The sequence below is a fragment of the Pseudomonas sp. GW456-L12 genome, assembly GCF_059424045.1.
In genome coordinates this window covers 96,530-154,200 of sequence record NZ_JBWKZA010000003.1, presented here as the reverse complement: position 1 = coordinate 154,200, position 57,671 = coordinate 96,530, and the positions used below count along the sequence as shown (strand labels likewise).

General features: G+C 64.9%; 34 protein-coding genes, 1 pseudogene and 2 riboswitches (1 of these 37 cut by a window edge). Of the genes and pseudogenes, 18 read left to right on the top strand and 17 right to left on the bottom strand.

Features of this window, described 5'->3' with window-relative positions:
• A protein-coding gene (gene metH, locus AC07Y9_RS05350) for a methionine synthase (protein WP_102679533.1) crosses the window boundary here: on the bottom strand, nucleotides 1-3,684 show its 5' portion. 27 nt of this gene lie to the left of the window's left edge; only the first 3,684 of its 3,711 coding nucleotides appear in the window; the start codon lies at nucleotides 3,682-3,684; its stop codon lies off the left edge, out of view.
• A gap of 156 nt (nucleotides 3,685-3,840) precedes the next feature.
• Here metH and AC07Y9_RS05345 point away from each other — a divergent pair, with 156 nt between their 5' ends.
• Together AC07Y9_RS05345 and nfuA are read left to right on the top strand one after the other, a co-directional pair.
• Nucleotides 3,841-6,132, top strand: a complete 2,292-nt coding sequence (locus AC07Y9_RS05345; RefSeq protein ID WP_102679534.1) for a fatty acid cis/trans isomerase — start codon at nucleotides 3,841-3,843, stop codon at nucleotides 6,130-6,132.
• A 202-nt stretch (nucleotides 6,133-6,334) separates the two neighbouring features.
• The gene (gene nfuA, locus AC07Y9_RS05340; protein WP_007921862.1) at nucleotides 6,335-6,919 is read left to right on the top strand and encodes a Fe-S biogenesis protein NfuA; all 585 of its coding nucleotides are present in this window, start codon (nucleotides 6,335-6,337) and stop codon (nucleotides 6,917-6,919) included.
• Between the two features lie 159 nt (nucleotides 6,920-7,078).
• Here nfuA and cobM read toward each other — a convergent pair whose 3' ends face one another.
• The 4 genes from cobM to AC07Y9_RS05320 form a co-directional block, all read right to left on the bottom strand.
• Complete coding sequence (cobM, locus tag AC07Y9_RS05335; RefSeq protein ID WP_102679535.1) at nucleotides 7,079-7,825, bottom strand: precorrin-4 C(11)-methyltransferase; 747 nt, start codon at nucleotides 7,823-7,825, stop codon at nucleotides 7,079-7,081.
• Between the two features lie 81 nt (nucleotides 7,826-7,906).
• Entirely contained in the window at nucleotides 7,907-8,320 is a 414-nt protein-coding gene (locus tag AC07Y9_RS05330; RefSeq protein WP_087091521.1) for a cobalamin biosynthesis protein, read from the bottom strand.
• Nucleotides 8,317-9,024 (bottom strand): CbtA family protein, encoded by a 708-nt coding sequence (locus AC07Y9_RS05325; RefSeq protein ID WP_102679536.1) that lies wholly within the window; start codon nucleotides 9,022-9,024, stop codon nucleotides 8,317-8,319. The genes AC07Y9_RS05330 and AC07Y9_RS05325 overlap by 4 nt, the downstream gene beginning before the upstream one ends.
• A gap of 11 nt (nucleotides 9,025-9,035) precedes the next feature.
• Nucleotides 9,036-9,224 (bottom strand): CbtB domain-containing protein, encoded by a 189-nt coding sequence (locus tag AC07Y9_RS05320; protein ID WP_085534282.1) that lies wholly within the window; start codon nucleotides 9,222-9,224, stop codon nucleotides 9,036-9,038.
• 98 nt (nucleotides 9,225-9,322) lie between these two features.
• A riboswitch (cobalamin riboswitch) is annotated at nucleotides 9,323-9,544 on the bottom strand.
• Nucleotides 9,545-9,649: 105 nt separating this feature from the next.
• Nucleotides 9,650-9,848, top strand: a riboswitch (cobalamin riboswitch).
• A 96-nt stretch (nucleotides 9,849-9,944) separates the two neighbouring features.
• Here AC07Y9_RS05320 and cobW point away from each other — a divergent pair.
• The 4 genes from cobW (at nucleotide 9,945) to AC07Y9_RS05300 (ending at nucleotide 16,648) form a co-directional block, all read left to right on the top strand.
• Entirely contained in the window at nucleotides 9,945-11,012 is a 1,068-nt protein-coding gene (cobW, locus tag AC07Y9_RS05315; RefSeq protein WP_007921868.1) for a cobalamin biosynthesis protein CobW, read from the top strand.
• A 3-nt stretch (nucleotides 11,013-11,015) separates the two neighbouring features.
• Nucleotides 11,016-14,789: a cobaltochelatase subunit CobN gene (cobN, locus tag AC07Y9_RS05310; protein ID WP_102679537.1), complete on the top strand. Its 3,774-nt coding sequence runs from the start codon at nucleotides 11,016-11,018 to the stop codon at nucleotides 14,787-14,789.
• 177 nt (nucleotides 14,790-14,966) lie between these two features.
• Nucleotides 14,967-15,974 carry a magnesium chelatase ATPase subunit I gene (locus AC07Y9_RS05305; protein WP_102679538.1) on the top strand — a complete coding sequence of 336 codons (1,008 nt, stop codon included), beginning with the start codon at nucleotides 14,967-14,969 and terminating at the stop codon, nucleotides 15,972-15,974.
• Between the two features lie 53 nt (nucleotides 15,975-16,027).
• Nucleotides 16,028-16,648 (top strand): vWA domain-containing protein, encoded by a 621-nt coding sequence (locus AC07Y9_RS05300; protein WP_172963044.1) that lies wholly within the window; start codon nucleotides 16,028-16,030, stop codon nucleotides 16,646-16,648.
• Nucleotides 16,649-16,733: 85 nt separating this feature from the next.
• Here AC07Y9_RS05300 and AC07Y9_RS05295 read toward each other — a convergent pair.
• Nucleotides 16,734-17,963 (bottom strand): annotated as a pseudogene (locus AC07Y9_RS05295) (NADH:flavin oxidoreductase/NADH oxidase family protein); the annotation flags it as partial.
• Between the two features lie 77 nt (nucleotides 17,964-18,040).
• On the opposite strand from AC07Y9_RS05295, the gene AC07Y9_RS05290 reads away from it, so the two are divergent.
• On the top strand, nucleotides 18,041-18,454 hold the full coding sequence (locus tag AC07Y9_RS05290) for a MerR family transcriptional regulator (RefSeq protein WP_087091515.1): 414 nt from the start codon (nucleotides 18,041-18,043) through the stop codon (nucleotides 18,452-18,454).
• Between the two features lie 87 nt (nucleotides 18,455-18,541).
• Here the strand turns inward: AC07Y9_RS05290 and AC07Y9_RS05285 are convergent, their stop codons facing one another.
• The 3 genes from AC07Y9_RS05285 to AC07Y9_RS05275 all read right to left on the bottom strand — a co-directional run bounded on the left by AC07Y9_RS05285 (nucleotide 18,542) and on the right by AC07Y9_RS05275 (nucleotide 22,517).
• Complete coding sequence (locus AC07Y9_RS05285) at nucleotides 18,542-19,897, bottom strand: LPS O-antigen chain length determinant protein WzzB (RefSeq protein ID WP_102679570.1); 1,356 nt, start codon at nucleotides 19,895-19,897, stop codon at nucleotides 18,542-18,544.
• A 587-nt stretch (nucleotides 19,898-20,484) separates the two neighbouring features.
• Complete coding sequence (locus tag AC07Y9_RS05280) at nucleotides 20,485-22,023, bottom strand: MFS transporter (protein WP_102679539.1); 1,539 nt, start codon at nucleotides 22,021-22,023, stop codon at nucleotides 20,485-20,487.
• Entirely contained in the window at nucleotides 22,020-22,517 is a 498-nt protein-coding gene (locus tag AC07Y9_RS05275; RefSeq protein ID WP_087091512.1) for a GlcG/HbpS family heme-binding protein, read from the bottom strand. Before AC07Y9_RS05275 ends, AC07Y9_RS05280 begins: the two co-directional genes overlap by 4 nt.
• A gap of 103 nt (nucleotides 22,518-22,620) precedes the next feature.
• Here AC07Y9_RS05275 and AC07Y9_RS05270 point away from each other — a divergent pair, with 103 nt between their 5' ends.
• From AC07Y9_RS05270 to AC07Y9_RS05230, 9 genes are all read left to right on the top strand, one after another.
• The gene (locus tag AC07Y9_RS05270) at nucleotides 22,621-23,496 is read left to right on the top strand and encodes a LysR family transcriptional regulator (RefSeq protein ID WP_102679540.1); all 876 of its coding nucleotides are present in this window, start codon (nucleotides 22,621-22,623) and stop codon (nucleotides 23,494-23,496) included.
• A gap of 80 nt (nucleotides 23,497-23,576) precedes the next feature.
• Nucleotides 23,577-24,299 carry an Imm52 family immunity protein gene (locus AC07Y9_RS05265; RefSeq protein ID WP_102679541.1) on the top strand — a complete coding sequence of 241 codons (723 nt, stop codon included), beginning with the start codon at nucleotides 23,577-23,579 and terminating at the stop codon, nucleotides 24,297-24,299.
• A 400-nt stretch (nucleotides 24,300-24,699) separates the two neighbouring features.
• Nucleotides 24,700-26,262 (top strand): TerC family protein, encoded by a 1,563-nt coding sequence (locus AC07Y9_RS05260; protein WP_087091501.1) that lies wholly within the window; start codon nucleotides 24,700-24,702, stop codon nucleotides 26,260-26,262.
• A 262-nt stretch (nucleotides 26,263-26,524) separates the two neighbouring features.
• Nucleotides 26,525-28,636 carry a type I secretion system permease/ATPase gene (locus tag AC07Y9_RS05255; RefSeq protein ID WP_102679542.1) on the top strand — a complete coding sequence of 704 codons (2,112 nt, stop codon included), beginning with the start codon at nucleotides 26,525-26,527 and terminating at the stop codon, nucleotides 28,634-28,636.
• Nucleotides 28,633-30,018 carry an HlyD family type I secretion periplasmic adaptor subunit gene (locus AC07Y9_RS05250; protein WP_102679543.1) on the top strand — a complete coding sequence of 462 codons (1,386 nt, stop codon included), beginning with the start codon at nucleotides 28,633-28,635 and terminating at the stop codon, nucleotides 30,016-30,018. The genes AC07Y9_RS05255 and AC07Y9_RS05250 overlap by 4 nt, the downstream gene beginning before the upstream one ends.
• Before the next feature lie 2 nt (nucleotides 30,019-30,020).
• Entirely contained in the window at nucleotides 30,021-32,162 is a 2,142-nt protein-coding gene (locus AC07Y9_RS05245) for a type I secretion system permease/ATPase (protein ID WP_102679544.1), read from the top strand.
• Between the two features lie 121 nt (nucleotides 32,163-32,283).
• A complete protein-coding gene (locus AC07Y9_RS05240) occupies nucleotides 32,284-41,256 on the top strand; it encodes a TcdA/TcdB pore-forming domain-containing protein (protein WP_102679545.1) in 8,973 nt (2,990 codons plus the stop codon).
• A gap of 79 nt (nucleotides 41,257-41,335) precedes the next feature.
• Nucleotides 41,336-42,793 carry a TolC family outer membrane protein gene (locus AC07Y9_RS05235; protein WP_102679546.1) on the top strand — a complete coding sequence of 486 codons (1,458 nt, stop codon included), beginning with the start codon at nucleotides 41,336-41,338 and terminating at the stop codon, nucleotides 42,791-42,793.
• A gap of 118 nt (nucleotides 42,794-42,911) precedes the next feature.
• Complete coding sequence (locus AC07Y9_RS05230; protein ID WP_102679571.1) at nucleotides 42,912-46,481, top strand: PAS domain-containing protein; 3,570 nt, start codon at nucleotides 42,912-42,914, stop codon at nucleotides 46,479-46,481.
• On the opposite strand, the gene AC07Y9_RS05225 is transcribed toward AC07Y9_RS05230, so the two are convergent.
• The 5 genes from AC07Y9_RS05225 to AC07Y9_RS05205 all read right to left on the bottom strand — a co-directional run bounded on the left by AC07Y9_RS05225 (nucleotide 46,478) and on the right by AC07Y9_RS05205 (nucleotide 52,151).
• Complete coding sequence (locus AC07Y9_RS05225) at nucleotides 46,478-47,395, bottom strand: LysR family transcriptional regulator (RefSeq protein WP_007930496.1); 918 nt, start codon at nucleotides 47,393-47,395, stop codon at nucleotides 46,478-46,480. The two genes, AC07Y9_RS05230 and AC07Y9_RS05225, sit on opposite strands and share 4 nt — an antisense overlap.
• A gap of 20 nt (nucleotides 47,396-47,415) precedes the next feature.
• Nucleotides 47,416-48,390 (bottom strand): response regulator, encoded by a 975-nt coding sequence (locus AC07Y9_RS05220; protein WP_102679547.1) that lies wholly within the window; start codon nucleotides 48,388-48,390, stop codon nucleotides 47,416-47,418.
• A 79-nt stretch (nucleotides 48,391-48,469) separates the two neighbouring features.
• The gene (locus AC07Y9_RS05215) at nucleotides 48,470-49,546 is read right to left on the bottom strand and encodes a GGDEF domain-containing protein (protein WP_102679548.1); all 1,077 of its coding nucleotides are present in this window, start codon (nucleotides 49,544-49,546) and stop codon (nucleotides 48,470-48,472) included.
• A 309-nt stretch (nucleotides 49,547-49,855) separates the two neighbouring features.
• Nucleotides 49,856-50,317, bottom strand: coding sequence for a YccF domain-containing protein (locus AC07Y9_RS05210; protein WP_009044436.1), 462 nt, complete (start codon nucleotides 50,315-50,317; stop codon nucleotides 49,856-49,858).
• A 67-nt stretch (nucleotides 50,318-50,384) separates the two neighbouring features.
• Nucleotides 50,385-52,151 carry a hypothetical protein gene (locus tag AC07Y9_RS05205; RefSeq protein ID WP_102679549.1) on the bottom strand — a complete coding sequence of 589 codons (1,767 nt, stop codon included), beginning with the start codon at nucleotides 52,149-52,151 and terminating at the stop codon, nucleotides 50,385-50,387.
• Between the two features lie 173 nt (nucleotides 52,152-52,324).
• Here AC07Y9_RS05205 and AC07Y9_RS05200 point away from each other — a divergent pair, with 173 nt between their 5' ends.
• Complete coding sequence (locus tag AC07Y9_RS05200) at nucleotides 52,325-52,492, top strand: hypothetical protein (protein ID WP_158245984.1); 168 nt, start codon at nucleotides 52,325-52,327, stop codon at nucleotides 52,490-52,492.
• Between the two features lie 153 nt (nucleotides 52,493-52,645).
• On the opposite strand, the gene AC07Y9_RS05195 is transcribed toward AC07Y9_RS05200, so the two are convergent.
• A complete protein-coding gene (locus AC07Y9_RS05195; protein WP_102679550.1) occupies nucleotides 52,646-53,644 on the bottom strand; it encodes a bile acid:sodium symporter family protein in 999 nt (332 codons plus the stop codon).
• 84 nt (nucleotides 53,645-53,728) lie between these two features.
• Here AC07Y9_RS05195 and AC07Y9_RS05190 point away from each other — a divergent pair, with 84 nt between their 5' ends.
• Nucleotides 53,729-54,520 carry an AraC family transcriptional regulator gene (locus AC07Y9_RS05190; RefSeq protein WP_102679551.1) on the top strand — a complete coding sequence of 264 codons (792 nt, stop codon included), beginning with the start codon at nucleotides 53,729-53,731 and terminating at the stop codon, nucleotides 54,518-54,520.
• Between the two features lie 170 nt (nucleotides 54,521-54,690).
• Here the strand turns inward: AC07Y9_RS05190 and AC07Y9_RS05185 are convergent, their stop codons facing one another.
• Both AC07Y9_RS05185 and AC07Y9_RS05180 read right to left on the bottom strand, forming a co-directional pair.
• Nucleotides 54,691-56,340, bottom strand: a complete 1,650-nt coding sequence (locus AC07Y9_RS05185) for an FMN-binding glutamate synthase family protein (RefSeq protein ID WP_102679552.1) — start codon at nucleotides 56,338-56,340, stop codon at nucleotides 54,691-54,693.
• A gap of 52 nt (nucleotides 56,341-56,392) precedes the next feature.
• Nucleotides 56,393-56,875, bottom strand: a complete 483-nt coding sequence (locus AC07Y9_RS05180; protein ID WP_007930527.1) for an acyl-CoA thioesterase — start codon at nucleotides 56,873-56,875, stop codon at nucleotides 56,393-56,395.
• Between the last annotated feature and the right edge of the window lie 796 nt (nucleotides 56,876-57,671).

Below are 57,671 nucleotides of genomic sequence, written 5' to 3'. Positions count from 1 at the left end.
CAGCCAGCGCTCGGTCACGGCCAGGTCCTGGCCTTTGCGCGCGCTGTAGCTGCTGACCTGGTCCTTGTCGATCTTGCCCACGGCGAAGTACTGCGCCTGCGGATGGGCGAAGTACCAGCCGCTGACCGCCGCCGCCGGGAACATGGCGAAGTGTTCGGTGAGGAACACGCCGCTGCGCCCGGCCTTGCCTTCGGATGCCTCGGGGTCGAGCAGGGCGAACAGGGTGCTCTTCTCGGTGTGGTCCGGGCAGGCCGGATAACCCGGGGCAGGGCGGATACCGCTGTACTGCTCCTTGATCAGCGCTTCGTTGTCCAGCTCTTCGTCCTTGGCATAACCCCAGTAGTTTTTACGCACTTGCTGGTGCAGCCACTCGGCGCAGGCCTCGGCCAGGCGATCGGCCAGGGCCTTGACCATGATCGAGTTGTAGTCGTCGCCCTTGTCCTGATAGGCCTTGGCCACTTCTTCGGCGCCGATGCCGGCGGTGGTGATGAAACCACCGACGTAGTCGGTCACGCCGCTGTCCTTGGGGGCGACGAAGTCGGCCAGGGAGAAGTTCGGCTTGCCGTCGGTCTTGATGATTTGCTGGCGCAGGTGGTGCAGCCTGGCCAAGGGCTGGCCGTCGGCGCCATAGACTTCCAGGTCGTCGTCCTGCACCTGGTTGGCCGGCCAGAAGCCGAACACCGCGCGGGCGCTGATCAGCTTCTCGTCGATCAGCTTGTCGAGCATTTCACGGGCGTCCTGGTACAACGCGGTGGCGGCTTCACCCACCACTTCGTCCTCAAGGATGCGCGGGAACTTGCCGGCCAAGTCCCAGGAGATGAAGAACGGCGTCCAGTCGATGTATTCGGCCAGGACCCGCAGGTCGATATTGTCCAGCACCTTGGCGCCGGTGAAGGTCGGCACGGTCGGCTGGTAGCTGCTCCAGTCGAACTGTGGCTTCTTGGCCACGGCCGCCGGGTAGCTCAGGCGCTCGGTGCGGGCGCTGCGGTTGGCGGTACGCTCGCGGACTTCCACGTACTCTTCGCGGGTGCGCTCGACGAAACCGGCCTTGAGTTCCTTGGACAGCAGCTGGGTGGCCACGCCCACGGCGCGCGAGGCGTCGGTGACGTAGACCACCGCGTCATTGCTGTACTTGGGCTCAATCTTCACCGCCGTGTGCGCCTTGGAGGTGGTGGCGCCACCGATCATCAGCGGCAGGTGGAAGTCCTGGCGCTGCATTTCCCGGGCGACGTGGACCATCTCGTCGAGCGACGGGGTGATCAGGCCGGACAGGCCGATGATGTCGCACTTCTGTTCCTTGGCCACCTGCAGGATCTTCTCCGCCGGCACCATCACACCGAGGTCAACGATGTCGTAGCCGTTACAGCCCAGGACCACGCCGACGATGTTCTTGCCGATGTCGTGCACGTCGCCCTTGACCGTGGCCATGAGGATCTTGCCCTTGGCTTGCGGCTTGTCGCCTTTTTCCAGCTCGATGAACGGGATCAGGTGGGCCACGGCCTGCTTCATCACCCGGGCGGACTTGACCACCTGGGGCAGGAACATTTTGCCGGCGCCGAACAGGTCGCCGACGATGTTCATGCCAGCCATCAGCGGGCCTTCGATCACTTCGATCGGGCGGGCGAAGGACAGCCGCGACTCTTCGGTGTCTTCGACGATATGGGTGGTGATGCCCTTGACCAGGGCGTGCTCCAGGCGCTTGTTGACGTCCCAGTTGCGCCATTCTTCGGTCTCGGCTTCCTTGACGCTGCCGTCGCCCTTGTACTTGTCGGCGATGGCGAGGAGGGCATCGGTGCCTTCCGGGGTGCGGTTGAGGATCACATCCTCGACGGCGTCGCGCAGCTCCTGCGGGATCTGGTCGTAGATCTCCAGCTGGCCGGCGTTGACGATACCCATGGTCAGGCCGTTGCGGATCGCATACAGCAGGAACACCGAGTGGATCGCCTCGCGCACCGGGTTGTTGCCACGGAAGGAGAACGACACGTTGGACACCCCGCCGGAGCTCAACGCATAGGGCAGCTCGTCGCGGATGTAGGCGCAGGCGTTGATGAAGTCCACCGCGTAGTTGTTGTGCTCCTCGATACCGGTGGCCACGGCGAAGATGTTCGGGTCGAAGATGATGTCTTCCGGCGGGAAGCCGACGTCGTTGACCAGGATGTCGTAGGAACGCTTGCAGATTTCCTTCTTGCGCGCCTCGGTGTCGGCCTGGCCGGCTTCGTCGAAGGCCATCACCACCACGGCGGCGCCGTAGCGCTTGCACAGCTTGGCGTGATGAATGAACTGCTCGACGCCTTCCTTCATGCTGATGGAGTTGACGATGCCCTTGCCCTGGATGCACTTGAGGCCGGCTTCGATCACTTCCCACTTGGAGGAGTCGATCATGATCGGCACGCGCGAGATATCCGGCTCGCCGGCGATCAGGTTGAGGAAGGTCACCATGGCCTTCTTCGAGTCCAGCATGCCTTCGTCCATGTTGATGTCGATCACCTGGGCGCCGGCCTCGACCTGCTGCAGGGCGACTTCCAGGGCTTCGGTGTAGTTCTCTTCACGGATCAGGCGGGCGAACTTGGCGGAACCGGTGATGTTGGTCCGCTCGCCAACGTTGACGAACAACGACTGGCGATCGATGGTGAACGGCTCCAGGCCCGACAGGCGGCAGGCCTTGGGGATGTCCGGGATCTGCCGCGGGGCATAGCCGGCGACGGCCTTGGCGATGGCCTCGATATGTCCAGGCGTGGTGCCGCAGCAGCCGCCGACGATGTTCAGGAAGCCGCTCTGGGCGAACTCTTCGATGACCTTGGCGGTTTGCGCCGGCAGTTCGTCGTACTCGCCGAATTCGTTGGGCAGGCCGGCGTTGGGGTGCGCGGAGACATGGGTGCTGGCCTTGTTCGACAGCTCTTCCAGGTAAGGGCGCAGTTCGCTGGCGCCGAGGGCGCAGTTGAGGCCGACGGAGATCGGCTTGGCGTGGGCCACGGAGTTCCAGAAGGCTTCGGTGGTCTGCCCGGACAGGGTGCGGCCCGAAGCGTCGGTGATGGTACCGGAGATCATGATCGGCAGTTCGAGGCCCAGCCCTTCGAACACGCCCTGCACGGCGAAGATCGCCGCCTTGGCGTTGAGGGTGTCGAAGATGGTCTCGATCAGGATCAGGTCGGCGCCGCCCTCGATCAGGCCCTTGGTGGCCTCGGTGTAGTTCTCCACCAGTTCGTCGAAGGTGACGTTGCGGTAGCCTGGGTTGTTGACGTCCGGCGACAGCGAGCAGGTGCGGCTGGTCGGGCCCAGTACGCCGGCGACGAAGCGCGGCTTGTCCGGGGTCTCCAGGGTCTTGGCGTCGGCCACCTTGCGCGCCAGGCGCGCGCCTTCGACGTTGAGCTCGTAGACCAGCGCTTCCATGCCGTAGTCGGCCATGGAAATCTGCGTGGCGTTGAAGGTGTTGGTCTCGAGGATGTCGGCGCCGGCATCCAGGTAGGCTTTCTCGATGCCGCCGATCACGTCCGGACGGGTCAGCACCAGCAGGTCGTTGTTGCCCTTGACGTCGCTCGGCCAGTCGGCGAAGCGTTTGCCACGGTAGTCCTGCTCCTCGAGCTTGTAGCTCTGGATCATGGTGCCCATGCCGCCGTCGAGAATCAGGATGCGCTCTTTGAGGGCTTGCTGAAGGGCTTGGAGGCGCGTGCTGCGATCGGACATGAAAGACTACCTGGAAGGGCCATTACGAAGGGCGAGGATCATAGCAAACCTGTGCGCTTTTAGAGCATGCGGCACTTTTGCATGAATATCGCTCATGTTGGTGGCCGTGCTGGCCCGGTAGAATCGCCGGATTTTCTTATGGATTGGACCAGGGATATGTCTTACCGCGTTGTCATCGGCAGTGTGCTGCTGCTTTTAAGTTCGCTCGCCAGCGCCCAGGGTCCCGTGCCAGCGATCTCCTACACCCGCGATATCCAGCCGATCTTCACCGAGAAGTGCGTGGCCTGCCACGCCTGCTACGACTCGGCGTGCCAGCTCAACCTGGGCAGCGGTGAGGGCGCGGCCCGCGGCGCCTCGAAGATCCCGGTGTACGACGGCGAGCGCAGCAAGGCGCAGACGCCGACCCGCTTGTTCTACGACGCTTCCGGCAAGCACGCCTGGCAGGGCATGGGCTTCTACTCGGTGCTCGACGCCCAGGGCAGCCAGGCGGCGCTGATGGCGCGCATGCTGGAACTGGGCCACAAGACGCCGTTGCAACCCAACGCCAAGCTGCCGGACAACATCGTCCTGGGCCTGAACCGCGAGAACATGTGCGCGCAACCGGCCGAATTCGACGGTTATGCCCGGGCCCATCCGCGCGAAGGCATGCCGCTGGCGGTGACCGGCCTGACCGATCAGCAATACCAGACCCTGCAACGCTGGTTGGCTTCCGGTGCGCCGATCGACGAGCAGGGCCTGGCGCCGAGCGCCAGGGAAGCGATGCAGGTGCTGCAGTGGGAAAACCTGCTCAATGCCCCGGGCGCCCGGGAAAGCCTGGTGGCCCGCTGGCTGTTCGAGCACTGGTTCCTCGCCCATATCTACTTCGAGGGCGGCGAGCCGGGGCATTTCTTTCAGTGGGTGCGTTCGCGCACGCCGAGCGGCCAGTCGATCGACCTGATCAACACCCGCCGGCCCAACGACGACCCGGGCACCCAGGTGTATTACCGCCTGTGGCCGGTGCAGGGGGTGATCGTGCACAAGACCCACATCACCTACCCGCTGAGCGCGGCGAAGATGGCGCGGATCAAGACCCTGTTCTACAGCGGCGACTATCAGGTCACCGCGCTGCCGGGTTATGGCCCGGGCCGCCGCGCCAACCCGTTCGAAACCTTCGAGGCGATTCCGGCCAAGGCCCGCTACCAGTTCATGCTGGATAACGCCGAGTACTTCGTGCGCACCTTTATCCGCGGCCCGGTGTGTCGCGGGCAGATCGCCACCGACGTGATCCGCGACAACTTCTGGGCGCTGTTCCAGGCCCCGGAACACGACCTCTATATCACCGACCCGGCCTACCGCGGCCAGGCCACGCCGCTGCTGGCCATGCCCGGGCAGAACGACGATGTCGGCAGCGTGCTGAGCCTGTGGCTGGCCTACCGCGACAAGCGCAACGAATACGAGGTCCTGCGTCGCGATTCCTACGCCGATGCGCCGCCGCCCAACTGGTCGACCCTGTGGGCAGGCAACGACAACGCGTTGCTGAGCATCTTCCGTCACTTCGACAGCGCCTCGGTGACCAAGGGCCTGATCGGCGAGGTGCCGCAGACGATGTGGCTGTTCGACTACCCGCTGCTGGAGCGCACCTATTACCAGTTAGCGGTCAACTTCGATGTGTTCGGCAATGTCTCGCACCAGGCGCAGACCCGGCTGTACTTCGACCTGATCCGCAACGGCGCCGAGCAGAATTTCCTGCGCCTGATGCCCGCCGGCACCCGCGAGGACTTCCTCGACGATTGGTACCAGAACAGCGGCAAGTTCAAGATGTGGCTGGACTACGAGTCCATCGACGACGACAAGGCCAGCGCCCTGGTGCTGGACGAAAAGGACCCGAAACGCGACTTCGCCAACCAGTTGCTGAACCGCTACGGCGACCTCAATGCGCGGCCCGATCCGATCAACCGTTGTGACGGCGCCTACTGCTCGCGGCCGAATATCGACCCGGCGCTGCAGAACGCCGAACAGGCCCTCAGCGGCCTGGTTTCGCGGCCGGCGGCCGGCATGCGGGTCATCGACCTGTTGCCGGAGGCCACCATGCTGCGCATCCAGGCGCCGAGCGGCAAGCGGGTGTTCTACAGCATGCTGCGCAACCGCGCCCACAGTAACGTAGCGTTCCTGCTGGGCGAGTCGCTGCGCTACCAGCCGGGCCTGGACACCCTGACCATCTATCCGGGCGTGCTCAGCAGCTACCCGAACTTCATGTTCAACATTCCCGCCGGGCAGGTGCCGGAGTTTGTGGCCGAGATGGAAAACGCCAAGGACGCCCACCGTTTCGAGAAAATCGTCGAGCGCTGGGGGATCCGTCGCAGCCATCCGCAGTTCTGGCAGTACTTCCATGACCAGACCCAGTACATCCTCGAGACCGATCCGAAAGAGGCGGGCGTACTGGACATGAACCGCTACGAGAACCTCTGAAGACACCAGGCCCTTGAAATTCCGGGCCGCAGCCCTCAGGTTGCGGCCCGACCCATCCCGGAAAAACCTTGTAAAAAACCCAGGCGTTGCGTCGACCACGCAGCGCGGGCCTATCGACCAAGGTCTATCCTGACAAAAATACTAGGACTTTGTCCGGCACGCCGATTGGCGTAAACTGCGCCCACGCCTGCGAGGAATTTCCATGACCGCTATTACCATTACCGACGCCGCCCACGATTATCTGGCTGATCTGCTCTCCAAGCAGAACACCCCGGGCATTGGCATCCGCATCTTTATCACCCAGCCAGGGACTCAGTACGCCGAGACCTGCATTGCCTATTGCAAGCCGGGTGAAGAAAAACCCGAAGACAAAGCCCTGGGGCTGAAGAGCTTCACCGCCTACATCGACGCCTTCAGCGAAGGTTTCCTCGATGACGCGGTGGTCGACTACGCCACGGACCGCATGGGCGGCCAGCTGACCATCAAGGCACCCAACGCCAAGGTGCCGATGGTCAACGCCGACAGCCCGGTCAACGAGCGCATCAACTACTACCTGCAAACCGAGATCAACCCGGGGCTGGCCAGCCACGGCGGCCAGGTCAGCCTGATCGATGTGGTCGAGGACGGCATTGCCGTGCTGCAGTTCGGCGGTGGTTGCCAAGGCTGTGGCCAGGCCGACGTGACCCTGAAGGAAGGCATCGAGCGCACCCTGCTCGAGCGCATTCCCGAGCTCAAGGGGGTACGTGACGTCACCGACCACACGCAGAAAGAAAACGCCTACTACTAAGTAAGGCGTTCGCTGCGAACATAAAAAACGGCGCCCCGTGAGCGCCGTTTTTTTATGCCCATTATTCCAGGTGTCTTGCGGTGCCTGGATCGCGAGCAAGCTCGCTCCTACAGGGGGGACACGATCAACTGTAGGAGCGAGCTTGCTCGCGATACACCCTCAAGGCCGATACAGGTGCGCATGCCCTGCGCGATACAACGACGACTCACTGAAACTGTCCGTGGCCAGCACCCGGCCCACCAGGATCAGCGCCGTGCGCCGAAAACCCTTGGCCTGGACCTTTTCGGTGATGTCCTCCAGGGTGCCCAGCACCCAGTCCTGGTCCGGCCAGGTCGCCCGGTGCACCACGGCAATCGGGCAGTCGGCGCCGTAGTGGGGCAGCAGCTCGGCGACAATCTTGTGCAGGTGGTTGACCCCCAGGTGAATCGCCATGGTGGTGCCGTGGGCGGCGAGGCTGGCGAATGCCTCGCCGGCGGGCATCGAGGTCTTGTCGGCATAACGGGTCAGGATCACGCTCTGGGCGACGTCCGGCAGAGTCAGTTCGGCCCCCAGCAAGGCCGCGCAGGCCGCGGTGGCCGTCACGCCGGGGATGATCTCGAAGGGGATGCCCAGCTCGCGCAGGCTGCGAATCTGCTCGCCGATGGCGCCGTACAGGCTCGGGTCGCCGGAATGTACCCGGGCCACGTCCTGGCCTTTGGCATGGGCGTCCTTGATCAGCTCGATGATCTGCTCCAGGTGCAGCTCGGCGCTGTTGACCAGCTGTTCGGCGCTATGCCCCTGGAGCACCGCTTCGGGCACCAGGGAGCCGGCGTAGATGATGACCGGGCAGCTGTGGATCAGCCGCTGGCCCTTGACGGTGATCAGTTCCGGGTCGCCGGGACCTGCGCCGATAAAAAAGACGGTCATGGCGTTCTCCTGTGAAAAAAGGGGCGAGGCAACCTCACAGATGAAGATTGCTCATGATCAGCGGCGGGGATTATCGAAGATTTACCCGGAGCAGGCCAAGGCGAGGGTCGCCTGGGCGTATTTCTGCCGCGGGACCAGCAGCCTTGCCGGGCTTCGGGCCAAGCGTTCGGCCAGGGCCAGGGCGGCACTTTCAGCGACGCCGTAGCAGCCGGTGCGTTCGTAGGCGATCTGCGAACGATGGCTGAGTTGCAGCACATAAGGCGTCAGCTGGGTACTGCTGAAACAGGTCAGGGGCAAGTCCAGTTGCGCGGCCAGGGCCAGCAGCCCGGGTTCCTCGCGTTTCAGGTCGATGCTGGCCAGGGCCTTGATCTGCCCGGGGTCGATGCGGTGGGTGCTCAGGGTCTGGTCGAGCAGGGCGCGCAAGGTCTCCACCGGGCAGCCCCGCTGGCAGCCCAGGCCGACCACCAGGGTCGGCGCTGTGCTGGCCTGCGTCATGCCGAGTACTGATCGTCGCTCTTGCGGCGGAACAGCCAGGCGCTGATCAGGCCCAGGGCCAGCCAGAACGCGGCGTTGGTCAGCTGCGAAGCGATCTTGAACTGCGCCTCCAACTCCTCCGGGGCGAGCATCGAATGCACTTGCGGCTGTGGCGCGCCGATGAGGTGCGGCACGGCGAGGATGGCCACGCCCAGCGCTTTCAGCAGCCAGTTCCGGGCGAAGACGATCAGGGCAATGCCGGCCGCGGTGGAAGCGGCGGTACTGACCCACCAGACCTGCCGTTGCGCCAGGTCCGCGGCGGCGGTGCCCGGCAGTTCGGGCGGCAGGCCGAGGGTCGGCGCCAGGCAGAAAGTCGCATAACCGGCCAGGCCCCAGAGCAAGCCCTGGGAAGTACGGTTCGGCGCGCGCAGGGTGTAGAGGCCGGCGAGCATCAGGGCGAAACCCACGGCGACTACCAGGTTGCCGCCGGTGGTGGACAGCACGCGCTGCCAGCCGTCTTCCGGTTCCCAGGCTTCGGCGTCGTGGCTGTGGGCGGCGGTGCCGGCGGCATGCTCATGCGCTTCTTCATGCTGGGCGGCCGGGGCCTTCTCGTAGGTTTCCGCCTCCAGGATCAGCGGTGCGACCCAGAAGCTTTGCAGCAGGGTCAGCAACAGGGCCGCCAGCAACCCGGTGAACCCCGCGGTTTGCGCGATACGCTTGATCATGTCGGCAGGTCTCAGTGGCAAGGGAAGGCGGCGCTGTGACGGGTATCGTGGGCGGCGTTGTGCACCGCTTCGATATGGGAGAAGCCGGCGAAATACACAAGGCACGCACCGAGGATCGAGGCGCCGATGGCGACGACCAGGCGTTGGCTCAGGGTGGCGGTACTGCTGCTGGAGTGGCTGGTGCTGCTGATGATCGACATGGCGCTTCCCTCTGGTGTGTCAGCGGGTGAATCGAGCGCAGCAAAACCCCGCGAGACGGGCTCGCGGGGAATTAACAGCGCCCGCCCACCGCGGGTTTGTTATGACTGTGCAGCGGGCCGGTCTCCGGGCTCGCGAGGGGCGGGGCTTGCGCCACGCCTGCAAGAATCGCCTTCCCATGCCGGACTGCTGGCACAGTGGATCTGATTCTTCGCTCGCTTACCGTTGCGGGGGCAGCACCGGACTGATCAAGGCTTTTGGCCTGTGACGCACCGGTTTCCCGTTTCACCCTGTGAAGGGCACCCGTAACAAGGTGTGTAGGAGAGCATGGGCGAGGGAGGGGCGTCAATTGGCAAGGGTTCTCGTTTTCGATCGCAATTGGCCTGTCCTCGCGCTGCATGAACATTGACCGCCCCCCAAGCTCTGCGTAGCCTTGCGCTCTCGAGGTTCTTCGGCGTCTGTCGAAGCTAAGAAGGGAACGCGGTCCAAGCCGCGGCTGCCCCCGCAACTGTAAACGGTGATGAACGATGCAAGGCCACTGCCAGGCGGCGGGAAGGCGCATCGTTGGCCAGTCGAACGACCGGCACGCCGTCAGCCAGGAGACCTGCCTCGGACCTGATTCTCACTACAACCGGGCGGGGTGATCCGGTGGCGAACCTTTCCGTGCACCTGCCTGCGCGGTTCTCGTCCCGTATGCCCGCCACCTTGCCAAAGGGCATCCGATGAAAACACTGGCCAAACTTCCCGTCACTATCGTTACCGGCTTCCTCGGCTCGGGCAAAACCACCTTGCTGCGGCACATGCTGGACAATGCCCAGGGCCGACGCATCGCGGTGATCGTCAACGAGTTCGGCGAGCTGGGCATCGACGGCGAGATCCTCAAGCAGTGTTCCATCGGTTGCACCGAGGAAGAAGCCAGCGGTCGCGTCTTTGAGCTGGCCAACGGCTGCCTGTGCTGCACCGTGCAGGAAGAGTTTTTCCCGGTGATGCGCGAGCTGGTGGCCCGTCGCGGCGACCTCGACCATATCCTCATCGAAACCTCCGGCCTGGCCCTGCCAAAACCTTTGGTACAGGCGTTCCAGTGGCCGGAAATCCGCAGCGCCTGCACCGTCGACGCGGTGATCACTGTGGTCGACAGCCCGGCCGTGGCCGCCGGCACCTTCGCCGCCTTCCCGGACCAGGTCGACGCCCAGCGCAAGCTCGACCCCAACCTCGACCATGAATCGCCGCTGCACGAGCTGTTCGCCGACCAGCTGTCCAGCGCCGACCTGGTGATCCTCAACAAGGCCGACCTGATCAGCCCGGCAGACCTGGCCAAGGTGCGCCTGGAAGTGGCCGAGGAGCTGCCGCCGGCGGTGAAAGTCATCGAAGCCAGCAGCGGTCGCCTGCCGCTGGACGTGCTGCTGGGCCTGGGCAACGGCTCGGAAGAACATATCGACGGCCGCCACAGCCATCATGACCATCACCACGATGGCGACGATCATGATGATCATGACCACGACGCCTTCGATTCCATCTCCATCGAGCTGCCCCAGGCCGACGAAAGCCTGCTGCTGGACGCCCTGACCCAACTGGTGGTGCAGCACGGCATCCTGCGGGTCAAGGGCTTCGCGGCGATCCCCAACAAGCCGATGCGCCTGTTGATCCAGGGCGTGGGCACGCGTTTCGACAAGCACTTCGACCGCCAGTGGGGTGCCGATGAAGCGCGCACCACGCGCCTGGTGCTGATCGGCCAGGAACTGGACGCGACCCTGCTCGAAGCGCAATTGCGCGCCGCGCTTAGCGTGTAAGTCATGCACCTGCTCAGGACCCAGCCCGGCGGTTTCGTGTCGGATGACAACATTGCCGACCTTGGACAAACCCCCGCCGAGCTGGTGATCCTGTGCAGCGGCGACTCCAGCCTGGCGCTGCTGGCCGAGGCGGCGCAGCAACTGCCAGAGGATTACCCGAGCTTTCGCCTGGCCAACCCGATGCAGGTGCAGAACCATGCCTCGGTCGACCTGTATGTCGACCAGGTGTTGCGCCACGCCAAGGTGATCCTGATTTCCCTGCACGGCGGCATCGCCTATTGGCGTTATGGCATCGAGCAACTGGTGCAGCTGGCGCAGCGCGGCGTGCAGCTGATCCTGGTGCCGGGCGACGATCGTCCGGACCCGGAGCTGAGCGACCTGAGCACGGTGCCCGCCGCCGACCGCGAGCGCCTCTGGCACTTCCTGCGCCAGGGCGGCATGGGCAATGCGCTGAACCTGTACCGCTGCCTGGCCAGTGGCTGGCTGGGGCGCGATTACCCCTGGTCTGAGCCGCAGACTCTGCCGCGCACGGCGATCTACCACCCGCACAAAAGCAGCGCCGCCCTCCGCGACTGGCAAGCCGACTGGCGGGCCGGCCAGCCGGTGGCGGCGCTGCTGTTCTACCGCTCGCATTTGCAGGCGGCCAACACCGCCTTTATCGATGAGTTCTGCCGGCGCTTGTTGGCGGCGGGCCTGAACCCGCTGCCGATGGCCCTGGCCAGCCTGAAAGAGCCCGGTTGCCTGGCGGTGGTCGAGGACCTGCTGGATGAAGTCGAGGCCGGGGTGACCCTCAACACCACCGGCTTTGCCCAGTCCAGCCCGGAGGCGCCGCACCTGCGGCCGTTCCGCCGCGATATTCCGGTGATCCAGGCCATCTGCGCCCAGGACAACGAACCCGGCTGGCGCGCCAGCGAGCAGGGCCTGGGCCCGCGGGACCTGGCGATGCACATCGCCTTGCCGGAACTGGACGGGCGCATCATCAGCCGGCCCATCAGCTTCAAGGACCTGGCCTGGCGCAGCGAGCGCAGCCAGTCGGACGTGGTCTGCTACCGCCCGGCCCCCGAGCGCATGGATTTTGTCGCCGAACTGGCCCGGCGCTGGGTCGATCTGGCCCGGCTGCCCAATGCTGAAAAACGTATCGCCCTGATCCTCGCCAACTACCCGACCCGCGACGGCCGCATCGGTAATGGCGTGGGCCTGGATACGCCGGCGGCGGCGCTGAACATCCTGCGCGCCCTGCAAGCCGAGGGTTACCCGTTGCCGGCCGAGTTGCCGGACAGCGGGACGGCGCTGATCCAGCAACTGCTCGGCGGCGTCAGCAACGACCTGGACAGCCTCGACCTGCGTCCGTGCCAGCAAAGCCTGGCGCTGGAGGAGTACCAGGCCATGTTCGACGCGCTGCCCGAAGCCAATCGCCTGGCGGTGACGGAACGCTGGGGCGGGCCGGAAAACGACCCGATGTTCCGCGGTGGGCGGCTGATGATCGCCGGCCTGCGTTTTGGCCTGACCTTTGTCGGCATCCAGCCGGCGCGCGGTTATCAGGTCGATCCGAGTGCGGTCTATCACGACCCGGACCTGGTGCCGCCCCACGGGTACCTGGCGTTCTACTTCTGGCTGCGCCAGACCTACGGTGCCCACGGGCTGATCCACGTCGGCAAGCACGGCAACCTGGAGTGGCTGCCGGGCAAGGGCGTTGGCCTGTCCGAAAGCTGCTGGCCGGACGTGCTGCTGGGGCCGCTGCCGAATATCTATCCATTCATCGTCAACGACCCGGGCGAGGGCGCCCAGGCCAAGCGCCGGACCCAGGCGGTGATCATCGACCATCTGATGCCGCCGCTGACCCGCGCCGAAACCTACGGCCCGCTGCGCGACCTGGAGCTGTTGGCTGACGAGTACTACGAAGCCCAGTTGCTCGATCCGCGCCGCGCCCGCGAGTTGCAGAAAGACATTCTCAAGCTGGTGCGGGTAACCCGGATCGACCGTGAACTGCAACTGGACAGACAGCTCGACGGCGAGGCCGACGCGGCGCTCTGGCTGCCGCGCCTGGACACCTACCTGTGCGACCTGAAGGAGTCGCAGATCCGCGACGGCCTGCATGTGTTCGGCGAATCGCCCGTGGGCCGTCTGCGTATCGACACCTTGCTGGCCTTGCTGCGCATTCCCCGTGGCGATGGCCGGGGTGCGCAGTCGAGCCTGTTGCGGGCCCTGGCCAAGGCCTTCGAGCTGGGCTTCGATCCGCTGGACTGCGCCCTGGCCGAGCCCTGGAGCGGGCGCCGGCCACAGTTATTGCAGGACATCAGCGAGCAACTGTGGCGCACCGCCGGGGATACGCGGGAGCGTCTGGAGCTGTTTGCCGGGCGCTTGATAGAAGCGGCCTTGGCCGGTGAGGTCGAGCAACTGAACGAGCCCGGCTGGAGCGAGGTCAAGGCGATCATCGACAGCCTGCGCGAAGTAGTGGCGCCGCGCCTGGATGCCTGCGGCCCGGCGGAAATGCGTGGTTTGCTGGATGCCCTGGGCGGGCGTTTCGTGCCGGCCGGGCCCAGCGGCGCACCGAGTCGTGGACGCCTGGACGTGCTGCCCACCGGGCGCAATTTCTACTCGGTGGACGTGCGCAACCTGCCGACCACCACCGCCTGGCGCATCGGTTTCCAGTCGGCCAACCTGATCCTCGAACGGCACCTGCAGGACCATGGCGACCACCTGCGTCAGCTCGGCCTGTCGGTGTGGGGCACCGCGACCATGCGCACCGGCGGCGACGATATCGCCCAGGCCATGGCGCTGATGGGCGTGCGTCCGGTGTGGGCCACCGGCAGCCAGCGGGTCGACGACTTCGAGATCCTGCCGCTGAGCCTGCTGGACCGCCCGCGGGTGGACGTGACCCTGCGGGTGTCCGGGTTCTTCCGCGATGCCTTCGCCAACCTGATCCGCCTGTTCGACGCCGCGGTGCAGGCGGTGGCCGCGCTGGACGAGCCAGACGACCTCAACCCGCTGGCGGCCAAGGTCCGCGCCGAGCGTGAAGCGCTGCTGCAGTCCGGCCTGGATGCCGAGGCCGCGCAGCGCCAGGCCGGCTGGCGGATCTTCGGCGCCAAGCCCGGGGCCTATGGCGCGGGCGTGCAGGGCGCTATCGACGCTCGCCTGTGGCAGAGCCGCGAGGACCTGGCCGAGGTCTACCTGAACTGGGGCGGCTACGCCTATGGCGGCGCCGACGAAGGCACCGCGGCCCGTGGCCAGTTCGCCCAGCGCCTGAGCCAGGTGCAGGCGGTGCTGCAGAACCAGGACAACCGCGAGCACGACCTGCTGGATTCCAACGACTACTACCAGTTCCAGGGCGGCATGCTCGCGGCGGTGGAAAGCCTCAGCGGCGAAAAGGCCGCCAGCTACCACGGCGACCACAGCCAGCCGGACCTGCCGAAGATCCGCAGCCTCAAGGAAGAGCTGAACCGGGTGATCCGCTCCCGCGCAGCCAACCCGAAGTGGATCGCAGGGGTGAAGCGCCACGGCTACAAGGGCGCCTTTGAAATGGCCGCCACCGTGGATAATCTGTTCGCCTTCGACGCCACCACCCAGCTCATCGACGATCACCAGTACGCCCTGCTGGCCGACGCCTATCTGCTGGACCCGGCGACCCGCGAATTCATCCGGCAGCACAACCCCCATGCGTTGCGCGACATGACCGAACGCCTGCTCGAAGCCCAGCAGCGCGGGATGTGGCAGGCGCCCGGCGAGTACCGCGAGGCCTTGGAAAACCTGCTGCTGGATATCGAAGAAGATGGCTGATGCCCCTGTAGCCGCTGCCGCAGGCTGCGATCGGGCCCGCAGGGCCCGCTGGGGCAGGCGACGCGGCCTGTCAGATAGCAATGCGTCGTCTGTTTTATGCCGACTGCGTCGTCAATCGCAGCCTGCGGCAGCGGCTACAACTATTGATGTTCGTGCATCCCTTTACCGAGAACCGACATGAGCGATACCCCACATTTCCCGCTGTCCGCCGTGGTCGGCGCCGATGACCTGAAACTGGCGCTGTGCCTGACGGCCATCGACCCGAAAATCGGCGGGGTGTTGATCGAAGGCCCGCGGGGCATGGCCAAGTCCACACTGGCCCGCGGCCTGGCGGACCTGCTGGCCAGCGGGCAGTTCGTCACCTTGCCCCTGGGCGCGACCGAAGAGCGCCTGGTCGGCACCCTGGATCTGGACGCGGCGCTGGGCGAAGGCCGGGCGCAGTTTTCCCCGGGCGTGCTGGCCAAGGCCGATGGCGGGGTGCTCTACGTCGACGAGGTGAACCTGCTGCCGGACCACCTGGTGGACCTGCTGCTGGACGTGGCCGCCAGCGGCACCAACCTGATCGAGCGCGACGGTATTTCCCACCGGCATTCGGCCAGGTTCGTGCTGATCGGCACCATGAACCCGGAAGAGGGCGAGCTGCGTCCGCAACTGCTGGACCGCTTTGGCCTGAATGTCGCCCTGAGCGGGCAGACGCCGCCCACTGAGCGGGGGCAGATCATTCGCCGGCGGCTGGATTTCGACAGCGATCCCCAGGGCTTCTGCCAGCAATGGGCCGCCGAGCAGGAGGCGCTGCGCCAACGCTGCCAGCAGGCGCGGGGGTTGCTGGCGGAGATTGCCCTGGACGATCGAGCGCTGGAGCGGATCACCGAACGCTGTTTCGCCGCCGGTGTCGATGGCCTGCGCGCGGACCTGGTGTGGCTGCGTGCCGCCCGCGCCCATGCGGCCTGGCGCGGTGCCCGGGCCATCGAGGAACAGGACATAGACGCCGTGGCCGAATTCGCCCTGCGCCATCGCCGTCGTGACCACCCGCCGAGCGCAGCGCATCCGCCGCAGCCGTCTCCCGCGCCATCCCCGGCCCAATCCAGCCCCGCCGAAGGCCAGGGCCAATGGGGCGAATTGCCGGCCCAGGCGCTGGCCACCGGCGCCCGGCGTAAAGTGCCGAGCTGGCCAAAAAAGCCCTAGGCATTCGTCCCCGGTCCGACGCGGGGGCGAATGCCAAGTCCCGCGCCGGGCGGTTGGACAAGGGCAGGCAAGGCCGCGCGCGCGCGGCCGTCCACGGCTCGATCAACTGGCCGGGCACCTTGCTCAACGGTCGGCCCCGCCAGCGTGACGATCTGTTGTGGCACCTGCGCAGCCGTTCGCCCCATGAGCTGTGGCTGGTGGTCGTCGATGCCTCGGCCTCGACCCGCCGCCATCAGGCGTTGAGCGATGCCAAGGGCCTGCTGGCCCAGCTGTTCGACGATGCCTACCGGCAGCGCGCACGCCTGGCCTTGCTGACCGCCAGCGGCCGCGCGCCGAACTGGCAGGTGCAGGGCCTGAAGGCCTCGAAGGATCTGCGCGACTGGCTCGACGGGCTGGGAGCGGGCGGCGGCACGCCGTTGCTGGCGGCCTTGGCCGAGGCAGGGCGGTGGCTGCTGTCCCGGCAGAAACGTTACCCGGCCGAGCAGCAGCGGGTGCTGCTGCTCACCGATGGCCGGCTGAAAAGCTTGACTCCCCTGGCGCGCCTGGGTTGCCCGACCCTGCTGATCGATATCGAACGCGGCCCAATTCGCCTCGGCCGCGCCCGCGAACTGGCGCAGCAACTCAACGCGCAGTACCAGCATATCGACGACCCTTCGCAGCCCCAGCTTCCGTAGGAGCGAGGCTTGCCCGCGATAGCGCTGCACCTGACTCAGCGCAGCGCTTGCATCGCGCGCAAGCTGCGCTCCTACAGGTTCGGCGGTGCCCACGATCATCGTATTTACTTGGCCATCGCCTGCCGGTACTGGCGCTGTTCAACTGGTCGAGCAGCAGCGCCAGCCAGGGGCGTACTTGAGGTTTGGGCGCGCGCCCGCGACTGAGGCGATGCATCTGCAGGCGGACGATGGCCATGGTCGCCAGGGAGGCCAGGGGCTTGCGTTTCCAGCGTAGCGGCGGCAGTTGCGGATGGCTGTGCTGGCCGCTGCGCCAGAGCCGGGGCAGGGCTGGTTCGAGGGCCAGGGCGGTGGCGATGCCGGCCATCGCGATACCGCTGTCCAGCACTTGCTGCACCACCGGCAGGCGGCGGATGCCGCCGGTGACCATCACCGGCATCCGCGCCACGGGCGCCAGTTCGCTGGCCATTTCGATGAAGTAGGCTTCGCGTGCCAGGGTCCGGCCGTCGCGCACCTCGCCCTGCATGGCCGGGGACTCGTAGCTGCCGCCGGACAGCTCCAGCAGGTCCACCGGCAGGCCGTTGAGCATCTCGATGACCTGGCGCGCATCCCCGGCATCGAAGCCGCCGCGCTGGAAGTCGGCGGAGTTGAGTTTGACTGAGACACAGAACGTGGCCGAAACCCTCTCCCGTACCGCCTTGATCACCTCTACCAGCAGACGCGCGCGGTTCTCCAGCGAGCCGCCCCATTGATCGGTGCGGCGATTGGTCAGGGGCGAGAGGAACTGGCTGATCAGGTAGCCGTGGGCGGCATGGATCTGCACCCCGGAAAAACCGGCCTGTTCGGCCAGCCAGGCACTGTTGGCGAAGCGCTGGATGATCTCGGCGATGTCCTCTTCGCTCATGGGCCTGGGTTCGGCGAACATTTTCGAGAACTGCCCCATGTCCAGGGCCACTGCCGATGGCGCCAGGGCCTGTTGGCCGAGGTTGGCCATGGTCTGGCGCCCGGGGTGATTGAGCTGCATCCAGAACTGCGCGCCCTTGGCACGACCGGCACGGGCCCACTGGCGGAACTGCTCCAGGTGCTGCTGGTCTTCCAGGGCCACGCCGCCGGGGCCGGTCATCGCGCGGCGGTCGATCATCACGTTGCCGGTCAGGATCAGCCCGGCCTCACCCTCGGCCCAGGTCTGGTAGAGCCGGATCAAAGCCGCGGAGGGTGCCTGCCGGCGGTCGGCGAGGTTCTCCTCCATCGCCGCCTTGGCGATGCGATTGCCGATCGTCTGGCCGTTGGGCAAATTCAAGGCTTGAAAGGGTGACATGCTTGACTCCTCATCAGTGGAGGCCTGAGGCTAAGCTTAAAGTTAACTTTAATGTCAAGCAGGTTATCGAGGTCGAAATGAACATTGGCCAATTGGCACAACTCAGCGGGCTGGCGGCATCGCGCATCCGTTTTTACGAAGCTCAGGGCCTGCTGCCCCAGGTCCAGCGCCAGGCCAACGGCTATCGCCGTTACCCTCCGCAGATCCTGCAGACCCTGGAGATCATCCAGTGCGCCCAGCAGGCCGGGTTCAGCCTGGACGAACTCAAGCAACTGCTGCCGGGCTGCGAGTCGAGTGACCTTGACCATCAGGCCCTGCTGCAAAGCCTGGAGCGCAAGGTCGGGCAGATCGAGGACATGCAGCGGCACCTGGCCCAGAGCAAGGCGCAACTGCTGGAGATCATCGACAACATCCGCGACCGCCCGGAAGGCATGGATTGTGCCGAGAACGCCGAGCGGGTCATGGCGTCGATCAAGGGTGGGAAGTCCTGAGCAGGTCTGCCTTTGCGGGTACTGAAAACAATTTGGGCGACCGTTGCGGTCGCCCAAAGGGTGTTTCAGATTCGTAGGCCGAACGGCTTACTGTGGTGTGTGGTCGTCTTTGCCTCGAACCTTGCCGGACTGGTCCAGGAGTACTGGGGTTGCGAGCAAGCCATCATGTTCCGATGCACGGTGCGAGCGGATGAAGTGACGAATCAGAGCGATGATCACACTGAGCATCAAGCCCAGTACGACGGACAGCACCATGATCAGTGCTGCTCTCGGCTTGACCGGTTTCACCGGTTGCAGTGCCTTGCGATCGATAGTGACGAGTTTCAGACGATCCATATCGATGTTCAGGTTACGCAGACGGGTGACTTCAGCCCTGAGCGGAAAGACGTCCTTCAGGAAAATGTCTTCGTTGGAACGTTTGTTCAATTCCTGCACTTGGCGGTTGACCTGCAGCATCTGCAATTCCTTACCGATTTCGGCGATACGTTTCTCGGTGAAATCGTCAGAGGTGCGCTTCTGCAAGGCTGCGCGTTCCGCCTCGAGGGTTTCATAACCCATGAAGTACAGCGGGATGTTCTGAGTGTTGACCTCGGTGCGCATGACCTGGACGGAGCCAGCGTGGGCAGCATCAGACATCGAGGACGGTGTGGTCGGAGTGCGGATCCCCATTGACTTGGCGATGGAGATCGCTTCGGCCAGTTCGGCCAGACGATCTTTACGTCGTTCTTTCAACTGCCCGCGTAAGGCCTTGAGTTCGTCCTCGAGCTGCGCGCGGCGAATATTATCGCTTTCGAGCAAGGCAGCGATTTTCGATTCCTTGTCGGTTTCATAGTTGGAGCGCGCCGCGGCAATCTTGCCTTTGAGCTCATTGAGCCGGTTGTTGACGATGACCTTGAGGTCGGCAGCAATGCGATCGCGTTCGGCGTCGATGGCGTATTCGACAAAGCCGTTGAGGATCGCTACCCCGTTTATATCCTTGGGATATTGCATTTCCAGCTTGATGTAACTGCTCAGGGCATTGTCTTTTTTCGGATCTGGCTGAACCAGCTTTATCGAGTCGCGGTTGAAGTCCTCGAAACTCTGTTCGAGGGTTTGCCCAGGGCGTTTAAAAGCCTGGAACAGATCCTGGTGTGAGCGGAAGAACTCCAATCGTGTTTCATAGGATTCAAGTGCTGCGCCGACCTTGGACAAGGCATCTGCGGGCGGCAGTTTGTAGACTTCCGAGCGATTGAGGGCGTCGAGTTCATTCAGCGCAGCGGGGCGTAATACGCTGCTCACCTCATATACACGGGGAGCCAATAGCGCATAAGCCAGGCCCACCAGTGTCACGGCAACGGTACAACCGATTACCAGCTTCTTTTGTTGCCAGACGGATTGGAACAATGCAAACAGATCAATTTCATCCGCGTCAGCATTCATCTGAGGCCGGGGAACAATATTCAAAATCAGCACACCTCTAATTCATGTGAATCCTAACCCTGTCATGCCGTACCCCTGACGGAGCATGCATGCAGGGTCGCCCCCGTGGTGAGGCTCCTTGCCGATGGGCGCCACTCGTTGCCAGAAAAAACCATGAGATGGGTCTGTTTTCTTGCGAGAGATAGTTGGCAGGCCGTTTTCCGAGATAGGTCCCGGAAATGGCTGTTTCGATGCCGAGCGCTTTTAACGTAACTCTTGAATCCTGCAGGCACTTTGCCATTGACGATGGTGAAGACCTTAAGTGGGTGAATATTACAGGAATGCTCGGGAGGATAAATATATGAATTTAACCGTACCTTCATAATTCGCCTTATCTATTGCTGTTCGGATGGCAAAGCGGCCTGTTTGCCATATGGAAGTTTATCGGTGCCCCATAAGAGGGCGGGTAGGCTTACAAGTTGTGAGTATTTATCTAATAGCACTGGCAGTGGTGCCTCAAAAGAATGGGCGATAGAACACCCTGAGGTTTTATTGGTGCCGGGCAGATCATGACTGGCCTGATATAGAGTTGCCGCACCTTGAACGAGAGAGGGGGCGAGCCCCATGAGTGTTCACTCCACACTCAGCGTCAAAGGCCGTGGCTGCGGGATGGGATTGCGCATCAGCGTACCGACCGTTACCGCCGCCAGCAGCGCCAGCAGGCCGGCTACCCAAAGCACCACGCCGAAACCGTCGACGAAGGCTTGGCGGGCCAGCGGTTCGACCAGCTCTTTCGCCGAGTCGGGCAGCAATGCCAGGGCTGCGGGCATGTCGCCGGCCACCACCCGGGAGGCGATGGCCTGGGCCTGGTCGAGCCATTGCGCGGCGCTTGCGCCCAGGCTGGCGTGCAGGCGTTGCTGGGTATGGCTGCCGAGCAGGGCGCCGAACACGCCGATGGCCAGCATGATGGCGCTGAAGCGCATGGTGGTGCTCAGGCCCGAGGCCATGCCGGCGCGGTCGCGGGGCACGCAGGCCATGATGTTTTTCTGCGTGTCGCCATTGAGCAGGCCGGCGCCGGCACCGGTCACCGCGATGGCCAGGGCAAAGCTCAGGTAGCCGCCAGCCTGCACGGCCCAGGCCGCGAGCAGGTTGCCGCAACCGACCAGGGTCAGGCCGGCGGCCATCAGGGTCGCCGGGGCATAACGCGTCGCCAGGCGCACGCCGATGCGCGGGCAGATCAGCATGGTCAGGGCAAATGGCAGCATGCCCAGCCCCGAGGCGATCGCCGAGAAGCCCAGGCCGTTCTGCAGGTAGAAGGGCAGCAGGGTCATCATCACCTGGGCGCAGCCGGCGTAGGCGAACATTCCCAGCAGAGCACCGATAAAGCGCGGATGGCGGAACAGCTGCAGGTCGACCATGGGCCGGCGCTGCACCCGCTCGATCTGCACGAACAGCCCGAGCAACGCCACGCCGCCCAGCAGTCGGGCGTAGGTCAGCGGGTGGCTCCAGCCGATGCGATTGGCTTCGATCAGGCCCCAGATCAGGCACAGCAGGCTGGCGCTGAAGGCCAGGCTGCCCCAGGGATCGAGGCGGGCGGCCTGGGTGTCGCGGGACTCGGGTATCGCGCGCAACACCATCAGCACCAGCAGCCCGCCCACCGGCAGGTTGAGGTAGAAGATCCAGCGCCAGCCGATGAACTCGGTGATCAGGCCGCCGACGGTGGGCGCGGCGGTCATCGCCACGCCCATGCAGGCCCCCCAGAACGCCCAGGCCTTGGCCCGTTCGACCTCGTCATGGAAGGTGTGGCCGATGGTGGCCAGGGCCGAGGTCAGCAGCAGCGCCGCGCCGACCCCCTTGATCGCCCGGGCGATGTCGAGCAACAGCACGTTGGGCGCGGCGCCACAGCCGAGGGAGGCGAGGATGAACAGCCCGAGGCCGCAGAGCAGGGTGCGCTTGCGCCCGAAGCGGTCAGCCAGGCTGCCGGCCGGTAGCAGCAGCGCGGCGAAGGCCAGCATGTAGGCGCTGACCACCCATTCGATATCGGCGAAGTTGGCCCCTAGATCGCGGGCGATGCTCGGCAGGGTCACCGCGACTATGTTGGTGTCGAGCACGATCAGCGAGCACACCCCGGAAGCGGTGAGCAGGGTCAGCCGCGGGCTGGCCGGCCTCATGGCTGCACCCGTTCGCCCAGCGCGGCGAGGGCGGCCTGGGCGATTTCATCGTCGTGGGCCGGGGTGTCGGCGCTGATGCCGATGGCGCCGATCACCTGGCCGTCGACGCGGATCGGCTGCGCGCCTTTCATCATCAGCAGGCCCGAGGTGATGGCCGCCTGGCGCCCGCCGTTGATGGCGTTTTCCAGGTCGCCGGAAGGGCGCTTGAACAATGCCGAGGTCCGCGCCTTGCCCTGGGCCAGTTCGATACCGGCCACCACCGGCGCACCGTCCATGCGCGCGCTGAGGATCGGCCAGCCGCCGTCGTCGACGATCGCCACGGCGCAGGGCCAGCCCTTGGCCGAGGCGGTTTCCTGGGCGGCCTTGAGCAGTTGTTGGGCGGTGGCGAAATTGAGGATTGCCTTCTGGGCAATGTCGGCGTCTTTCTCGGCGGCGAAAGTCGTGGGCACACTGCAGCAAGTGATCATGGCCAGAAACAGTGGTTTGACGTGCATGGCGTGGGCTCTCTACTGTGAAGGTCTGGCCAGCTTATCCCGGGCTTTCGCCCGTTCTGTTAGGCGAGCTGGAGCACTTCATTACCTTTGAGCTAACGCACTTATGGAAATCCGTCATTTCCGCTATTTCCTGGCGGTGGCCCGGCAACGCAATTTCACCCGCGCCGCCGAACAGCTGGGCATCGCGCCGCCAACCCTGAGTCGGCAGATCCAGGACATGGAACAGGCCCTGGGCACCCGCTTGTTTGTGCGCCAGCAGCGCGAGGTCAGCCTGACCGAGGCCGGCGCGGCCCTGGTGCGCGAGGCCGAGGCCACGGTGCGCCAGTTCGAGTTCGCGCAACGTAACGCCCAGCGCGCCGGGCGTGGCGAAATCGGCCATATCGAGCTGGGATACGTGGCCTCGGCGGTGTATTCGGGGCTGCTGCAAAAACAGGTGCAGCGCTTCAGCCAGGACTGCCCGGACGTCAGCCTGAGCGTGCGCGAAAGCCCGATGGCGGCATTGCCCGGATTGGTGGCCGAGGGGCGGTTCGACATCGGTTACATCCGCTCGCCCATGACCCTGCCCGAAGGGGTGGAGGCGGTCCGCCTGGATGGCGAAGGTTTTGTCCTGGCGCTGCCCGCCGAGTCCTGGCTGGGGCGCTTGCCGGAGATCGCCCCGGCCCATCTGCACAACGAGACCTTCGTGCTTCCGGAACAGATCAGCGGCACCTTGCAGGTCGCCGCCGAGGGTGGTTACGCGCCGAAACTGGGGCCGCAGCCCGGCGGCCTGGTGGCGGTGCTGGCCCTGGTCTCCCTGGGGCAGGGGGTGGCCGTGGTGCCGGAATCGGTGGTCGGGCACGTGGGGCTGCCCAATGTGTTGTACCGGTCGATCCAGGGCAGCACGGCTGCGTCCTGGCTGTCGCTGATCCACCGCCGCTTCGAAAAGGCGCCAGCGGTGGCGCGGTATATCGAGCAGGTCAGAAGCCCATTGCGGGGGTAGGTGAATGATGCCCGCGATGTGGCGTTCTATCTGTGTTTCTTGCGCCTACGCAAGATGACTTGAGACCGTACGGAGTGCTCATGGACACATTCAAGCGTTTCAATTTCAAGCTGAGCTTTGATAAGCAGAAGATTGCCCAGGTTACCGAGCAGGAACAAATCGACAGGAGCCTGGCCTTTCTCAAGGCGATAGGCGAGATCGACCCCATTCTCAAGAACTGGTTCTTGTGCGCCGAAGGCAAGGATGACGGCCTGATGCACAATGTGCTCCTCGATCCGAGCAACTTGCGGCGTGAAACAGCCTCCTGGAAAGACTCGGACTTCGACGTCAACGACATGAGTTTTGTGTTGTGGAACGGGATACCCGACCCGCTCAAGGGCGGGCTTTCGATCACCTATCACGCACGAAGCGGTGGTTCGTTGCCCGCGGGCATCGAGTTTTCCGAAGCCGGGACACTGGTCCGTTGCTTGCAGGATCCTCGACAGGGCATTGTCGAGTTGATGAACGCAGTGGTCGATCTCTGGCCGGAAATCTATTGGGGCGTGGCCGCTCCCAACGAGTACTTTTGCAAGCAGCGGGTGTTCCAGGACCGGCAGACCATCGGCTGGATCGGTTATTGCCCGCACCCTCTGTCGGCGGCCGATTTTCCGGAGGTCGCCGAGCTGCGTCCCACTCAATCGAAGGGCACCATTGTCGTTGCCTGCCCCGGCATCATGGACGAGAAGAACGTCCAGCATGTGCAGGTGGTGGGTGACACCGATATCAAGCTGGTGGAACTCGGGCTGTTGCCCGGACGCTATTGAGTCGCACGGGCAGGCTCGCTTTTGCTGGGGCGAGATTGCCTGCCATAGCGGTGGCCAGGCACCCCGATAAGATCTTGAAATGATTTCCCCATGGGAAATTCCCCTTGGGGTTGTAGGATTCAAGTCCGTTTTTCTTCACAGGACTTGCATGAACACCCTCTCGGAGCCTCCCAGTCGTCCTTATTCCTGGACGCCTCAGCCTTTCCTCGCTCGATCCGCCTCACGGTGCCTTTCGCCAGTCATAAGGCGCGGCCGTTACCCCGAACTCGCTGTTTTTCGCTGCTCGCCGCCGGTCGTCGTGACCGTTGGGCGCTGGCCTGCGTTCGCCGTTCAAAGGCCTTGTGGCCTTGCCTTGCCGTGCCCGGCTGTTTGATTTCACTGGAGAGATAGAGTCGTTTTTATGGAATGGATAATGGACCCCACGGCCTGGCTTGGCCTGTTGACCCTGATCGTGCTGGAGCTGGTGCTGGGGATCGACAACCTGGTGTTTATCGCGATCCTCGCGGACAAGTTGCCGCCCCACCAGCGTGACCGCGCGCGGATCATCGGCCTGTCCCTGGCGCTGATCATGCGCCTGGGCCTGCTGGCGAGCATTTCCTGGTTGGTGACCCTGACCGCGCCGCTGTTCGAGGTGTTCGGCAAGAGCTTCTCCGGTCGCGACCTGATCATGCTGTTCGGCGGTGTGTTCCTGCTGTTCAAGGCCACCATGGAGTTGCATGAGCGCCTGGAAGGCCATGTCAGCCAGCGCGCCGGCAATGCCGCTTACGCGTTGTTCTGGCCGATCGTCGCGCAGATCGTGGTGCTCGATGCGGTGTTCTCCCTGGACGCGGTGATCACCGCCGTGGGCATGGTCGACGAACTGGCGGTGATGATGATCGCGGTGATCATTTCCATCGGCCTGATGATCGTCGCCAGCAAGCCGCTGACCCGCTTCGTCAACGCCCACCCGACGGTGATCATGCTGTGCCTGGGCTTCTTGATGATGATCGGTTTTGCCTTGACCGCCGAAGGCCTGGGTTTCCACATTCCGAAAGGCTACCTGTACGCGGCCATCGGTTTCTCGATCCTGATCGAGCTGTTCAACCAGATCGCCCGTGCCCGCCGCAAGAAATCCATGCAGGGCCTGCGGCCGATGCGCGAGCGCACGGCCCACGCGGTGATGCGCCTGCTCGGCGGTCGCCAGTTGGCGGTGGAGGAGGTGGGCGAAGAGATCGCCGACCTGCTGGACAATGGCCAAGCGCCGAGCACCGAGCTGTTCGACCGCCGCGAGCGGGTGATGATCAGCGGCGTGCTGCAACTGGCCGAGCGACCGATCCGCACCTTGATGACGGTGCGTGCCGACGTCGACTATATCGACCTGGCCGACGATGCCGAAGCCATCCGCAACAGGCTGATGCATTCGTCCTACTCGCGCCTGCCGCTGATTCGCGACGGCGCGGTGGAAGAGCCGCTGGGCTTCGTGCACAAGAAGGAGTTGCTCAAGGAATACCTGGCCGGCAACGAGCCGAACCTGGAACACCTGGCGCGCACGGCGATCAACCTGCTGGACAGCTTCTCGATCCTCAACGCCCTGGAACAGATGCGCAAGGCCTCGACCCACATCGCGTTCGTGATCAACGAATTCGGCGATTTCGTCGGCGTGCTGAGCATGACCGACATCCTCGAATCCATCGCCGGCGAGTTGCCCGACGCCAGCGAAATCGAAGGCCCGGACATTGTCGAAGAGCAGGGCGGTTTCATGGTCAGCGGCGCCTTGAACCTGGCACAGATCCGCCAGCGCACCGGCTTCGACGCCGAACCGACCGAGGACTACCAGACCCTGGCCGGGCTGGTGATGAGCCTGCTGGACCGCTTGCCGGTGATTGGCGACCGACTGCAATGGCAGGGCTGGACGCTGCAGGTGGTGACGGTGGAAGAGCGGCGAGTGACCCGGGTGCTGCTGCACCGGCAGGATGCCGCCTGAGCCATGAGCTGACAGAAAGCCGGACGCGAGTCCGGCTTTTTTTGGCCTGGAACATGACCCGAGCCAAGGCCAGGCTCCGGCTGATTAAGTTTTACTTAAAAGCTTTCAACCCCGTGGCTGATTATCATTGCCGGGTGGCTGCCGCAGACTGGTTTCGTATCTCCATGCACCCTCGTTCTTGCAGCGCGGGTCTTGAAACGAGCGGTCTATGTCAGTCAATCCCGCAATACCCCCGCAGCCAGCCCTGGTCGAATGCCCGGCCATGGCGGAGCTTTCCGCCACGGCGGCCGTCCACTCGGCCCTGGCCTGTTGCCAACTGCTGCTGCAACTGACCCAGGAGCGCGCGCCACAGGCCGCCGACCCGGGAACCGAACGCGACCTGCGCCGGGCGCTCAAGGACTACGCCCGGGGCGCCGGCGCCGACCTGCGCCTGGAGCGTCTGGCGCTGGCCCGGCTGACCCCGAAGATGCTGCCCCTGGTCTGGCGCGACCGCAGCGGCGCGTTCATCCTGCTGGCCCGGTTGTCCGACGCGCAGGCGCTGATCCAGCGACCCTCAGCCCATACCCCGGATATGATCGACCGCGCACAGTTGGCCGAAGAGTGGAGCGGCGAGGTGATTCGCCTGCGCCAGGGCGGCCTGCGCTTCGATCTGTCCTGGTTCGTTCCGGAGCTGCTGCGCCACCGGCGGATCCTCGGCGAAGTGCTGCTGTGCTCGCTGCTGCTGCAAGTGCTGGCCCTGGCGACCCCGTTGTTCTTCCAGGCGGTGATGGACAAGGTCATGGTGCACCGGGCGCTGTCGACCCTTGATGTGCTGGTGATGACCCTGGTGGTGGTCGGCCTGTTCGAGGTGCTGCTCAAGGGCCTGCGCGAATACCTCTCGGCGCACACCGCCAATCGCATCGATATCGGCCTGGGGGTCAAGCTGTTCCGCCATCTGCTCGGCCTGCCGCTGCTGTACTTCAAGCAGCGCCAGGTAGGCGCGATCATCACCCGGGTCCAGGAGCTGGACAGCATCCGCGAGTTCCTCACCGGCTCCTTGCTGACCCTCTGTGTGGATGTGGCCTTCACCCTGGTGTTTTTCGCGGTGATGGCCTGGATCTCCTGGCCGCTGACGCTGCTGGTGCTGCTGACCCTGCCGCTGTATGTGCTGCTGGCCTGGGCCAGCAGCGGCCCGCTGGAGAAGCGCATCGAGCGGCAGTTCTACAGCGCCGCGCGCAACACGGCCTTTCTCAATGAGAGCGTGAGCAGCAGCGAAACCATCAAGAGCCTGGCGGTGGAGCCGCGCATGCAGCGGCGCTGGGAGGCGCAGACGGCGGAGATGGTCGAGGCCGGTTTTGCCAGCCAGACCCTCGGCAGCGCGATCAGCCAGATGGTCACGCTGTTGCAGAAAGTCACGGCGGTGGCGGTGATCTGCTGGGGCGCGAGCAAGGTCATCGACCTGCAGATGACCATTGGCCAACTGATCGCCTTCAACATGATGCTGTCCCACGTCAGCCAGCCCCTGGCCAAGCTGATCGAGGTCTGGCAGCAGTTCGTCCGGGTGCGGGTGTCGGTGGACAAGCTGGGCGACATGCTCAACCTGCCGGTGGAGCAGGCCGAGGGCGACCAACGCCCGGCGCAGGCCCTGCGCGGCGAGGTGCGCATCGAGCAAGTGACGTTCCGCTACCGCCCGGAACTGGAGCTGGTGCTGCGCGGCCTGGACCTGCACATCGCCGCCGGCCAGACCCTGGGCATCGTCGGGCCGTCCGGGTCGGGCAAGAGCACGCTGACCCGCCTGCTGCAAAAACTCTATACCCCCGATGCCGGGCGCATCCTCATTGACGGCATGCCGCTGCAGCAGCTGCAGCCGGCCTGGTTGCGCAGCCAGATCGGCGTGGTGCTGCAGGAAAACTACCTGTTCAACCGCAGCGTGCGGCACAACATTGCCCTGCGCCATCCCACGGCGTCCCTGGAAAGCGTGATCGCCGCGGCGCGCCTGGCTGGCGCCCACGATTTCATCCTGCGCCTGCCGCTGGGCTACGACACGGTGCTGGCCGAAGCCGGCAGTTCCCTGTCCGGTGGCCAGCGACAACGCATCGCTATTGCCCGGGCACTGATGGGCGATCCGCGGATCATGATTTTCGACGAAGCCACCAGCGCCCTGGACGACGAATCCCAGGCGCTGATCCAGGACAATATGGCGCGCATCGCCGAGGGCCGCACGGTGATCATCATCGCCCACCGGCTGTCCGCGGTCCGCCATTGCCAACGCATCATCGCCCTGGAACAGGGGCGTATCAGCGAGGCGGGCAGCCACCATGAACTGCTGGCCAACGGCGGTTGTTATGCGCGCTTGTGGGCGCTGCAACAGGCGCTGCGCAAGGAGGCCCAATGATGCGCGGCGCATTGACCCATTTGCGACGCGCCTGGCAGCAGCTGCGCGAGGCGCCGGGGTTGCGGGGGCGCAGCCGCGACGAATACGAGTTCCAGCCCGGTTACCTGGAGATCGTCGAGCGCCCGCCCGCGCCCTGGGCCCGCGGCACGGCACTGGTGTTGATCCTGTCGATCCTGCTGGCCCTGGGCTGGGCGATCCTCGGGTTCCTCGACATCCATGCCAGCGCCGCCGGGCGCCTGATGGTCTCCAGCTACACCAAGGTGATCCAGGCCCATGAGGCCGGCGAAGTGCGGGCCATCCATGTGCGGGACGGGCAGCGGGTCAAGGCCGGCGATGTGCTGGTGGCGCTGAACCCGATCGGCATCGACGCCGAGTTGAGCGAGTTGCGCGCGCAACTGGCGTTCAAGCGCCAGGAGCTGGCCCGGGCCCGCGCGCTGCTGACCCCGGACCCGCTGGGCAGCTACCAGGCGCCTGACGGCCTGGACGCGGAACAGCTCGCCGCGGCGCGGGAACAGTTGGCGAGCACCTGGAAGGAGATCCGCGCCAACCTCGACAGTCTCAACGCCGAGATCGCCATCAACCAGGCCAACCAGCGGGCCCGCAATGGCGAGATCGCCGCCCTGGGCAAGCTGGCCAGCAACGTCCGCCGGCGCCTCGATGCGCGCCGGGCGATGGCGGCCGAACAACTGATGCCTAGGGTCGAATTGCTCGAACAGGAAAAGGAGCAGCTGGAAGTCGAGCGTTCCCTGGCCCAGCAACATGCCGAGCTGCAGGTGCTCAAGGCCCAGGCGCAGAACCGCCGGGAGCAGCGCGACAGCTTCCTGGCCAGGACCCAGCGCGAGCAACACGACCTGCTCAACCGCAGCCACCAGGATGTCGCCGTGCTCGAACAGCAACTGATCCGCGGCCGCGACCGGCAGCGCCTGCAAACCCTGCTGGCGCCGGTAGACGGCGTGGTCCAGCAACTGGCCGTGCATACCCTGGGCGGCGCGGTGCAACCGGCGCAGCAACTGCTGGTGATAGTGCCCGAGGGCGCCGAGCTGGATGCCGAGGTCATGGTGCTGAACAAGGACGTCGGTTTCGTCAGGGCCGGGCAGCCGGTGGAGATCAAGGTCGATGCCTTTCCCTACACCCGCTACGGCACCTTGCGCGGCACGGTCGAGCATGTCTCCGGCGACGCCATCAAGGACGAACAGCTGGGCCTGGTGTTCCCGACCCGGATCCGCCTGGAGCGCGCCGCGATCGCCGCGGGGCAGGGGTGGATGCCCTTGCAGGCCGGGATGAGCGTGACCGGCGAGATCCGCACGGGCGAGCGGCGGGTGATCAATTACCTGCTGAGCCCGATCCGCGAGTATCAGTCCGAAGCGTTGCGGGAGCGTTGAGCATGACCACAGCCTTCAATCCCGCGGCCGAACAGGCGCCGACTATCCTCGATACCGGCCTGCATGCACTGGCCTGGGCCGCCCGGCGGTTTGACCTGAGCATCAGCGTGGCGCAACTGAACCACCGCCTGGGGCGGGTCGAGGGCCTGGCCGACAGCCTCGACTTGCGGCGCTGCGCCGGCTGGATCGGCCTGCGGGCGCGGGCGCTGCAAAGCCAGGTGCAGCGTTTGCAGCACCTGCCGTTGCCGGCCCTGCTGGAAACCTCCCAGGGCTGGGCGGTGCTGGACGCGGTGGACGGCGACCAGGTGCGGCTGTTCTGGCCGTTGCAGGGGCAGTGCCAGAGCTTGTCTCGCGAGGAACTGGCAGCGCTCTGGCAGGGCCAGGTGCTGCTGCTAGCCGAGCGGCATGTCGAGCCCAAGGCGCGCGGTTTCGGCATCGGCTGGTTCCTGCCGTCGATCCTCAAGCATGCGCGGCAGTTTCGCAGCGTGCTGCTGGTGTCGCTGATGCTGCAACTGGTGGCGCTGGTCACGCCGCTGCTGTTCGAGAACATCATCGACCGGGTTCTGGTCAGCCGCGGCCTGTCCAGCCTGCAAGTGCTGGGCATCGCCATGCTGGCGCTGGCGCTGTTCGAACCCCTGTTCGGCCTGCTGCGTTCCTGGCTGTTCAGCAACGTGGCGAGCAGGATCAACGCCGAGTTGTCGGCGCGCCTGTACCAGCATCTGATCCAACTGCCGCTGGGCTATTTCCAGGGGCGGCAGACCGGCGAGATCATCGCCCGGGTCGGCGAGATGCAGCAGATCCGCCAGTTCCTTACCGGCTCGGCCCTGACCCTGGTGCTGGACCTGGCCTTCTGCGGGCTGTTCATCGCCGTGATGTATGCCTACGCGCCACTGCTGACCTGGGTGGTGGTCGGCTCCCTGGCCTTGTACTTCCTGTTCTGGCTGTGCGTGGGGCCCTTGCTGCGCAGCCGGGCCTTGCGCGAATACGAGTTGAACGCGGCCAACACCGCCTTTCTCACCGAGGCCGTGACCGGCATCGAGACCATCAAGACCGGGGCCATCGAAAGCGGCTTCCAGCAGCAGTGGCAACGCCAGCTGGCGGCCTATGTGCGCGCGGCGTTCCACACCCGCATCGTCGGCATCTGGGCCGGCCAGGGCATCGGCGTGATCCAGAAACTCACCGCGGCGCTGTTGCTGTGGTGGGGGGTGATGCTGGTGCTGGACGGCCAGTTGAGCCCCGGCCAGCTGGTGGCCTTCAACATGCTGGCCGGCCATGTGGTGGAGCCGATCCTGCGCCTGGCCCAGGTCTGGCAGGACTTCCAGCACACCCTGATTTCCCTGCGGCGCCTGGGCGACATTCTCGACACCGAGTGCGAAAGCGGCAGCGGCGGCCTGGCTTCGGTGCCGGCGTTGCAGGGCGGGGTGAGTTTCCAGGGCGTGCGCTTTCGCTATGAGGAGGACGGCCAGGAGGTCCTGCGCAGCCTCGACCTGGAGATCCGGCCGGGGGAATTCGTCGGCATCACCGGGCCTTCCGGCTCCGGCAAATCGACCCTGACCCGCCTGTTGCAGCGCCTCTATGTGCCCCAGCACGGCCGGGTGCTGGTGGACGGCATCGACCTGGCTATCGCCGACCCGGTGGCCCTGCGCCGCAACATGAGCGTGGTGCTGCAGGAAAGCGTGCTGTTCGCCGGCAGCGTGGCCGAGAACATCCGCCTGTGCCGGCCCCAGGCCAGCGATGCCGAAGTGCAGCATGCGGCCAGCCTGGCGGGAGCGGCGGCCTTTATCGAAGCCCTGGCCCAGGGCTACGAGACCCAGGTCGGCGAGCGCGGCGGCCAGCTTTCCGGCGGCCAGCGCCAGCGCATCGCCCTGGCCCGGGCGCTGCTGAGCAACCCCGGAATCCTGCTCCTGGACGAAGCCACCAGTGCCCTGGACTACGAGTCGGAAGCGGCGGTGATGGCCAACCTGCAAGGCATCGCCCAGGGCCGCACGGTGATCAGCGTGGCCCACCGGCTCAATACCCTGCGCCACGCCGACCGGATCCTGGTCATCGATCAGGGCCGGGTGCTCGAACAGGGCACCCACGAACAACTGCTCGCCCTGGACGGGCTGTATGCCCGGCAGTGGGCCTTGCAGATGAAGGATTGAACCCACTGACGGCAGGAGTACGCACGAACCAGGCATGCCTCCCCATCCCGGATATTCATAGCGACAGGCAGCCTTTCGCGACACGAAGGGCTTCGCTCAAAACAGACAAAGGATCACTGCAATGGCTTCCATGTCCAAGGACTTCACGCGCCTGCTCAATACCCTGATCGATCAACAGGTCAAGGCGGCAGGCAGGCAAACCGAATGGTTCAACATGAGCGCCGACGAGCGCGCCACGTACATCGCCCAGGTCGGCGAGCGCCTGCTGGAAATGCAGCAGAGCACCCTGAGCGTGCTGGCCGCCCAGCACTATCAGATGCAGGACAACCCGGTCTCGGTCGGCGACCAGTTGCAGACCCTGCAACAACGCCGCAAACAGATGAACGCCATTCCCGACACCCCGGCCACCAGCGCCTACAAGCTGCAACTGGACCGCGACATCCAGTTGTACAGCCGCCAGCAGACGGCTATCACCCACTATGACAGCACCTGGAACAAGGCCCTGGGCATGCTCAGCCCCGGTGGCGCCAAGCAGTTGGACATCAAGGGCCTGAAGGCCGATGCGCTGGCCAAGCAGGACAAGCTCGACGGGCGGATCAAGCGCCTGGAGCAGCAGTTGACCATTCAAGTGGCCGACTCCACCTTCAGCCAGGCCTACGTGACGCTGTTCTCCGAACTGCAGGCCTACAAGGACGTCAGCGCCCGCTACAACACCTTGCTCAAGGCCACGCCCGAGCAGCAGGCCGCGAGCCTCGACGCGCTGGCAAAGGCGCCCCGGGCCTCCGACGATCTGCCGGTGAACATTTCCCTGCTGATGATGGAAGAGCGCCCCGGCTATATCCGCATGAACGTGGCGCTGGTCAATGCCAGCACCGATGGGCGTTTCAAGGACTTTTTCCTGGAGAATGGCAGGCTGGTGGTGCCCACCGACGGGGTGCTGAACTTCTCCTTCGGCACCGCGGCCCGCTCCCTGGCCTGGCAGCAACAGTACCGGCTGAAGAACGAGCCGCCGTCCTTCCGCTCGCCGACCTACGCGCCGATTCGCTCGGTGCTGGTCAAGACGTCCTTTGTCGAGCAGTACTTCGCCAACCACTTGGTGTCGGAAAGCTCCCTGCGCGAAGGCTTCAAGGCCCAGGTGCTGGGCAACGGCCACAAGCTGCTGTTGACCAGCGTCGATCGCAAGGTGCCGAACCAGGTCGGCATCCAGGTTTCCGGCCAGTCGCCCACCACCACCGTCACCCGCGAAGTGCCCCTGGCCGGCGCCTTGAGCGAGCTGATCAACCAGAACGCCGACATCGCCAGCTTCCAGACCATTGGCCTGGAGGGTTTTCGCCAGAACAGCTACCACCCCGACCGTGACGGCGTCTTCGTCAATATCCACGAGCTCGAACGCTCGGTGGGCCTTGCCGAGCGCCAGTACCTGCTGGAAATGCCTCAGGGCGGCGAGTACCGCGCTGCGACGCCTTTTGCGCTGATGACCGTCGACGGCGACAAGGTCAGCAGCAGCCACCTGAGCAAGGCGCAGACCGACGCCCTGTATCAATACAACGCGGCGTTTTTCGACAAGCTGGAGCAGCTGCGCGATGGTGGCATCAAGGCCAGCCGCCTGTTTGAAGGCAGCCGCGAACGCGCGGCCTTCACGCAGCAGTTGACCCGCTTGCTCGAGCGCAACCACATCACCCCGGCCGGGGTGCTGATGCCGGAACACAGCCGCGCCAGCCTGCGCGATATCAAGGGCAACAACCTGAACAAGGTGCTCTGGGAGCAGGCCTTCGCCGCGTCGGTCTGGCAGAGCCGCGACAACGACGCGCTGCTGTTCGGCCTGGCCGACAAGCTGGTGAACAACCAGGCGGTGGCCAAGGTCCTGCAAGGCGGTTATGTGCAGAGCGACATTGCCCAGGCCAAGTTGCTGCTGGCGCCCCTGTACGAGCCATGGCGGGCCCGGGCGATCGACGCGGAAACCCAACGGGTCGCCGCGGCCAACGCGGCGCAGCATCCTGGCAACCCGAAAGTGCATGTCTTCGATCAGGTGGCGGTCGAGCGTTCCCTGGACAGCCAACTGCTGACCCTGTTGCTGCGCGGCCCCGAAGGGCTTGCGCCGGCCGATGGCAAACTGCGCCCGACGGTCGAGGCGCTGCTGTCGAGCGACCAGGGCCGCAGCCTGCGCAAGCAGGCGCTGTTCCATGCCCTGCGCCCGGTGGCCGACAGCTTTTCCAAGGCCGCGGTGCCGGTCAATGCCCATGCCGCGCTGGCGCCGCCAAGTGGCGCCGACAAGGTCATGATCAACAACCGGCTGAATCAGCCCGACCCTTACCTGATCCTCAATACCCACCCGGAACAGGTCCAGGCCGATACCACCTTCCTGATCGCGGACGACAAGTACCGCAGCTACAGCCAGTTCCGCCCCGACCCGGGCAATGCCGCCACCCGCTATATGAACGACCTGGACACGCCCTTCGTGGGCGGCATTTCCGGGACCACCCAGACCGTCAGCAATGCCTTGCCGGAGTTGTTCGGTAGTGCACCGAGCGTCAAGCAGTACTGGCAGTTCCAGATGGCCAACGCGGCCTTCATGATCCGCAACGGCTACCACTCGTTCTTCGAGACCCTGTATGTCGCCGCCCGTTATGAACCCCAGGGGCCGGGCAGCATCGGCCAGGACCTGCTGCAGATGTTCGACCGCTACCGCGCCGAAGGCAGCAGGGAGGCGTTGCACGGCGAGCTGTATGACGGGGTGATGGCCCGCGTGCTGCCCATCGTCAATGAAGGCTTGCCGGTGGCCGAGGAGTTCCATCCGCCGCGTTTCACCAGCGTTGGCCCGCTGCCCGCGCTGCTGGGGCAGGCGGCGAAGGACCTGCAGCTCAAGACCGGGCTGGCCTCGTTGGGAGCCGGGTTCGAGCCGCGCCAGGGCAGCGCCGACATTCGTCAGTTCGCCGCCGACCCTGTGCAGTTCGCCAAGACCCATACCCTGAGTGCCGAGGCCCTGGTCAAGTCGGGACGCTTGCCGGCCCAGGGCAACGTGCAGTTGGTCAAGGTCGCGCCGAACCTGTACGAGCTCGAATACACCGAGCACAGCGCCAATGACGTTGCCGGCGGCAACAGCGTGCCGGCGTATTTTCTCGGCTACAACGGCCCGAACCAGGCCAATGCCGCGCCGGCCTATGTGGACATTCCCAAGCACGCGGCCGCGGGCAGCTTCCTCTTCACCGGCACCTTGTCGGGCTGCTCGCTGGTGGTGACCAGCCTGGACGCCAATACCTTCCGGGTCTACCACGACGGCCGGGTCAACAGCTCGCTGCTGTACGACAACGTGGTGATGGCGGTCGACTACAAGGACTATCAGGTCGCCGGTACCGCCGAGGGCCTGGCCGCGGCCTACATGCAGTACGTCGATGGCCAGTGGCAGCTGGTGTTCCAGCGCCAGGAGTACCAGCGCGACGGCCAGATGGTCTGGCCGAAGCTGCGCGACGGCGCGCAACCCCTGCAGATCCAGAACGCCGACCCTCAGGTGGTGGAACGCAACCGGGCCGAGTTCGCCGCCTACCGCGAGCAGGTGCACCAGAACCTGAAGAAAGTCGCGACCCAGTTCGGGGTGTCGGTCGACGGGGTGGCCGACGGTGTCTACCGCGATGGCGCCTTTTCTCCCGAGCATCCGGCGATCGCCGCCTGGAACCAGCTGCGCGAAGCGGTCCAGGCCAAGGTCAACGCCGATATCCAACAGCTGGCCGACAAGCGCTACCAACTCCAGCAAGACCGGCGCGGGGCCAGCGACAAGGGCCTGATCGACCAGCAGATCAAGCAGCTCAACCTCACCCAGGACTACTACCGGGCGCAGTACGACCCGGTGTTGCGCGAAGCCGGCTCGGTGGAAAAGACCTGGCTCTGGCAGCAGATCAAGGCCAAGGACGGTAGCGCCGCGGTGGTGCGCACCGACGATACGGCGATCCAGGGCGCAGGCGAGGAGCGCGCCAGCAGCGTCGGCGAGCGTTATGCGATTGCCGAGGCCTATCAGCGCGGCGCGCGGGGCACGGCGTTCAGCGATGGCTTGCGGGATTTCCGCGAGATCAAGATTCCCGGGGTGGACGACCGGATGTCGGCCCTGAAGATGAAGCAGCTGTTTCTCGACGGCACCCTCACGCCCCGCGAGCGTGGCGCCCTGAGCGGGCGCATCACGGAAACCGCCCAGGCCGAGTACATCGACAAGGTGCTGCGCCAGACCGCGGTGTTCAGTGAAGACTTCCACAAGGCCGGCAGTGTCTTCGGGCAACTGGCGCCGCAGGATTTCTACCTGTCGCTGGTAGGCGACCGTTCCGGCGGCCGTTGCTACCCCCTGGTCCGGGCGATGGCCGTGGCCCTGGCCAGCGGTGGCGAGGCGGGCGTCAACAGCCTGGTACAGAAGCTGTTCCTGGCCTCCGCCGACCCTCAGGCGGGCAGCTCGACGCTGCTCAAGAACAGCCTGATCCGGCTGCATTCCAATGTCGAAGCGGTCCAGGCTTCCAGGGAGCTGGGGCAGGTCAAGTTGTCCGAGGTGGTGTCGCGGCTGGCCGCCAGCACCGGCACCTCGATGTTCGCCCTCAATACCCAGAACCACTCGATGATGGTGGGCAGCACGCAGACCGCCGAGGGCCGTCGCTACTACTTCTATGACCCGAACGTGGGGATCTTCGCTTTCGACTCCAGCAAGGGCTTGGCCAAGGCCATGCAGCAGCACCTGGTGACGCGCAACCTGGCCGCGCACTATGGCTCGTTCGGCACAAAGTCGCTGCCGGCCTTCAACCTGATCGAGATCGACACCGGCAAGATGGCCGAGGTGCCGGTGGGCAACGGGCTGAATGTGGCCGATCTGTCGCGGCCCGAGGAGCTGGCCGGGGTCATCGGCCAGCGCCGCCAGGTCGAGCAGGCGGTGGACGCCCAGCAGCGCGTCAGCGAAGACCTGCGCCTGGGGGCGGCGTTGACCACCTTCGACGCCGAGCAGTGGGGCGCGCGCTTCGAAGTCGCCAGCACCCGGCTGGCCCGGGAACACCAGTTGGGCAGCCAATGGATACCGATCATTGCCAACATCGAGGCACAGCAGGAGGGCGGCTATCGGGTCCAGTTCATCAACCGTGACCAGCCCGAGCAGACCCGCTGGCTGGCCACCGACGATGGCACCTTTGTCGAGTTCCGGCGTTTCGTCGATGAGCACATGCGGGTGTTCAACCAGCACTTCACCCTGGAGCACGGGCAGATACGGCCGCGTGCCGGAGTCGGCGAAGCGGCGCCGGTGGATGGCTTGAACGCCGGCTTCGCGGTGCAGACGCTGATCCAGTGGTTCGCCGACAAGAACCGCAAGGACACAGCCCAGGGCACGGTTTCGCCGGACCTGGCCACTGCGTTGAAGATCCACAGCTACCTGGGCCTGGCGCAGATCGGCCATGGCACCTTGCAGGACGTGGCCAAGGTCACCGAACTGGTGCAAACCGCGTTGCGCGGCGAAGCCACGGCTGCCGAAACCTCGCTCAAAGACTTTGCCTCGACCCTGGGCCACACCGTCAACGAAGGCGCGGGCGTGCTGTTTGGCGGGGCCATGGTCGGCCTGGATGCCTATGAACTGGCCCATGCCGAGAACGATGTGCAGAAGGCGGTGTTCGGCACCCAGCTGGCGTTCGATTCGGCCAGCTTCGTCACTGGTGCAGCCGGAGTCGGCGCCGGGCTGCTCGGCGCCTCGACGGCGGCCGCGGTGCTCGGCGGCGCAGGGGTGATCCTCGGCGGCCTGGCAGTGGGCTTCACCGCGCTGGCCCAGGCCTTTGGCGCGGTGGCCGAAGACGCCAAGGCGGTCGGGCGTTATTTCGATACGCTCGACAAGGCCTACAAAGACAACGGCTACCGTTATGACGCGGACAAGAAAGTGCTGGTGCCGCTGGCCGGCGCGGTGGTCAAGCGCCTGGACCTGCGTAACAACCAGATAGGTTTCGACAGCCAGTACATTTACCGCACCCACCACGGCTCCACCGGTTCCGGGGCGATCAACTACTTCTTTTGGGCCGGTGATTTCCCGCGGATGATCCACGATCGTGGCCAGGCGATCGAGGTGCGCAGCGGCATCGGCTACAAGGACGCCACGCGCACGCTGGAGCATGGCGACAGCACGGCGGTGATCCTGCCGGGCACGCCCAAGTCCTACATCAGCTACGAGTACATGATCCTGCCGGGGTCCACCACCCGGCATGACACCGGCTTCGACGTGATCCGCCGGCTCGAGGAGGACCGGCGTTTCGACTACGACTTCTACATCTTCCCGAGCGAGGAGACGATCCGGCGGATTCGCCAGGAATACGTCGAGACCCCGATCGAGGTGCTGCTCGACTCGCGCGACCGGCAACTGGTGATACCCGAGCTGCCCAAGGAGCTGCACGGCTATCTGAACTACCAGATCAAGGGCGCGGGCGGGCGCTATCTGGTCGGCCTCAATGAAGGTGCCCGGGTGGATCTCGCCAGCGAGTCCGGCACGCCGTCGCGCTGGATCATCGACAGCAGCCAGTTGGCGAGCGAGAGCATCAGCGTGTCCAAGGACCAGCTGGTGGTCGGTGGCGTGGTGGTCAAGCTCGACCCGGCGAGCAACGGCCAGGTGCTGGTGGTCAACGCCAAGGGCGAGGTACGCGAAGTCGACTTCGCCGGCATGAGCGCCCGGGTGGTGGAGGAAGACGCGAGCAAATGGCAGCTGCCTGGCCAGCGTATCGAACAGCACCTGAGCGAGCTGGCCAAGGCCCATCAGTTGCACGGTCAGTACGTGGTCGTCGATAACTACCGCCACGAGGGGCGCAATGTCGGCCGGGCGTTCTACGACGTCGCCAAGGACCGCATGCTGTTCACCGACACCCAGGTGGAACAGGCCAGGAACGCCCAGTTGGGGGCGGTCATCGGCGAGCATGCCTACTTCGTCGACGCCGAGAACGCCGCGGCGTGGCGGGTCGAGATCGCCACCGGCAAGGTCGACGCGCAGTTCGCCCCGTCGTTCAACCAGAGCGCGGGCCGGATCAGCCGGTTCTGGCAGGAGGGCGACGCGGTCTACCTGGCCCGTCGTTATCAGCTCAAGGAGCGCGAGGCCGAACTGAACTTCCGCATCACCGGTGACCGGATGGAGCTGGTCGGGGTGGTCGGCGATGACGCATTGCTGCAACTGTCGGCCCGCACCGGCCAGCATGGCGATGCGCTCAAGGCCCTGCTCCAGGGCTACCAGAGCCAGGTCACGCAGCGGGCCACCCCGGTGTACAGCCTGGGCGCGCCGATGATGGAACCGAGCGCCGCGGCGCTGGTGACGGTGTTTGGCCTGGATAACGCGAAAGTCGCGCACCGCTACTGGGTGCGCACCAGCGACGGCACGGTGATCAAGCCGAACCTGGCGCCCCCGGCGGGTCAGCAGCCGCCGGATGCCCAGGGCAAGCCCCAGAGCGCCTGGCCGATTCCGGCGGACCTGGTGTTCGCCGGCAGCATGCCGCAGCCGGCTGGCCAGGAGGTGTTTTTCTTCTACAGCCAGAAGCAGAAGGTGCTGTTCCGCCAGGAAGGGCCGGGGCAGAAGGTCCTCGACGGTAGCCAGCCGAGCGCCTTGCGCCTGGCCACGCCGGCCCTGGCCAATGTGCTCGAACTCAACGGCCATCTGGTGGCCGTGACCGAGGATGGGCTGGTCGCGCGGATCGAGGCGACAGGGCGCCTGAGTTATGAAGCGGTCAACGAGCATTGGCTCAAGGGCCGCAGCACCTGGTGGCAGGACCTGGCCAGTGTCAACGGTAGCAGCGCCACCCTGGCGGTATTCGGGGCCAAGGCCGCCGACGGCAAGAGTGCGCTGCCGGTGTGGTACCACAACGGCCAGGTGATCGTGGCGGCGTCCTCGCTGCAAGGCAAGCCGCTGCAATTTCTCGGCTTCGACAGCGCCAGCTCCAGCGCGCGGCTGTTCGAGCCCGAGAGCGGCAAGCTCTACCTCCAGGCACCGATGACGTCCGAGACGTTGGCCGCTGCGTTCGGCGGCGACGAGGTGCTTGAGGCCTCGGCGCAATTGCCCGCCGCCACGCTGCCGATGCCCGAGGTGCAACTGCGCTCGGCGGTCCAGGTGGATGCCGGGCTGCGGTTGACGACGGTGCAGGGCGAAATCCTGCTGCGCGCCAACAACGGCGATGTGCAGCTGGTGGCGCTCGACAAGGGCTGGCAGCAGCAACGTCTGGGCAATCTGCCCCAGGCGCTGGCGCAAGTGGCTGGCCAGTGGCGAGCCAAAGGCGTGCTGACCTTGCAAGGCGCTGAGAGCCAGGGCTGGTTCGATGTCGCCAGCGGACGGATGTTCGCCAGCACGGGCATTCCCGCCGCGAGCGACCTGCGTTTTATCGGGGTGGCCGCCGAATCGCAGCGCTCGGCCTACGTCTACAGCCCGACGGAACAGGCGCTGTACAAGGTCAAGGAAGGGGCTGCGCAGAAACTCGGTCACTACGCCAATGTCGAGCGTATCGGCTCGTCGCTGCTGCTGCAGGGCGGCGGCGGTCGTCAGGACGAGCTGGCGCCGCCGCTGATCGCCGGGGTCGACAGCGTGGTGCTGCATGGCGGCGGTGCCAACGACACCTATCGCTTCAGCCCGGCGATGTGGGCGCATTACCGCACGGTGGTGATCGACAACGATGACCCGGGCCAGGCCCTGGACCGCCTGATCCTGCCGGTGGCCGATGGCAAGAACATCCTCGTCAGCCGTCGGGGCGAGGACGTGCTGCTGACCGACGCCGGCACCGGCACGGCCTTGGTGCTGCGCCAGGTGTTGGGCAGTGAGGCCGCGGCGCACCGGCATCTGCAGATCGAGCTGCAAGGCGACTCATCGGTGATCAGTGTCGATCATCTGGTGAAGGGCTTTGCCCAGGCGGGATCGGCCAAGGACGTTTTGTTCGAGCTGTCCTCGCGCGAGCGCCAGGCCGTGCCGACGGCGAACGACATCGCCTCGGTGACGGAGGCCGAGGGGCCCAGCCTGGCCAAACTGAGCGGGGCCATGGCGGCCTTCGCCGACACCGGCGGGGCGCGTGAGCACCTGCCGCAAAACCGTCAGGCCGCCCAGGCGGTGCTGGTGCCTTCACTGACCTGACCACGCGGGAGCAACCACAGGAGGGGCGCCAAGCCTCTCCTGTCTCCTGGCCCATCTTGTTTGGAAACAGAAACAGACCATGACCAACCCCATGATTTCGCGGCAGCGAGCCCTTGCCGGCTGGCTGCCCGTCCTGCTATCGCTGGCCGCGTTGCCGGCGGCCTCCCTGGCGGTGGCCGCCGAACAGCCGCGCCAGGTCCTGCCCAGCGACCTGTGGCGGGTGTACCTGGATGCCCAGCACAACAACAGCGAGCTGGCGGCGGCCCGTGCCGACCAGGCCGCCCGCGCCGAGGCGGTGCCCCAGGCCCGGGCCGGGCTGCTACCCACGCTGTCGGCCAGCGCCGAGCTGAACGGCACCAGCACCTCCCTGCAACAGCCACGGCAGGACACCCGGCGCAGCGGCACCAGCTACCAGGCGGTGCTGAACCAGCCGATCTTCCGTGCCGATCGCTGGTTCAGCCTCAAGGCCGCCGAAGCCGAGGACCAGCAGGCCCAGCTGGAGCTGGCGGCAGCCGAACAGAAACTGATGCTCGACAGCGCCCAGGCCTATTTTGGCCTGCTCAAGGCCCAGGACGCCCTGGCGGCGGCCAAGGCGGAAGAGGCGGCGCTCAAGCGCCAGCTGGAACTGGCCGAGAAGGGCTTGCAGCTGGGCCTGTCGGACCGTACCGATGTGCTCCAGGCCGAGGCCGGGCATGACACCGCGCGGGCCAACCGGATCGTCGCGCAGAAGCGCACCGACGATGCCTTCGAAGCCCTGGACACCCTGACGCACCAGCAATACGCGGCGATCCAGGGCGTGCGGCATGACATGCCGATCTTGTTGCCCGAGCCCAACGATGCCCGGCGCTGGGTCGATACCGCGGTGCGCCAGAACCTGACCCTGCTGGCCAGCCAGCAAGCCCTGGACGCGACGCAGCAGACCCTGAGCGCGCGCAAGGCCGGGCACGCGCCGACCCTCGACGCGGTACTGCGTTACCAGACCGGCGACAACGACAACCTGGGGTATGGCAACAGCGATATCCGTGGCAGCGGCTACGGCGGCAATGTCGAGCAGCGCTCCATCGGCCTGCAGTTGAACATTCCGCTGTTCAGCGGCGGCCAGACCTCTTCCCAGGTGCGCGAGGCCCACCAGCGGATGAATCAGCGCGAGTACCTCAACGACAACCTGCGGCGCCAGGTGGTGGAGCAGACCCGCAACCTGCATCGCGGCCTCAACAGCGGCGTCGATCAGGTCAAGGCCCGGCGCCAGTCGATCATCTCCAACCAGGGCGCGGTGCTGGCCTCGCAACTGGGCTTCCAGGTCGGCACCCGCAATATCGTCGATGTGCTGGAAGCCCAGCGCCAGTTGTATAACGCCGTGCGCCAGTACAACGACAGCCGTTATGACTACATTCTCGACACCCTGCGGCTCAAGCAGTCGGTGGGAACCTTGTCGCCCCAGGACCTCAAGGCGCTTGGTGATTACCTCAAGGCCGACTACGATCCCGACCGCGATTTCCTGCCGCCGGAGTTTCCACGCCGGCTGGCGGCGCGTTGAGCTGTTTGTCAGGGCACAGGCGTATGCGCACGGGTTTATCAGGTAAAGGGGCGAGGTGTTGCACAGGCTAACCAACTTCTTCGACAGCCACAGACGGTGTTGCTACGCCCTGGGCGTGGTGCTCGCGGTCGGTGCCGCGGTGGCGCTGGGCAACTACTACCGCCTGCAGGTCGAGGACGTCTACCAGGCCAGTATCGAGATGCAGACCCAGGAGTACGCCGCGGATCTGCAGCAGTGGAAGTCCGACGGTTTTGCCATTGGCGCGCTGTCGATCCTGGGGCGCCACAACCCCTCGCTGAAACGGGTGATCCTGGAGCGCGAGCCCTCGGCAGAATTGATGGCGCAGGCGGCGATCCCGTTGAAGACGCTGTCGATGGTGGTGGGCGCCAACCACGCCTTTGTCCTCAACCGCGACGGGGTGGTGGTGGCGGCCCACGATCACCAGGGCCAGGCGCCGCTGGGGCTGAATGTGGCCTTCCGGCCCTACTTCAAGGTGGCGCTCAACGGCGGCAGCAGCGTCTATGGCGCGATCAGCGTCACCACCGGCACCCGCATGTTCTACATGGCGGTCCCGGTCTACGAGTCGCGCACGCGCCAGGATCAGGTGATCGGGGTCCTGGTGGCGCGTTTCGACGGCAAGATGCTCGACACCAGCCTGAGCAAGCAGTATGGCGACGACCTGAAAATGATCCTGTCGCCCAGCGGCGTGGTGCTGGCCGCCAGCACCCCGGATTTTCTGCTCAAGGCCGATCGCGCCTGGTCGCTGCGCGAATTCGGCGGCGAGATCCGCCGCCAGTTCGGCGACTACCCGTTCGCCCACGGGGTGCCCGAACGCTTGCCCTTCGATGCCCATCAGCCGCAGGTCAAGCTGGACGGCCGGCGCTATAGCCTGTCCCGGGTCGATTTCGACTGGAACGACCCCAGCGGTCCCTGGACCCTGGTCACCCTGGGCGACCTGGATACGGTGCTGCCGGCCGAGCAGGTGCTGCTGATCAAGGGCTTGAGCGCCGTGGTGTTCCTGCTGTTGCTGTGGGGCGGCCTGCGGCGCCTGGCCGATGCCCGGCGGCACAAGGCCGACGTGGCGCGGATCGAGCAAAGCGAGCGACGCCTGGACATGGCCCTGCAAAGCGGCGCGCTGGGGCTGTGGGACTGGAACGTCAGCCTGGGGATCGTCATCAATAACGATGTCTGGCTGCGGATCCTCGGCTACAGCAAGGAGGAGCTGGACCAGACCTTTGGCAATGGCCTGGATCGCTGGGCCTGCCTGGTTCATCCCCAGGACCATGAGCCGGTCATGGCCAGGCTCAGGGCGCACCTGAACAACGAAGTCGAGGAGTACCGCGCCGAGTACCGCATGCGCAGCAAAAGCGGACGCTGGTTGTGGGTGCTGGACATCGGCCGGGTCATGCAGCGCGATGCCGATGGCACTCCAACGCGGGTCACCGGCGTGCTGCAGGACATCACCCAGGCGGTCGAGGTGCAGCAGTCGATCGTCGACAGCCAGACCAAGTTGCAATCAATGATCGCCAACATTCCGGGGGTGGTGTTTCGCAGCCTGCCGGACGCCTCGCGGACCATGGTGTTCGTCAGCGAGGCCATCGAGGGCCTGAGCGGTTTTGCGGCGGCGCATTTCCTCGCCGGGCACAGCTATCGCGACCTGGTCCACCCCGACGACCTGGAGATTTTTGCCGGCTGCCTGGGCAGCGCCAGCTACATGCTCGAATACCGGATCATCACCGCCAGCCAGGAGGTGCGCTGGGTCTACGACAAGGGCCAGACCATTGTCGTGGACGGGGTGCCGCAGTACCTGGACGGGGTGATTTTCGACATCAGCGAGCGCAAGGCGGTGGAAGCCCAGGTCCAGCAATCGCGGCGCGACGCCGAGCTGGCGACCCAGGCCAAGTCGGAGTTTCTCGACAGCATGTCCCATGAAATCCGCACGCCGCTGAACGCGATCATCGGCATGGCCCACCTGGTGCAGGACATGCCCCTGGAGCGGGTGCAGCGCGACTACATCGAGAAGATCGACCGCGCGGCGCGCAACCTGGTGGGCACCATCAATGGCGTGCTCGACCTGTCGAAGATCGAAGCCGGCAAGCTGAGCATGGAGCAGGTCTGCTTCGACCTGCGCGAACTGGTGGACGATGTGTTGCTGCTGGTGCGCCAGCGCGCGGAAGAACAGGCGCTACAGCTGCGCCTGGACATTCCGGCCCTGCTGCCGCGCAGCTATGTCGGCGATCCGCTGCGCCTGGCCCAGGTGCTGACCAACCTGGTGGACAACTCGATCAAGTTCACCGAGGCCGGGCATGTGTGCATCGGCGTGTGCCTGGTGCGTCAGTGGAACGACAAGGCCCTGCTGTGCTTCAGCGTCACCGACACCGGGGTGGGCATCAGCGACGAGCAGCAGGCGCGGCTGTTCAATGCCTTTGTCCAGGCCGACCTGTCGATCAGCCGGCGTTACGGCGGCAGCGGCCTGGGGCTGACCATCTCGAAAAAAATCGTGCAGATGATGCAGGGCGACATCTGGGTGCACAGCAAGCCGGGGCAGGGCGCGGTGTTCAAATTCACCGTGCAGTTGAACGTGCCGCAACAGCGGCCGCAGGCCTTGCCCGCGGCGAGTTGCAGCGCGCCGGCCACGCCATCGGTGGCGGGCGCGGCGGGGCTGTGCACGGTCAACGACTATGCGCGATTGCTGGCGGGGACGCGGGTGCTGGTGGTCGAGGACAACCGGCTGAACCAGGATGTGTTGCAGGGCCTGCTGCAGCGCGCCGGGGTCCAGGTGGTGCTGGCCGCCAACGGCGCCGAGGCCTTGCAGAGGTTGCTCGAGGACGGGCGCTTCGACGGGGTGCTGATGGATTGCCAGATGCCGGTCATGGACGGCTACGGCACCACGCGCAAGATCCGCGGTTACCCGCACCTGCGCTCGCTGCCGATCATCGCGGTGACCGCCAGCAGCCAGACCGATATCCAGGGCCGGGTGCTGGCCGCCGGCATGAGCGATCTGGTGAGCAAGCCGCTGGAGGTCACGGCCTTCTATCGGACCCTGGTGCGCTGGATCAAGCACCTGGAGCTGCCCGCGGGGGAGATTGCGACAAGCCTGCCCAGCGGCGTCTCGACCCCGGGCTACGAGGGCATCGACTCGGCGCTGGGGCTGGCGGTGGTGAACCAGGACCTCGCGCTGCACCAGAAGCTGCTGGCGGATTTTCGCGATGACCAGCAGCAGGTCATCGAGCGCCTGTGGCTGGCCCATGCCACCGAGGACCTGCAGGCCATCGGCTTTCTGGCCCACAGCCTGCAAGGGGCGGCCGGCAACATCGGCGCCACCGCGGTCAGGCAGGCGGCCAGGGAACTGGAGGAACAGTGTGCCGGGCAGGCCGACCTGGTGCCCTTGATCCGCCAGCTGGCGCAGTGCCTGGAACCGCTGCTGGCCAGCCTGGTGCGCTTGCCAACGGCGGGTGCCGAGCCTCCGGTCCGGGAGAACGAGGCACTGGGCACTGAGCAGCTGTTAAAACTGGAGCGACTGGCCAAGCTGCTGCACAACCATAATGCGCAGGCCCTGGCGCTGATCGATGAGTTGTGCGAGCAGAGCCGTAGCGGTGCCCTGCGGGCGATTCAGGAGCGGATCTACCGGCTGGAGTTCCAGCAGGCCTATGCGCTGCTGGTCGAGTTGCGCGTGGCCCAGGGCTAGCGCGCGGCGCGGGTCAGTTCGAGGTAGCGGGCCATCCGGTCCGTGCAGTGCTCCACCAGGCACTGGTGCAGGGCCCGCAGCGACTCGGTGATTTGCGAGCGGTGCGATACCACCAGGCTCAGCGGCGCGGCGTCGGCCTGCCAGCCGGGGAGCAGGGGCAGCAGGCGCCCGGCGAGCAGGTCCTCGACCACGTTCAACAGCGGCAGGTAGACCACGCCGTGGCCGGCCACCGCCCAGCGCCGCGCGGCATCGCCATCGTCGCAGCAGAAGTGCCCCTGCACCCGCACATCCTCGACCTGGCCCGGCGCGTGGAAACGCCAGCGGCTCTCTGGCCGGCCAATGCTGTGGCAGATGATGCACTCGTGCTCGCTCAGCTGTTCCGGCGACTCGGGCGTGCCATGTTCGGCCAGGTAGCCGGGCGCGGCGCAGGCGATGAAGTGGTGCTGCTTGAGCACCGGTAGTTCGACCAGGTCCAGCGCCAGGCTTTTGCCGTAGCGCAGCGCCGCGTCGAAGCGGCCCTTGAGCAGGTCCTCTTCCTTGTCGCTCAGGGCCAGCTTGATATACAGCCGCGGGCGTTCCTGCTTGAGCCGGGCGAGCAGCTCCAGCAGCAGGTTGCGGCCCAGGTCGGAAGACACCGTGAGCTCCAGCATGCCGTCGTCGTGGGTCAACGAGCGCTTGCCGTTGGCCAGGATCTTCAGGGCGTGCTGCGCGCTTTCCAGGTAACGCACGCCCTCGGGGGTGAGTTTCATGGTGCGGGTGGAGCGGGTGAACAGGCGCACGCCGAGACGGTTTTCCAGGCGCTTGAGCGCCAGGCTGGCGGCGGCCGGGGTGATCGACATGATGCGCGCCGCGGGCGACAGGCCCTGCAGCTCGGCAATCAGCACGAACAGTTCCAGGTCGGCGAGGTTAGGCATGGGCAAGGCTCACTGTCCGTTCACGGGCCGAAAAAGCTCTGTGACGAACTCAGCAAGGCCGCCGAGAGCGACGCCGGGCCGCAGGCGATGCATTGCTCGAACCCCGGCTGTTCATACATCCGCGCCATGGCCTGGGCGTGCCGGCCGGGAAGGTCGCCGCCGGGTTGCAGCAGGCTCAGGTGGTAGTCCAGCGCCAGGGCGAAAAGGCGGGCCGAGAGCGGGAGATCGAGGCTTGCCGGGCTGCGGTCGCCCTGGAGCAGCGCCTCGGCATGGGTGATTTTCCAGGCGAGGTTGAGGATGCGGTCTTCCGGGTCGGCGTGGGCGAGGATCTCCTCGATCAGCACCCGGCTGTGGGCCAGGGCCTGGCCGATGCTGCCGCCGGGCTGGTTGAGGCCCATCAGGGCCAGGCAGGCGGCGCTGCGAAACGCCGCGGGGTCGCTCTGGGTCACGCCGCTGTCGAGCAGGATCGACAGGGTGTCGAGCAGCGCCTCGAGGCGGATCCGCGGGTTGCCGGCCAGCTGCAAGGCCAGGGCGCCGATAAAGCCGTCGCGCATGTCGCTGCCGGCCGAGGGCTCGGCCGCCGGTTGCGGGCTGTGCAGGGGTTTGTCGCGGTAACCCAGTTGCGTCGCCACCCGGGCCAGCACCACCGGCGGCGAAATCGGCTTGGCGATGTAGTCGGCGGCGCCGAGCAGCAGGCCCAGGCGTTCGTCTTCGACGCTGCTGCGCGAGGTCAGGAAAATCACCGGGATGGCCGCGGTCGCCGGGTGGCTCTTGAGTTCGCTGAGCACCTGGAAGCCGTCCATCTCGGGCATCAGGATATCGAGGATGATCAGGTCGGGGCTGGCGCTGCGGGCCAGGGCCAGGCCACGCTCGCTGTTCTTCGCCAGCAGCACTTCATATTCGCTCGTCAGGGTTTTCGAGAGCACGATCAACGACTGCGGGTCGTCGTCGATCGCCAGGAGGGTATAGGGCTTGGGGGCGTGCTCTGCGGGCATGACGGGGGCGCCTGATCAAGAGAGGGCGGCAGTTTATCTTATTTGATCGGCCGGTCGCGTTGGTGCGTTGCCGCAGGGGTCATGGGTGAAAGGTGTAGCGATCCTTGCCCGTGTGCTTGGACTGGTACAGCGCCTTGTCGGCCTTGAGCAGCGCCTGGTTCAGGCTGTCGTCGTCCTCGACCCGGGCCAGGCCGATGCTGACGGTCACCGGGTACCGGGCCCGGGCTTGGCGCACCACCTGGCACAGGCGTTCGGCCAGTTGCTCGACGTCGTCGCGCCGTACCCCGCCCAGGTAGATGGCGAACTCTTCGCCGCCCAGGCGCGCGTAATCGAAGCCGGCCATGACCGTGCGGATATCCGTGGCCACCCGCTTGAGCACCTCGTCGCCGATGTCATGGCCGTACAGGTCGTTGATTTTCTTGAAGTTGTCGACGTCGATCATCGCCAGGTAGTGGTCAGGCTCCCGGGGCTGCGCCGCCAGTTGCTCGCCGGCGCGGGCCATGAACGAGCGGCGGTTGGGGATGCCGGTCAGGCTGTCGTTGTAGGCCTGTTCCAGCAACAGCTTGGACATGATGTAGGTGTGCAGCTTGGCCTGGCGCAGCTTGATGAAGCTGTAGAGGGTCAGGGCGGTGAGGAACAGGGCGTAGATCAGCAGCATGGCGCCCTTGAGTTCCAGCACCGAGGTCTGGGTCATGATGAACGGGTCGAGCACCACCCAGGTCAGCACGAGGGTGGCGAAGAACGACCAGCGCCGCAGGGGCAGCACCGAGGCGCTGTAGAGAATGCTCGAGGCGCCGAGGATCAGCCAGTCGGGGCGCAGGTCCAGCGGCATGCCTTCGATCACCAGGCGGATACCCGCGCCGATGATCAGCACGAAAAGCAGGTTGAGCCACTGGAAGTACCGGGCGTTCTTGATGAAGGCCAGCATGATCGCGTTGATCGCCAGGGCGACCAGGAACGCCATCGAGTACAGGGTGAAGCCCTGCTTGCCGGGGAAGCTGACGATCAGGTTGAACAGCAGCCAGATGCTGATGCTGGCGACGTAGATCAGCAGGCAGAAACCGTGCAGCCGTTCGAAGTCGTACTGGGCGAACTCGGCCTTGAGGGCCGGCGGCGTGGCCTGTTTCAGCACTTGCGCTTCAATGGTCTTGAGCATTACGGGCCTTGGACGTGAACGGGTGGACGGGAGCGATAAGCCTCCTGGCGAGCGCGCGGACTGCGCAGGGCCTCGGGGCTGAATGAAAGCAGTGGGCGTGGGACTTGTCCAACCGCGGCGGGCGCCAGTGTGGGCGTCCTTCAACGTTGTGGTGCGGTTTGTTCAAGGTGGGGCGGCTTGGCGATCAGGTTACGCGCTTGAGGGCGCCGCAGATACGTGATGGCGGCTGTCGGAGCGCGTAAGCGCGCGGAGCATGCCGGTCGACATGCGCAGCAGCAGAGGCCTCGACGAGACCTCTGCGCCTGGGCTTCAGCCAGGCTGACGCTGTTTCAACGCCGCATCCTGGGCATTGAAAGTACGCGCCGCGGCGGCCACTTCCTTGCGCACGATGGTCTTGCCGATCGGCGCCAGGGCGATGCCCGCCAGCTTCAGGTGCTGGATGCCGAAGGGAATGCCGATGATGGTGATAAAGCACAGCAGCGCCGACATCACATGCCCCAGCGCCAGCCAGATCCCGCCGAACACGAACCACAGCACGTTGCCGATCACCCCCAGGCCACTGGTACCGATATCGTCCTTGTTGTTCAGCTCGCGTCGGCTGATCGCCTCCTTGCCAAACGGAAAGAACGAGAAGGCGCCAATCACGAAACAGGCCCGGCCCCAAGGGATGCCGACGATGCTGATAAAGGCCAGGATGCCCCACAGCCACCAGCACAGGCCCATGAAAATGCCGCCGAGGATAAACCAGAGAAAATTGCCGATGGCGCTCATGTGAAGCTTCCTTGTGGGGTTCATTCAGTGTTTGAAACAGCCGGCCATTGTCTGGCCTGGCCGTTCATTATTCATTGTTTCTTTTGCGTATCAGTCCGGATGCCATACCTACCAGCACCAGGCTGATGCCCCAGCCGATAAGCGTTTCGATCCAGACCAGCAAGCGGGTCGAGTGCCCCCAGGTGAAGTTGTCGAACTCTTCCATTGGGTCCTTCTTGGGAGTAGGAGTCATCGGTCCCCAGGACTTTTCCTGTTGCAGATCGATCAGTGGCAGCAGGATATCCAGCGAGTATCCCAATGGGCTGAACCCGGTGTATTCGCCGCGGAGTGTCTCGCAGGTATACCAATTGCCGGCGTCCTCGGGCTTTTCGGGCTGGGGTTCGGGTCTTGAAGGAAAGCGTTTGGCCCAGGCGGTCTTATGTTCAGGCTGACAGGTGAGATAGTCGTCGTGTTGAAAAACCAATGGGTCGCTTGGGGCAAAGACTGCTTGCTCCAAGGCCGCGTACCAATAAAAGGCTGCGCAAAAGAACCAGGTTAAAAAGAAGAACAGAACCAGGCGCATGGGCTTGTAGCCGAAGCCGAGCAGGGTGCCGTACAGGTGGTGCACTAACGTAGGGTGGGGACCTAGGGTCGAGCGACCGGCCAGGCCAGCCTTGTGCAATCGACGCTCAAGTTCCATGCCGAGTTGATTGGCTTCCTCTGTACGTCCCATCTCTTCAAACACTTTCTGTATCTGTTGCCAGGGTTGTTTCTTGAATTGACTGGCAACCCCTTTTTTTCCGTCGGTTCCTGCATCTCTCGGGTTCTGTTTATCGAGCCACTGGATGCGGTCCCGTGCTGTCAGTGGCCTGGTCGTTAACAGATTGCTGTAGGTAAACCCGCTCAGATATAAGCGATCGCCCCAGGAGTCGGGAGAATCATTCAGAGTTTTGACATTGGCATCGGTAAGAATTACCCATTCCAGTGGTGTCTCCAGTTTTGTGAGGCGCAATTCTTGCTCAACCTGGAGGTTTTTTGCCGATAACGAGGCTCCGCCTTGTCCTTGCAGGCTAGCTCCCATGAGGCTTAGGGTTCCTGCGATACGAGCATTGGTAAGACGAACAGTGCCCTCTGATTTAAAACCTGGAGAGAGGAACACACCACCTCTGGTGGTGGAGTCGGTGATGTTTAAGGTCAGCCGATCCATACAGCGGAAATAACTGTTTTGGATGATCAACTGACTGTTGAGGTTTGCCCCGCAGAATCGAACTTCACCGATAGCTTGGAAGTCGTCTTGTAAGCGCACACTGCCCTCGATTACCGCCCTATCTGCGGTGAAGGCGACTCCGTCAGGACCATTGAGCTGGCTGCCTCTGAACAGCAGTGAGCCACCAATTCTTGAGTCTCGCAGGTTGATGGTTTCGGAAGAGGCCACTTTGTCGAAGCACAATATTCCATCAATCGAAAGCAGCGTTGCAGAGAGACCACGCAGCGCGCTGTGAGACAGGTCGATAAGACCTCGCACTTGTGAATTTGCCAGCAGAATCTTTTCTGCGAATCGACAGTGACGGAGTTTTAAGTTGCTGGTTATAGTCGCCGACTTGAGGTTAAGAACTCCTTCAACGTAGGCACCGCTCAGCAAAATGCCACTTTCGTGAATCTTGACGTTATGGTCCCCGCCCAAAATCAAGAAGCGCAGGAACTTAGCTCGAATGCTGTTTTGCTCTGTCGCCTCGATTGGGGTGCTTTTATCGAGCCGGGTGAGTTGGCCCAAGGTGCAGCGTGCGAGGAGTTTTTCTTCTGCTTCTCGTAATGGCAGGAAGTGTTCGAGAAGACGACCCTGTACAGCGCTCATAGAGTCATATCTTTTGTTGGTGCGGCACAAAGTAGGAGCAGAAAACGCATAAAAACATCCATGTAGGATTGCCGGCCGGCAAAAAAAGTGGCGCTATGCTATCGGCTTGCCGTCCCGGACAAAAGCACAAATCCCCGCTTCACCCGAGAGTAACCACCTGATGCTTCTACAGATTGACCGCGCCCGGTCGACACAGCGACCTGCAGGCGCGCCTGGCTGCGCAGTGCAAGCAGCTGAACCTGCGGCAGATGCCCGGCTTCAAACTCGATGACAAGGGGCTGGCGCGGGGCAGTGTGCTGGTGGAATACGCGCCGTGGAAAGGCGGTCCGAAATACAACTGACCGCCGTCACAGGGATCTATAGGAGGAGCCGCTCGACCCTCGATGGCTTGCGATCAGCGAAGCTGAGGCGGTCAGGCGCAGCGCGTTTTCGTTGACGATTTATCGCGAGCAAGCTCGCTCCTACAAAGGCGACATGCAGTTCAGGAGTCGCACTCAGGGATCGACCTGGGCCATCAGTTCCGGGATCGATTCCGGGCGTTTGGCGTAACGCTGGGCCAGCATCGCGCAGACCATCAGCTGGATCTGGTGGAACAGCATCAGCGGCAGGATCAGCACGCCCATGGTGCTGCCGGCGAACAGTACCTGGGCCATGGGCACGCCGGTGGCTAGGCTTTTCTTCGAGCCGCAGAACAGGATGGTGATGCGGTCTTCCTGGTTGAAGCCGAGCAGCTTGCTCAGCAGGCTGGAGGCCAGCAGCGCCAACGCCAGCAGCACGCAGCAGGCCAAGACCAGCCCGGCCAGGTTCCACAACGGGATCTGGTGCCAGATGCCTTCGTTCACCGCCTCGCTGAAGGCGCCGTAGACCACCAGCAGGATCGAGCCCTGGTCGACGAATTTCAGCCAGTTCTTGTTGCGGCCGACCCAGGCACCGATCCAGCGGCGGGCGATCTGCCCGGCGATAAAGGGCAGCAGCAATTGCACGCTGATCTTGACGATGGCATCCACGGTCGAGCCGGCATCGCCGTGCACATTCAGCAGCAGGGTCACCAGCAACGGCGTGAGGAAAATCCCGAACAGGCTGGACGCCGCGGCGCTGCAGATCGCCGCCGGCACGTTGCCCCGGGCCAGGGAGGTGAAGGCAATCGCCGACTGCACGGTGGCGGGCAGGGCGCAGAGGTAGAGCATGCCCAGGTACAGGTCGTTGCCGATCAGCGGCGACAGCAGCGGTTTGAGCGCCAGCCCGAGGATCGGGAACAGCACGAAGGTCAGGCTGAAGATCAGCAGGTGCAGGCGCCAGTGGCCGGCCCCGGCAATGATCGCCTCGCGCGACAGCTTGGCGCCGTGGAGGAAGAACAGCAGGGCGATGGCGGCGTTGGTCAGCCAGCCGAAGCCTAGCGCCACCTGGCCGCTGGCCGGCAGGAAGCTGGCCAGCAGCACCACGCCGATCAGGGTCAGGGTGAAATTGTCGGGCAAAAGACGTGAGCGACTCATAATGGGACCATCCAAGGGTTGCCAGAGCGGTTGGCCGACTCTAACGTGATGATGGACTGCCGACTAACGCCAATGAGCCAGTAAATGCCGCCTAAAGGACATGAAAAGATCGTCCAACGCAGTATTCCCGGTCTGCCGAGCCTGCCTCGACCGGTGTACGGGCGCACCGAATCGCTGCCCAACCGGGCGCTGACCCGGCGCCACAGCCACCCTTGGGTGCAATTGTCCTACGCCATCCAGGGCGTGCTGGAAGTGCAGACCAGCGCCGGGCGTTTCATCGCCCCGCCGCAACGGGCGGTGTGGATTCCCGCTGGCATGCCGCACAAGGTGTTCAGCTCACCGCGCACTGAAATGCGCAGTCTGTACCTGGATTGCCGCGTCACCGCCTGGGCCGGCGAAACCTGCCAGGTGCTGGCGGTGAGCAGCCTGCTGCGCGAATTGATCCGCGCCTTCAGCGAGCTGCCGGTGGAATACGCCGAAGATGGCGCCGACGGGCGCCTGGCCCAGGTCCTGCTGGATCAACTGGCCGCCGCGCCGCAACTGGACTTGATGCTGCCGTTGCCCCAGGACCCGCGCCTGCGACAGATCTACCGCAGCCTGCAAGCGCACCCGGACCAGCCGACCACCCTGGGGCAGTGGAGCGAGAAACTGGGGGTGACGGAGAAAACCCTGAGCCGCCTGTTCCTGCGGGACACCGGCCTGACCTTCCGCGCCTGGCGCCAGCGCCTGCGCCTGCTGGGCGCCCTGACGCCCCTGGAGAACGGCGAGCGGGTGACGGATGTGGCACTGGCCTGCGGCTACGACTCGACCTCAGCCTTCATCGCGGCGTTCCGCCAGCAGTTCGATGCCACGCCCGGGGAGTTCTTCCGCCCGTAACGGTAGGAGCGAGCTTGCTCGCGATGGCGGTGCATCTGACCCACCGCGGCGCTTGCATCGCCAGCAAGCTGGCTCCTACAGGTTCGGTAGTGGCCGCGATGGCAGCGCCGTACCCGAGCCTTTGTAGGCGCGAGCTTGCTCGCGATGGCGCCGGCGGCTGCAACCTCAATCTAAGCCGGCGTCAGCCGCTCGGCCTTGGACGGCGCGGCCACGGCCAGTGGCGCGAAGCTGTGGGGCTGGGCCATGTTCCACATGCGCGCGTAGAACTCCGAACTGATGGGGCGTTGCAGCAGCTCGCCGGGTTCGAGGAACACGTGGATCTGCGAGAACAGCCGGACCTCGGTGGTGGTCAGGCGCCGTACCAGGTGCTTGGCCTGCAACTGCGCCGGGTGGTCGAGGCCGGCGGCGCTGAGCATTTCGCCGAGGGCGACCAGGGTGTTGCGATGGAAGTTGTGCACCCGCTCGGCCTTGTCCGTGACCTGCAGCGCTTTCTGGCGCAGCGGGTCCTGGGTGGCGACGCCGGTGGGACATTTGTTGGTGTGGCAGCTTTGCGACTGGATGCAGCCGATGGCGAACATGAAACCGCGCGCGGCATTGACCCAGTCGGCGCCGATGGTCAGCACGCTGGCGATGTCGAAGGCACTGATCACCTTGCCGCTGGCGCCCAGCTTGATCTGTGAGCGCAGGCCGGCGCCGACCAGGGTGTTATGCACGAACAGCAGGCCCTCGCGCATGGGCATGCCGATGTTGTCGGTGAACTCGCGAGGCGCGGCGCCGGTGCCGCCTTCCTTGCCGTCGACCACGATAAAGTCCGGCTGGATGCCGGTCTCGAGCATGGCCTTGACGATGGCCATGAACTCCCAGGGATGACCCACGCAGAACTTGAAGCCCACCGGCTTGCCACCGGACAGGTTGCGCAGCTTGACGATGAATTCCAGCAGTTGCAGGGGCGTGCTGAACTCCGAGTGCCGCGCCGGCGACACGCAGTCGTGGCCCATCTGCACGCCTCGGGTCTTGGCGATTTCAGCGGTGACCTTGTGCTTGGGCAGGATGCCGCCATGCCCCGGCTTGGCGCCCTGGCTGAGCTTGATCTCGATCATCTTCACCTGCGGATGGCTGGCCTGCTCGGAGAAGCGCTGGGCATCGAAATGGCCGTCCAGGGTGCGGCAACCGAAGTAGCCGCTGCCGATTTCCCAGATCAGGTCGCCGGCGAATTCCTGGTGATAGGGGCTGATGCTGCCTTCCCCGGTGTCGTGGGCGAAGCCACCGAGCCTGGCGCCTTTGTTCAGGGCGCGGATGGCGTTGGCGCTCAGCGCGCCGAAGCTCATGGCCGAGATGTTGAACACCGAGGCGCTGTAGGGCTGCAGGCAATCCGGCCCGCCGACCACCACGCGGAACTGGCTGGGGTCGCAGGCGTCGCCCGGGACCATGGAGTGGCTGATGAATTCGAAGCCGGGCTGATAGACGTCGGCCAAGGTGCCAAAGGCCTTCTCCGCGGGCTGGTTCTTGGCGCGGGCGTAGACCATCGAGCGTTGCGAGCGGGAGAAGGGCAGCTTCTCGTCGTCGCCTTCCAGCAGGTACTGGCGGATCTCCGGGCGAATCGACTCGATCAGGTAACGGATATTGCCGATGACCGGGTAGTTGCGGCGCACCGCATGGTGGCTTTGCAGCAGGTCGTTGAGGCCGACCAGGCTGAGCACCCCGGCCAGCACGATCAGCCCCTGGCCCCAGGGGCTGGCGGGCCAATACAACAGGCCGAACAAGGTAAGGGCAAGGCAAAGGATCAGGGTCGCGTAGCGACTGAGCAGCGATATCTTCATGGTCGTTCCTTGGGCAAATCGCAAGACATGGGTTCAGGTGGGCAGGGCGGGTTCAATCCGAGTTGCGGATCTGCCGATAGCGCTCCTGCAGCTCCTGGCGCTGCTGTTTGCGCAGCAAGCCCTGGGCGTAGCGGCGTTGTTCGGTGGCGGTTTCCGGCACGAAGGCGCGCACCGGGTGCGGGCGCCCGTCGGGGTCGACGGCGACCATGGTGAAGTAGCAACTGTTGGTGTGGCGCACCGTGCGTTCGTGGATGTTCTCGGTCATCACCTTGACCCCGACCTCCATCGAGGTGCGCCCGGTGTAATTGACCGAGGCGAGGAAGGTCACCAGTTCGCCGACATGGATCGGCTCCTTGAAGATCACCTGATCCACCGACAGCGTGACCACATAGCGCCCGGCATAGCGCTTGGCACAGGCGAAGGCCACCTCGTCGAGCAGCTTCAGCAGGGCGCCGCCGTGCACGTTGCCGGAGAAATTGGCTTTGTCGGGCGTCATGAGCACGCTCATGCTCAATTGATAACTGCCTGGTTCCATGGGTGACCTCATCAGTAATCGATGCTGTCCGCATAGGCAGGCTAGAGCCCCGCGGACAGTATTTGGCTGGAGATCGGAGGGTAATAAGAAGTCTTGATAGTTAGCTAGCTATCTTTTGTAATGAGCTGTTGTGGGGATTGCAATAATGCTTGCGATCCACCAGGGCAGAGCCCCGGCCCCACGCTTCCACCCTGTAGGAGCGAACTTGCTCGCGATGACGGTGGTGGCGTCACTGGTGGTGCTGGCTGGTATACCTATGGATCCCCGCGCTAATGGTCCTTTGTTGGGGACTGGTTCACCCACATGGGTAGCAGATTCGTTCAAGCACATAGGTAACACCGCGGACTCTGTAGCCGCTGCCGCAGGCTGCGATCGGGCGCTAGCGCCCGCTAAACCTGAATCCGCGATTTGAGCAGTGGCATAGGGTGGTGGCCTGCATGGGGGTTACTGCGGTAGCCACGATTTCTCGGTATGACACCGACCTGTAGGAGCGAAGCTTGCTCGCGATAGCGTCTGTGCTGGCGCTGCATTTTTTGGACGGGGTACATATCCGTTTCTGCGGTCACGGCGGCTTATGGTTCCGCCCTGACGGCGGGTCACTTTTTACAAGCTTCTGTAGGAGCGAGGCTTGCCCGCGATGGCGTCTGTGCTGGCGCTGCATTTTTTGGACGGGGTACATATCCATTCCTGCGGTCACGGCGGCTTATGGTTCCGCCCTTACGGCGGGTCACTTTTTACAAGCTTCTGTAGGAGCGAGGCTTGCCCGCGATGGCGTCTGTGCTGGCGCTGCATTTTT

Excerpts from the sequence above, each read along its gene's own strand:
- AC07Y9_RS05195 (WP_102679550.1), bottom strand. The coding sequence starts at position 53,644 with ATGAGTCGCTCACGTCTTTTGCCCGACAATTTCACCCTGACCCTGATC.
- AC07Y9_RS05185 (WP_102679552.1), bottom strand. The coding sequence starts at position 56,340 with ATGAAGATATCGCTGCTCAGTCGCTACGCGACCCTGATCCTTTGCCTT.
- AC07Y9_RS05330 (WP_087091521.1), bottom strand. The coding sequence starts at position 8,320 with ATGACGCAGGCCAGCACAGCGCCGACCCTGGTGGTCGGCCTGGGCTGC.
- AC07Y9_RS05260 (WP_087091501.1), top strand. The coding sequence starts at position 24,700 with ATGGAATGGATAATGGACCCCACGGCCTGGCTTGGCCTGTTGACCCTG.
- AC07Y9_RS05320 (WP_085534282.1), bottom strand. The coding sequence starts at position 9,224 with ATGTCGATCATCAGCAGCACCAGCCACTCCAGCAGCAGTACCGCCACC.
- cobW (WP_007921868.1), top strand. The coding sequence starts at position 9,945 with ATGAAAACACTGGCCAAACTTCCCGTCACTATCGTTACCGGCTTCCTC.
- AC07Y9_RS05225 (WP_007930496.1), bottom strand. The coding sequence starts at position 47,395 with ATGCCTAACCTCGCCGACCTGGAACTGTTCGTGCTGATTGCCGAGCTG.
- AC07Y9_RS05345 (WP_102679534.1), top strand. The coding sequence starts at position 3,841 with ATGTCTTACCGCGTTGTCATCGGCAGTGTGCTGCTGCTTTTAAGTTCG.
- AC07Y9_RS05270 (WP_102679540.1), top strand. The coding sequence starts at position 22,621 with ATGGAAATCCGTCATTTCCGCTATTTCCTGGCGGTGGCCCGGCAACGC.
- nfuA (WP_007921862.1), top strand. The coding sequence starts at position 6,335 with ATGACCGCTATTACCATTACCGACGCCGCCCACGATTATCTGGCTGAT.
- AC07Y9_RS05235 (WP_102679546.1), top strand. The coding sequence starts at position 41,336 with ATGACCAACCCCATGATTTCGCGGCAGCGAGCCCTTGCCGGCTGGCTG.
- AC07Y9_RS05275 (WP_087091512.1), bottom strand. The coding sequence starts at position 22,517 with ATGCACGTCAAACCACTGTTTCTGGCCATGATCACTTGCTGCAGTGTG.
- AC07Y9_RS05190 (WP_102679551.1), top strand. The coding sequence starts at position 53,729 with ATGCCGCCTAAAGGACATGAAAAGATCGTCCAACGCAGTATTCCCGGT.
- cobM (WP_102679535.1), bottom strand. The coding sequence starts at position 7,825 with ATGACCGTCTTTTTTATCGGCGCAGGTCCCGGCGACCCGGAACTGATC.
- cobN (WP_102679537.1), top strand. The coding sequence starts at position 11,016 with ATGCACCTGCTCAGGACCCAGCCCGGCGGTTTCGTGTCGGATGACAAC.
- AC07Y9_RS05210 (WP_009044436.1), bottom strand. The coding sequence starts at position 50,317 with ATGAGCGCCATCGGCAATTTTCTCTGGTTTATCCTCGGCGGCATTTTC.
- AC07Y9_RS05290 (WP_087091515.1), top strand. The coding sequence starts at position 18,041 with ATGAACATTGGCCAATTGGCACAACTCAGCGGGCTGGCGGCATCGCGC.
- AC07Y9_RS05205 (WP_102679549.1), bottom strand. The coding sequence starts at position 52,151 with ATGAGCGCTGTACAGGGTCGTCTTCTCGAACACTTCCTGCCATTACGA.
- AC07Y9_RS05250 (WP_102679543.1), top strand. The coding sequence starts at position 28,633 with ATGATGCGCGGCGCATTGACCCATTTGCGACGCGCCTGGCAGCAGCTG.
- AC07Y9_RS05325 (WP_102679536.1), bottom strand. The coding sequence starts at position 9,024 with ATGATCAAGCGTATCGCGCAAACCGCGGGGTTCACCGGGTTGCTGGCG.
- AC07Y9_RS05280 (WP_102679539.1), bottom strand. The coding sequence starts at position 22,023 with ATGAGGCCGGCCAGCCCGCGGCTGACCCTGCTCACCGCTTCCGGGGTG.
- AC07Y9_RS05255 (WP_102679542.1), top strand. The coding sequence starts at position 26,525 with ATGGCGGAGCTTTCCGCCACGGCGGCCGTCCACTCGGCCCTGGCCTGT.
- AC07Y9_RS05265 (WP_102679541.1), top strand. The coding sequence starts at position 23,577 with ATGGACACATTCAAGCGTTTCAATTTCAAGCTGAGCTTTGATAAGCAG.
- AC07Y9_RS05305 (WP_102679538.1), top strand. The coding sequence starts at position 14,967 with ATGAGCGATACCCCACATTTCCCGCTGTCCGCCGTGGTCGGCGCCGAT.
- AC07Y9_RS05215 (WP_102679548.1), bottom strand. The coding sequence starts at position 49,546 with ATGCTCAAGACCATTGAAGCGCAAGTGCTGAAACAGGCCACGCCGCCG.
- AC07Y9_RS05220 (WP_102679547.1), bottom strand. The coding sequence starts at position 48,390 with ATGCCCGCAGAGCACGCCCCCAAGCCCTATACCCTCCTGGCGATCGAC.
- AC07Y9_RS05240 (WP_102679545.1), top strand. The coding sequence starts at position 32,284 with ATGGCTTCCATGTCCAAGGACTTCACGCGCCTGCTCAATACCCTGATC.
- AC07Y9_RS05180 (WP_007930527.1), bottom strand. The coding sequence starts at position 56,875 with ATGGAACCAGGCAGTTATCAATTGAGCATGAGCGTGCTCATGACGCCC.
- AC07Y9_RS05245 (WP_102679544.1), top strand. The coding sequence starts at position 30,021 with ATGACCACAGCCTTCAATCCCGCGGCCGAACAGGCGCCGACTATCCTC.